General features: G+C 68.9%; 92 protein-coding genes. 13 read left to right on the top strand and 79 right to left on the bottom strand.

What is annotated here, in order from left to right:
- Positions 1-116 precede the first annotated feature (116 nt).
- The 10 genes from OG747_RS36645 to OG747_RS36600 all read right to left on the bottom strand — a co-directional run bounded on the left by OG747_RS36645 (position 117) and on the right by OG747_RS36600 (position 5,149).
- Positions 117-479 carry an HIT family protein gene (locus tag OG747_RS36645; RefSeq protein WP_405883649.1) on the bottom strand — a complete coding sequence of 121 codons (363 nt, stop codon included), beginning with the start codon at positions 477-479 and terminating at the stop codon, positions 117-119.
- Positions 476-1,183 carry a hypothetical protein gene (locus tag OG747_RS36640; protein ID WP_405883648.1) on the bottom strand — a complete coding sequence of 236 codons (708 nt, stop codon included), beginning with the start codon at positions 1,181-1,183 and terminating at the stop codon, positions 476-478. The genes OG747_RS36645 and OG747_RS36640 overlap by 4 nt, the downstream gene beginning before the upstream one ends.
- Positions 1,184-1,322: 139 nt before the next feature.
- Positions 1,323-2,060, bottom strand: a complete 738-nt coding sequence (locus OG747_RS36635; RefSeq protein WP_405883647.1) for a hypothetical protein — start codon at positions 2,058-2,060, stop codon at positions 1,323-1,325.
- A 291-nt stretch (positions 2,061-2,351) separates the two neighbouring features.
- Positions 2,352-2,579 carry a hypothetical protein gene (locus OG747_RS36630; protein ID WP_405883646.1) on the bottom strand — a complete coding sequence of 76 codons (228 nt, stop codon included), beginning with the start codon at positions 2,577-2,579 and terminating at the stop codon, positions 2,352-2,354.
- Positions 2,576-3,073: a hypothetical protein gene (locus OG747_RS36625; protein ID WP_405883645.1), complete on the bottom strand. Its 498-nt coding sequence runs from the start codon at positions 3,071-3,073 to the stop codon at positions 2,576-2,578. Before OG747_RS36625 ends, OG747_RS36630 begins: the two co-directional genes overlap by 4 nt.
- On the bottom strand, positions 3,070-3,369 hold the full coding sequence (locus OG747_RS36620; protein ID WP_405883644.1) for a hypothetical protein: 300 nt from the start codon (positions 3,367-3,369) through the stop codon (positions 3,070-3,072). Before OG747_RS36620 ends, OG747_RS36625 begins: the two co-directional genes overlap by 4 nt.
- Positions 3,366-4,163 carry a YgjP-like metallopeptidase domain-containing protein gene (locus OG747_RS36615; RefSeq protein WP_405883643.1) on the bottom strand — a complete coding sequence of 266 codons (798 nt, stop codon included), beginning with the start codon at positions 4,161-4,163 and terminating at the stop codon, positions 3,366-3,368. Before OG747_RS36615 ends, OG747_RS36620 begins: the two co-directional genes overlap by 4 nt.
- A 5-nt stretch (positions 4,164-4,168) precedes the next feature.
- On the bottom strand, positions 4,169-4,477 hold the full coding sequence (locus tag OG747_RS36610; protein ID WP_405883642.1) for a hypothetical protein: 309 nt from the start codon (positions 4,475-4,477) through the stop codon (positions 4,169-4,171).
- A gap of 52 nt (positions 4,478-4,529) precedes the next feature.
- On the bottom strand, positions 4,530-4,802 hold the full coding sequence (locus OG747_RS36605) for a hypothetical protein (RefSeq protein ID WP_405883641.1): 273 nt from the start codon (positions 4,800-4,802) through the stop codon (positions 4,530-4,532).
- Positions 4,803-4,873: 71 nt separating this feature from the next.
- Entirely contained in the window at positions 4,874-5,149 is a 276-nt protein-coding gene (locus tag OG747_RS36600) for a hypothetical protein (RefSeq protein ID WP_405883640.1), read from the bottom strand.
- Positions 5,150-5,306: 157 nt separating this feature from the next.
- On the opposite strand from OG747_RS36600, the gene OG747_RS36595 reads away from it, so the two are divergent.
- The 5 genes from OG747_RS36595 to OG747_RS36575 are packed head-to-tail and all read left to right on the top strand — an operon-like array spanning position 5,307 to position 6,929.
- On the top strand, positions 5,307-5,582 hold the full coding sequence (locus tag OG747_RS36595) for a hypothetical protein (protein WP_405883639.1): 276 nt from the start codon (positions 5,307-5,309) through the stop codon (positions 5,580-5,582).
- Positions 5,579-5,893, top strand: coding sequence for a hypothetical protein (locus OG747_RS36590; RefSeq protein WP_405883638.1), 315 nt, complete (start codon positions 5,579-5,581; stop codon positions 5,891-5,893). The genes OG747_RS36595 and OG747_RS36590 overlap by 4 nt, the downstream gene beginning before the upstream one ends.
- On the top strand, positions 5,890-6,216 hold the full coding sequence (locus tag OG747_RS36585) for a hypothetical protein (protein ID WP_405883637.1): 327 nt from the start codon (positions 5,890-5,892) through the stop codon (positions 6,214-6,216). The genes OG747_RS36590 and OG747_RS36585 overlap by 4 nt, the downstream gene beginning before the upstream one ends.
- Complete coding sequence (locus OG747_RS36580) at positions 6,213-6,671, top strand: DUF6221 family protein (RefSeq protein WP_405883636.1); 459 nt, start codon at positions 6,213-6,215, stop codon at positions 6,669-6,671. The genes OG747_RS36585 and OG747_RS36580 overlap by 4 nt, the downstream gene beginning before the upstream one ends.
- A 54-nt stretch (positions 6,672-6,725) precedes the next feature.
- Positions 6,726-6,929: a hypothetical protein gene (locus tag OG747_RS36575; protein WP_405883635.1), complete on the top strand. Its 204-nt coding sequence runs from the start codon at positions 6,726-6,728 to the stop codon at positions 6,927-6,929.
- Between the two features lie 15 nt (positions 6,930-6,944).
- Here OG747_RS36575 and OG747_RS36570 read toward each other — a convergent pair whose 3' ends face one another.
- From OG747_RS36570 to OG747_RS36455, 24 genes are all read right to left on the bottom strand, one after another.
- The gene (locus OG747_RS36570; RefSeq protein WP_405883634.1) at positions 6,945-7,151 is read right to left on the bottom strand and encodes a hypothetical protein; all 207 of its coding nucleotides are present in this window, start codon (positions 7,149-7,151) and stop codon (positions 6,945-6,947) included.
- 13 nt (positions 7,152-7,164) lie between these two features.
- The gene (locus tag OG747_RS36565; RefSeq protein ID WP_405883633.1) at positions 7,165-7,311 is read right to left on the bottom strand and encodes a hypothetical protein; all 147 of its coding nucleotides are present in this window, start codon (positions 7,309-7,311) and stop codon (positions 7,165-7,167) included.
- Positions 7,312-7,322: 11 nt separating this feature from the next.
- Positions 7,323-7,538: a hypothetical protein gene (locus OG747_RS36560; RefSeq protein ID WP_405883632.1), complete on the bottom strand. Its 216-nt coding sequence runs from the start codon at positions 7,536-7,538 to the stop codon at positions 7,323-7,325.
- Between the two features lie 2 nt (positions 7,539-7,540).
- Complete coding sequence (locus OG747_RS36555; protein ID WP_405883631.1) at positions 7,541-7,843, bottom strand: hypothetical protein; 303 nt, start codon at positions 7,841-7,843, stop codon at positions 7,541-7,543.
- 19 nt (positions 7,844-7,862) lie between these two features.
- A complete protein-coding gene (locus OG747_RS36550) occupies positions 7,863-8,456 on the bottom strand; it encodes a hypothetical protein (protein ID WP_405883630.1) in 594 nt (197 codons plus the stop codon).
- Between the two features lie 88 nt (positions 8,457-8,544).
- Complete coding sequence (locus OG747_RS36545; protein ID WP_405883629.1) at positions 8,545-8,733, bottom strand: hypothetical protein; 189 nt, start codon at positions 8,731-8,733, stop codon at positions 8,545-8,547.
- 5 nt (positions 8,734-8,738) lie between these two features.
- Positions 8,739-8,930, bottom strand: coding sequence for a hypothetical protein (locus OG747_RS36540; RefSeq protein WP_405883628.1), 192 nt, complete (start codon positions 8,928-8,930; stop codon positions 8,739-8,741).
- 29 nt (positions 8,931-8,959) lie between these two features.
- On the bottom strand, positions 8,960-9,319 hold the full coding sequence (locus OG747_RS36535; protein WP_405883627.1) for a hypothetical protein: 360 nt from the start codon (positions 9,317-9,319) through the stop codon (positions 8,960-8,962).
- Positions 9,320-9,343: 24 nt separating this feature from the next.
- A complete protein-coding gene (locus OG747_RS36530; protein ID WP_405883626.1) occupies positions 9,344-9,529 on the bottom strand; it encodes a hypothetical protein in 186 nt (61 codons plus the stop codon).
- Positions 9,530-9,762: 233 nt separating this feature from the next.
- Positions 9,763-11,823, bottom strand: a complete 2,061-nt coding sequence (locus OG747_RS36525) for a hypothetical protein (protein WP_405883625.1) — start codon at positions 11,821-11,823, stop codon at positions 9,763-9,765.
- A gap of 9 nt (positions 11,824-11,832) precedes the next feature.
- Positions 11,833-12,300, bottom strand: a complete 468-nt coding sequence (locus OG747_RS36520) for a hypothetical protein (protein WP_405883624.1) — start codon at positions 12,298-12,300, stop codon at positions 11,833-11,835.
- On the bottom strand, positions 12,297-13,607 hold the full coding sequence (locus OG747_RS36515) for a hypothetical protein (RefSeq protein ID WP_405883623.1): 1,311 nt from the start codon (positions 13,605-13,607) through the stop codon (positions 12,297-12,299). Before OG747_RS36515 ends, OG747_RS36520 begins: the two co-directional genes overlap by 4 nt.
- A gap of 24 nt (positions 13,608-13,631) precedes the next feature.
- Complete coding sequence (locus OG747_RS36510; protein WP_405883622.1) at positions 13,632-13,838, bottom strand: hypothetical protein; 207 nt, start codon at positions 13,836-13,838, stop codon at positions 13,632-13,634.
- A gap of 88 nt (positions 13,839-13,926) precedes the next feature.
- Positions 13,927-14,100, bottom strand: coding sequence for a hypothetical protein (locus OG747_RS36505; protein ID WP_405883621.1), 174 nt, complete (start codon positions 14,098-14,100; stop codon positions 13,927-13,929).
- A gap of 5 nt (positions 14,101-14,105) precedes the next feature.
- Entirely contained in the window at positions 14,106-14,309 is a 204-nt protein-coding gene (locus tag OG747_RS36500) for a hypothetical protein (protein ID WP_405883620.1), read from the bottom strand.
- A gap of 302 nt (positions 14,310-14,611) precedes the next feature.
- Positions 14,612-14,791, bottom strand: coding sequence for a hypothetical protein (locus OG747_RS36495; RefSeq protein WP_405883619.1), 180 nt, complete (start codon positions 14,789-14,791; stop codon positions 14,612-14,614).
- A complete protein-coding gene (locus OG747_RS36490) occupies positions 14,791-14,967 on the bottom strand; it encodes a hypothetical protein (RefSeq protein ID WP_405883618.1) in 177 nt (58 codons plus the stop codon). The genes OG747_RS36495 and OG747_RS36490 overlap by 1 nt, the downstream gene beginning before the upstream one ends.
- A gap of 109 nt (positions 14,968-15,076) precedes the next feature.
- Complete coding sequence (locus OG747_RS36485) at positions 15,077-15,331, bottom strand: hypothetical protein (protein ID WP_405883617.1); 255 nt, start codon at positions 15,329-15,331, stop codon at positions 15,077-15,079.
- 11 nt (positions 15,332-15,342) lie between these two features.
- Positions 15,343-15,540, bottom strand: coding sequence for a hypothetical protein (locus tag OG747_RS36480; protein WP_405883616.1), 198 nt, complete (start codon positions 15,538-15,540; stop codon positions 15,343-15,345).
- Between the two features lie 172 nt (positions 15,541-15,712).
- Positions 15,713-15,877, bottom strand: coding sequence for a hypothetical protein (locus OG747_RS36475; protein WP_405883615.1), 165 nt, complete (start codon positions 15,875-15,877; stop codon positions 15,713-15,715).
- On the bottom strand, positions 15,877-16,278 hold the full coding sequence (locus tag OG747_RS36470; RefSeq protein WP_405883614.1) for a hypothetical protein: 402 nt from the start codon (positions 16,276-16,278) through the stop codon (positions 15,877-15,879). The genes OG747_RS36475 and OG747_RS36470 overlap by 1 nt, the downstream gene beginning before the upstream one ends.
- Positions 16,275-16,454, bottom strand: coding sequence for a hypothetical protein (locus OG747_RS36465; RefSeq protein WP_405883613.1), 180 nt, complete (start codon positions 16,452-16,454; stop codon positions 16,275-16,277). Before OG747_RS36465 ends, OG747_RS36470 begins: the two co-directional genes overlap by 4 nt.
- Positions 16,455-16,456: 2 nt before the next feature.
- Positions 16,457-16,684, bottom strand: a complete 228-nt coding sequence (locus tag OG747_RS36460; protein WP_405883612.1) for a helix-turn-helix domain-containing protein — start codon at positions 16,682-16,684, stop codon at positions 16,457-16,459.
- A gap of 145 nt (positions 16,685-16,829) precedes the next feature.
- Positions 16,830-17,585 carry a GntR family transcriptional regulator gene (locus tag OG747_RS36455; RefSeq protein WP_405883611.1) on the bottom strand — a complete coding sequence of 252 codons (756 nt, stop codon included), beginning with the start codon at positions 17,583-17,585 and terminating at the stop codon, positions 16,830-16,832.
- Positions 17,586-17,777: 192 nt separating this feature from the next.
- Between OG747_RS36455 and OG747_RS36450 the strand changes: the two genes are divergently transcribed.
- The 7 genes from OG747_RS36450 to OG747_RS36420 all read left to right on the top strand — a co-directional run bounded on the left by OG747_RS36450 (position 17,778) and on the right by OG747_RS36420 (position 22,887).
- The gene (locus OG747_RS36450) at positions 17,778-18,683 is read left to right on the top strand and encodes a GntR family transcriptional regulator (RefSeq protein ID WP_405883610.1); all 906 of its coding nucleotides are present in this window, start codon (positions 17,778-17,780) and stop codon (positions 18,681-18,683) included.
- Positions 18,684-18,788: 105 nt separating this feature from the next.
- Positions 18,789-19,196, top strand: a complete 408-nt coding sequence (locus OG747_RS36445) for a DUF6907 domain-containing protein (protein WP_405883609.1) — start codon at positions 18,789-18,791, stop codon at positions 19,194-19,196.
- A 183-nt stretch (positions 19,197-19,379) separates the two neighbouring features.
- On the top strand, positions 19,380-20,180 hold the full coding sequence (locus OG747_RS36440; protein ID WP_405883608.1) for a proline hydroxylase: 801 nt from the start codon (positions 19,380-19,382) through the stop codon (positions 20,178-20,180).
- A gap of 12 nt (positions 20,181-20,192) precedes the next feature.
- Positions 20,193-21,137, top strand: coding sequence for a threonine/serine dehydratase (locus OG747_RS36435; protein WP_405885882.1), 945 nt, complete (start codon positions 20,193-20,195; stop codon positions 21,135-21,137).
- A gap of 231 nt (positions 21,138-21,368) precedes the next feature.
- A complete protein-coding gene (locus OG747_RS36430; RefSeq protein ID WP_405883606.1) occupies positions 21,369-21,758 on the top strand; it encodes a DUF6083 domain-containing protein in 390 nt (129 codons plus the stop codon).
- A 258-nt stretch (positions 21,759-22,016) separates the two neighbouring features.
- The gene (locus OG747_RS36425) at positions 22,017-22,226 is read left to right on the top strand and encodes a hypothetical protein (protein ID WP_405883605.1); all 210 of its coding nucleotides are present in this window, start codon (positions 22,017-22,019) and stop codon (positions 22,224-22,226) included.
- Complete coding sequence (locus OG747_RS36420; protein WP_405883604.1) at positions 22,216-22,887, top strand: hypothetical protein; 672 nt, start codon at positions 22,216-22,218, stop codon at positions 22,885-22,887. The genes OG747_RS36425 and OG747_RS36420 overlap by 11 nt, the downstream gene beginning before the upstream one ends.
- Before the next feature lie 59 nt (positions 22,888-22,946).
- Here OG747_RS36420 and OG747_RS36415 read toward each other — a convergent pair whose 3' ends face one another.
- The 23 genes from OG747_RS36415 to OG747_RS36305 form a co-directional block, all read right to left on the bottom strand.
- The gene (locus OG747_RS36415; RefSeq protein WP_405883603.1) at positions 22,947-23,189 is read right to left on the bottom strand and encodes a hypothetical protein; all 243 of its coding nucleotides are present in this window, start codon (positions 23,187-23,189) and stop codon (positions 22,947-22,949) included.
- Positions 23,190-23,206: 17 nt separating this feature from the next.
- Positions 23,207-23,491: a hypothetical protein gene (locus tag OG747_RS36410; protein WP_405883602.1), complete on the bottom strand. Its 285-nt coding sequence runs from the start codon at positions 23,489-23,491 to the stop codon at positions 23,207-23,209.
- A 189-nt stretch (positions 23,492-23,680) separates the two neighbouring features.
- Positions 23,681-23,938, bottom strand: a complete 258-nt coding sequence (locus OG747_RS36405; RefSeq protein WP_405883601.1) for a hypothetical protein — start codon at positions 23,936-23,938, stop codon at positions 23,681-23,683.
- Positions 23,939-23,969: 31 nt separating this feature from the next.
- Positions 23,970-24,203: a hypothetical protein gene (locus tag OG747_RS36400; RefSeq protein ID WP_405883600.1), complete on the bottom strand. Its 234-nt coding sequence runs from the start codon at positions 24,201-24,203 to the stop codon at positions 23,970-23,972.
- A 29-nt stretch (positions 24,204-24,232) separates the two neighbouring features.
- The gene (locus OG747_RS36395) at positions 24,233-24,403 is read right to left on the bottom strand and encodes a hypothetical protein (protein WP_405883599.1); all 171 of its coding nucleotides are present in this window, start codon (positions 24,401-24,403) and stop codon (positions 24,233-24,235) included.
- The gene (locus OG747_RS36390) at positions 24,400-24,549 is read right to left on the bottom strand and encodes a hypothetical protein (RefSeq protein ID WP_405883598.1); all 150 of its coding nucleotides are present in this window, start codon (positions 24,547-24,549) and stop codon (positions 24,400-24,402) included. The genes OG747_RS36395 and OG747_RS36390 overlap by 4 nt, the downstream gene beginning before the upstream one ends.
- Complete coding sequence (locus tag OG747_RS36385) at positions 24,546-25,442, bottom strand: hypothetical protein (RefSeq protein ID WP_405883597.1); 897 nt, start codon at positions 25,440-25,442, stop codon at positions 24,546-24,548. Before OG747_RS36385 ends, OG747_RS36390 begins: the two co-directional genes overlap by 4 nt.
- On the bottom strand, positions 25,439-25,654 hold the full coding sequence (locus tag OG747_RS36380; RefSeq protein ID WP_405883596.1) for a hypothetical protein: 216 nt from the start codon (positions 25,652-25,654) through the stop codon (positions 25,439-25,441). The genes OG747_RS36385 and OG747_RS36380 overlap by 4 nt, the downstream gene beginning before the upstream one ends.
- Positions 25,651-25,806: a hypothetical protein gene (locus tag OG747_RS36375; protein ID WP_405883595.1), complete on the bottom strand. Its 156-nt coding sequence runs from the start codon at positions 25,804-25,806 to the stop codon at positions 25,651-25,653. Before OG747_RS36375 ends, OG747_RS36380 begins: the two co-directional genes overlap by 4 nt.
- Positions 25,807-26,140: 334 nt before the next feature.
- Positions 26,141-26,320 carry a hypothetical protein gene (locus tag OG747_RS36370; protein WP_405883593.1) on the bottom strand — a complete coding sequence of 60 codons (180 nt, stop codon included), beginning with the start codon at positions 26,318-26,320 and terminating at the stop codon, positions 26,141-26,143.
- A complete protein-coding gene (locus tag OG747_RS36365; protein WP_405883592.1) occupies positions 26,317-26,535 on the bottom strand; it encodes a hypothetical protein in 219 nt (72 codons plus the stop codon). Before OG747_RS36365 ends, OG747_RS36370 begins: the two co-directional genes overlap by 4 nt.
- Positions 26,536-26,594: 59 nt before the next feature.
- Complete coding sequence (locus tag OG747_RS36360) at positions 26,595-26,846, bottom strand: hypothetical protein (protein WP_405883590.1); 252 nt, start codon at positions 26,844-26,846, stop codon at positions 26,595-26,597.
- An 8-nt stretch (positions 26,847-26,854) separates the two neighbouring features.
- The gene (locus OG747_RS36355) at positions 26,855-27,175 is read right to left on the bottom strand and encodes a MazG-like family protein (protein WP_405883589.1); all 321 of its coding nucleotides are present in this window, start codon (positions 27,173-27,175) and stop codon (positions 26,855-26,857) included.
- 73 nt (positions 27,176-27,248) lie between these two features.
- Positions 27,249-27,524 (bottom strand): hypothetical protein, encoded by a 276-nt coding sequence (locus OG747_RS36350; RefSeq protein ID WP_405883588.1) that lies wholly within the window; start codon positions 27,522-27,524, stop codon positions 27,249-27,251.
- Positions 27,521-28,075, bottom strand: coding sequence for a DUF1643 domain-containing protein (locus tag OG747_RS36345; RefSeq protein ID WP_405883587.1), 555 nt, complete (start codon positions 28,073-28,075; stop codon positions 27,521-27,523). Before OG747_RS36345 ends, OG747_RS36350 begins: the two co-directional genes overlap by 4 nt.
- 3 nt (positions 28,076-28,078) lie before the next feature.
- On the bottom strand, positions 28,079-29,011 hold the full coding sequence (locus OG747_RS36340) for a hypothetical protein (protein WP_405883586.1): 933 nt from the start codon (positions 29,009-29,011) through the stop codon (positions 28,079-28,081).
- Between the two features lie 76 nt (positions 29,012-29,087).
- The gene (locus OG747_RS36335; protein WP_405883585.1) at positions 29,088-29,672 is read right to left on the bottom strand and encodes a hypothetical protein; all 585 of its coding nucleotides are present in this window, start codon (positions 29,670-29,672) and stop codon (positions 29,088-29,090) included.
- 64 nt (positions 29,673-29,736) lie between these two features.
- Positions 29,737-30,105: a DUF4326 domain-containing protein gene (locus OG747_RS36330; RefSeq protein WP_405883584.1), complete on the bottom strand. Its 369-nt coding sequence runs from the start codon at positions 30,103-30,105 to the stop codon at positions 29,737-29,739.
- Positions 30,106-30,212: 107 nt separating this feature from the next.
- Positions 30,213-30,455 (bottom strand): hypothetical protein, encoded by a 243-nt coding sequence (locus OG747_RS36325; protein WP_405883583.1) that lies wholly within the window; start codon positions 30,453-30,455, stop codon positions 30,213-30,215.
- The gene (locus tag OG747_RS36320; protein WP_405883582.1) at positions 30,455-31,174 is read right to left on the bottom strand and encodes a hypothetical protein; all 720 of its coding nucleotides are present in this window, start codon (positions 31,172-31,174) and stop codon (positions 30,455-30,457) included. The genes OG747_RS36325 and OG747_RS36320 overlap by 1 nt, the downstream gene beginning before the upstream one ends.
- Entirely contained in the window at positions 31,171-31,920 is a 750-nt protein-coding gene (locus OG747_RS36315) for a hypothetical protein (RefSeq protein WP_405883581.1), read from the bottom strand. The genes OG747_RS36320 and OG747_RS36315 overlap by 4 nt, the downstream gene beginning before the upstream one ends.
- The gene (locus OG747_RS36310) at positions 31,917-34,352 is read right to left on the bottom strand and encodes a DnaB-like helicase N-terminal domain-containing protein (RefSeq protein WP_405883580.1); all 2,436 of its coding nucleotides are present in this window, start codon (positions 34,350-34,352) and stop codon (positions 31,917-31,919) included. The genes OG747_RS36315 and OG747_RS36310 overlap by 4 nt, the downstream gene beginning before the upstream one ends.
- Complete coding sequence (locus tag OG747_RS36305; RefSeq protein ID WP_405883579.1) at positions 34,353-34,619, bottom strand: hypothetical protein; 267 nt, start codon at positions 34,617-34,619, stop codon at positions 34,353-34,355.
- Between the two features lie 703 nt (positions 34,620-35,322).
- Between OG747_RS36305 and OG747_RS36300 the strand changes: the two genes are divergently transcribed.
- Positions 35,323-35,532, top strand: coding sequence for a type II toxin-antitoxin system Phd/YefM family antitoxin (locus tag OG747_RS36300; protein ID WP_405883578.1), 210 nt, complete (start codon positions 35,323-35,325; stop codon positions 35,530-35,532).
- 59 nt (positions 35,533-35,591) lie between these two features.
- Here the strand turns inward: OG747_RS36300 and OG747_RS36295 are convergent, their stop codons facing one another.
- The 22 genes from OG747_RS36295 to OG747_RS36190 all read right to left on the bottom strand — a co-directional run bounded on the left by OG747_RS36295 (position 35,592) and on the right by OG747_RS36190 (position 48,959).
- Positions 35,592-36,377, bottom strand: coding sequence for a hypothetical protein (locus OG747_RS36295; protein ID WP_405883577.1), 786 nt, complete (start codon positions 36,375-36,377; stop codon positions 35,592-35,594).
- A complete protein-coding gene (locus OG747_RS36290) occupies positions 36,374-38,029 on the bottom strand; it encodes a DNA cytosine methyltransferase (protein ID WP_405883576.1) in 1,656 nt (551 codons plus the stop codon). The genes OG747_RS36295 and OG747_RS36290 overlap by 4 nt, the downstream gene beginning before the upstream one ends.
- Positions 38,029-39,003, bottom strand: coding sequence for a hypothetical protein (locus OG747_RS36285; protein WP_405883575.1), 975 nt, complete (start codon positions 39,001-39,003; stop codon positions 38,029-38,031). The genes OG747_RS36290 and OG747_RS36285 overlap by 1 nt, the downstream gene beginning before the upstream one ends.
- Positions 39,000-39,263, bottom strand: a complete 264-nt coding sequence (locus tag OG747_RS36280) for a hypothetical protein (protein WP_405883573.1) — start codon at positions 39,261-39,263, stop codon at positions 39,000-39,002. Before OG747_RS36280 ends, OG747_RS36285 begins: the two co-directional genes overlap by 4 nt.
- A gap of 109 nt (positions 39,264-39,372) precedes the next feature.
- The gene (locus tag OG747_RS36275) at positions 39,373-40,386 is read right to left on the bottom strand and encodes a methyltransferase (RefSeq protein WP_405883572.1); all 1,014 of its coding nucleotides are present in this window, start codon (positions 40,384-40,386) and stop codon (positions 39,373-39,375) included.
- Positions 40,383-40,778, bottom strand: coding sequence for a hypothetical protein (locus OG747_RS36270; RefSeq protein ID WP_405883571.1), 396 nt, complete (start codon positions 40,776-40,778; stop codon positions 40,383-40,385). Before OG747_RS36270 ends, OG747_RS36275 begins: the two co-directional genes overlap by 4 nt.
- A gap of 83 nt (positions 40,779-40,861) precedes the next feature.
- On the bottom strand, positions 40,862-41,662 hold the full coding sequence (locus OG747_RS36265) for an AAA family ATPase (protein WP_405883570.1): 801 nt from the start codon (positions 41,660-41,662) through the stop codon (positions 40,862-40,864).
- Positions 41,659-42,510 (bottom strand): PD-(D/E)XK nuclease-like domain-containing protein, encoded by an 852-nt coding sequence (locus OG747_RS36260; protein ID WP_405883568.1) that lies wholly within the window; start codon positions 42,508-42,510, stop codon positions 41,659-41,661. The genes OG747_RS36265 and OG747_RS36260 overlap by 4 nt, the downstream gene beginning before the upstream one ends.
- Positions 42,507-43,247, bottom strand: coding sequence for a hypothetical protein (locus OG747_RS36255; RefSeq protein ID WP_405883567.1), 741 nt, complete (start codon positions 43,245-43,247; stop codon positions 42,507-42,509). The genes OG747_RS36260 and OG747_RS36255 overlap by 4 nt, the downstream gene beginning before the upstream one ends.
- 62 nt (positions 43,248-43,309) lie before the next feature.
- The gene (locus tag OG747_RS36250; protein ID WP_405883566.1) at positions 43,310-43,912 is read right to left on the bottom strand and encodes an HNH endonuclease; all 603 of its coding nucleotides are present in this window, start codon (positions 43,910-43,912) and stop codon (positions 43,310-43,312) included.
- Between the two features lie 170 nt (positions 43,913-44,082).
- Positions 44,083-44,622, bottom strand: a complete 540-nt coding sequence (locus OG747_RS36245) for a hypothetical protein (RefSeq protein ID WP_405883565.1) — start codon at positions 44,620-44,622, stop codon at positions 44,083-44,085.
- Between the two features lie 115 nt (positions 44,623-44,737).
- Positions 44,738-45,208: a hypothetical protein gene (locus OG747_RS36240; protein ID WP_405883564.1), complete on the bottom strand. Its 471-nt coding sequence runs from the start codon at positions 45,206-45,208 to the stop codon at positions 44,738-44,740.
- Positions 45,205-45,576, bottom strand: coding sequence for a hypothetical protein (locus OG747_RS36235; protein WP_405883563.1), 372 nt, complete (start codon positions 45,574-45,576; stop codon positions 45,205-45,207). The genes OG747_RS36240 and OG747_RS36235 overlap by 4 nt, the downstream gene beginning before the upstream one ends.
- A complete protein-coding gene (locus tag OG747_RS36230; protein WP_405883562.1) occupies positions 45,573-45,728 on the bottom strand; it encodes a hypothetical protein in 156 nt (51 codons plus the stop codon). The genes OG747_RS36235 and OG747_RS36230 overlap by 4 nt, the downstream gene beginning before the upstream one ends.
- Entirely contained in the window at positions 45,725-45,964 is a 240-nt protein-coding gene (locus OG747_RS36225) for a hypothetical protein (RefSeq protein WP_405883561.1), read from the bottom strand. The genes OG747_RS36230 and OG747_RS36225 overlap by 4 nt, the downstream gene beginning before the upstream one ends.
- On the bottom strand, positions 45,961-46,461 hold the full coding sequence (locus OG747_RS36220) for a hypothetical protein (protein WP_405883560.1): 501 nt from the start codon (positions 46,459-46,461) through the stop codon (positions 45,961-45,963). The genes OG747_RS36225 and OG747_RS36220 overlap by 4 nt, the downstream gene beginning before the upstream one ends.
- Before the next feature lies 1 nt (position 46,462).
- A complete protein-coding gene (locus OG747_RS36215) occupies positions 46,463-46,780 on the bottom strand; it encodes a hypothetical protein (protein ID WP_405883559.1) in 318 nt (105 codons plus the stop codon).
- Positions 46,777-47,076, bottom strand: a complete 300-nt coding sequence (locus OG747_RS36210; RefSeq protein ID WP_405883558.1) for a hypothetical protein — start codon at positions 47,074-47,076, stop codon at positions 46,777-46,779. Before OG747_RS36210 ends, OG747_RS36215 begins: the two co-directional genes overlap by 4 nt.
- The gene (locus OG747_RS36205) at positions 47,073-47,648 is read right to left on the bottom strand and encodes a hypothetical protein (RefSeq protein ID WP_405883557.1); all 576 of its coding nucleotides are present in this window, start codon (positions 47,646-47,648) and stop codon (positions 47,073-47,075) included. The genes OG747_RS36210 and OG747_RS36205 overlap by 4 nt, the downstream gene beginning before the upstream one ends.
- Positions 47,645-48,247 carry a hypothetical protein gene (locus tag OG747_RS36200; RefSeq protein ID WP_405883556.1) on the bottom strand — a complete coding sequence of 201 codons (603 nt, stop codon included), beginning with the start codon at positions 48,245-48,247 and terminating at the stop codon, positions 47,645-47,647. Before OG747_RS36200 ends, OG747_RS36205 begins: the two co-directional genes overlap by 4 nt.
- Positions 48,244-48,594, bottom strand: a complete 351-nt coding sequence (locus OG747_RS36195; RefSeq protein WP_405883555.1) for a hypothetical protein — start codon at positions 48,592-48,594, stop codon at positions 48,244-48,246. Before OG747_RS36195 ends, OG747_RS36200 begins: the two co-directional genes overlap by 4 nt.
- A 104-nt stretch (positions 48,595-48,698) precedes the next feature.
- The gene (locus OG747_RS36190) at positions 48,699-48,959 is read right to left on the bottom strand and encodes a hypothetical protein (RefSeq protein WP_405883554.1); all 261 of its coding nucleotides are present in this window, start codon (positions 48,957-48,959) and stop codon (positions 48,699-48,701) included.
- Positions 48,960-48,971 lie beyond the last annotated feature (12 nt).

The following is a 48,971-nucleotide window of genomic DNA, read 5'->3' as shown; positions in this document are numbered from 1 at the left end:
GAGGCAGGGCTGGCAGAGGCGGACGACGTTGCCATTCCGGCAGGTCCATCGGGCGACGGGGGACCGTTCGTCTCGGCGGCCGTCGCGCCAGATGTGAGAGCAACAGTCGCAGAGCCTCACGCTGCACCCTTCTTGCCGCTGCGCCCGCTGTACCAAGGGAGCGCGAGGCCGTCATCGACTACGCGAGGCACAAGGTGGAGATGGAGGTGGAACACGGATTGCGTAGCTTCTCGTCCGCGCGAGGTGATCAGGTTCATCGGCCCCGGCATCTCGGCCGCAAGTTCCGCCGCTCGCCGCATCGTCAGGGCAGCCACCCCAGGATCCTCCGAGAAGTGCGCGACGTGCTGCTTGGGGATGACGAGGGTATGCCCGGCGACGACTGGGCCGAGCGGAACGATCGCCATGGCATCCTTCCACTCGATCCACACCTCGGCCGGGGCGCGACCGGCAACGATCTCGCAGAACGGGCACGCGCTCACGCCGCGACTCCTGCCACTTCGGCGAGCACCCGTTCTTGCGCGGCCCGGAGTTCCCGCCATTCCCCGAGCGTCTCCCACCGGCTGCCGCACGCCCCGCATCGGACGCGGTGGCTGGCCGCAGATGCGGTCAACGGCGCCGCGCACGGGCCGTCTTCGAGGTGCACAGGGCACGCCCCGATCTGGACGCGGCCGGGCCGCCGCTCGTTGTCGACGATGGCCTTGCACTCGCCGTGGAGCCGCCGCAGGTCGTCGATGTCCTGGCCGACCTCCTCGTAGGACGAGCACGCCCACAGGAGGTTGTTGGCGAGGAACTCGACGTGAACCGGCACGGCTTGGGCCGGGGAGCCGCGCCAGGGGGCGACCGTCCAGCCGAGGGCCTGCCGCCACGAGTCTTCGATCGCCTGCAGTCGGGCTGCGACGCCGCCGGGCCCGACGAGGTCGAGGACTTCCAGGCGGGGCGGGATGGGTGGGGTTTTGCTCCCCGAGCTGCCGCCGCCGGATCGCCGGGCGCCGCGCATCAGGGCTGCGGTCGTGTCCAGCTGCCGGAACAGGGCGGGCAGTTCGGCGATGCGGGCCGCCGTGACGTCCTCGCACGGCCGGCACGCCCATCGGCTGACTTCGGCGACCCAGAGGCGGCGGTTGCAGCGGGGAGTAACGCAGACCGGCCAGATGTAGCCGTCGTCGTCGGGGGTGTGGTCGTGCATGCTGCTGCTCCTCGGCGGTGGTACGGGAAGCGGGGGCACTACTGAGCCAATTGTGGCACTGAGGATTGACACCGCGGATCGATGGCACAGAAGGGCCCGCCCTATCCTTCAGGGCGGGCCAGTACGTGACGGCGCCGTATCAGCTCCCGTTGGCGATTTTCTCAGCGTCCTTGTCCGCCTTCGCCAGCGCCGTAAGGCAGTCGGCCGCATCCTTGCGTGTGGCCGCGTCAGGGGCGTCGGGACTGAGCCCATCCGAACCGAACTGCGTGATCGCCGCGTTACCGTCCCCGTTGTCCGACCGCCACGCCTCCAACAGATCCGTCGGCTCGTTGTCCGCAGTGAAGTAGGCGTCGGCCTTCTTGAACGCGTTCTGTTGCATGTCGAGGCCGACGACGGCCTTGTCGTACCAGGCGGTGTACTGCGGCGTACCGACCTTCGGCTCGCCCTCGGCGAGGAAGTCGCGGAAGTCCTGGTCCTCCTTCTCCAGGATCGCAGCTGCCTTCTTCCGGGCCTCGGCCGTGGACGGCTTCTTCGGTGCGTGGGTGGTCGCTGCTACGGCCGGCTCCTTGCTGGCGCTGGTGTGTGCCGGCTTCGCGGGGGCGGCCTTCGCCGGGGTGGGGGTGGGGCTGCTGCTGGCCGTCGTGGCATTGGTCTTGGCGCCGGTGGTCTTCGTGTCCGTCTTGCTGCCGCCGACGGCCGCGCCGATGGCTCCGAGGATGACGAACACGCCGATGATGCCGAGGCATCCGAGGCCCGCGATTTTGCCTGCGCCGAGCTTCTTCTTCGGTGGTTGCGGCTGGAACGGCGGGGTCCCATAGGGCTGCTGTGGTCCGGCCCATCCGGGCTGCTGTGGCGGGTAGGGCTGCTGGTCGCTCATGGTTCCCCTTGAGGGTCTTGCTGTTGGGTGCGAGGTGTGTGACTTGTAAAGGTGGCTGTGGGTTGCCTCTTACCGGTGAGTTTCACCTGATCGTGACAAACACCGGACGTGCCCCCTATAGGCGTCGACCTCATGACAAAGCCCCGTCGTGGCGGGGGCTTCGGCCATGCAAGGGTCAGGCCTCAGCCTGGCCGGTGAAGTGGTCCTCGACCGCACAGCCGCCTTCCGAGTGGAAGGGGCAGCAGTTGTCAGGGACGTCGTAGTCACCGAAGTCCTCGTAGTTGTCGTCGTTCACGGGGCTCCTCCTTCGTTGCCCGCCTGTGCGGCTCGGATCTCGTCGGCGTGCACGGTTTCGAAGTGCCACCACCGGCCGCCTTCCCACTGCATGACCCTCGCGGTGTCGGCGCCGGACCGGAGGGCGGTGCGGACGTGGTCGAAGGCTTTGGCTTCGCTGGTGTGCTCGGTCTCGTCGTGATGGTCGAGGATCACGCGCCACGGCTTACGGGGCTTGGCGGTCACGTCGGGAACACCTCCGGGTGGTCGGCCTTCCACTCGCCCCAGTTCATGCTGGGGTACTCCGTGTGCATGTGCTTGTCGCGGTCCATGACCTGTACGAGGGTGAGCGGGCCCACCTTGACGGTGTCGTACTGGCCGCCGCGGCTGCGAGGTGCCATCGGCACCCAGAACGGTCCGGATGTCCAGGTGTCGACCCGGTAGGACCAGTCGCCGTCACCCCACTTGTGGAAGATCCTCGTAACGGCGTCGACGTCGAGGGGGCGTGCTTCCAGCTTGCGCTTGTACCAGCTGTCGGCGCCGAAGAAGTAGACCTTGTACTGCTCGATGTAGCTGGCGAGTTGCCTCGCTTCGAGGTCGGTGGGGCGGGCTTCGGACTCGCGGTCGAAGGTAGCGATGTAGCGCCACGCCGGGTGGGCGCCGGTGACGGGGATGCGGAGCTCGGTGAGCGGGTCGTCGCGGTCGGCGTCGGTGCCGAACGGCCAGGCGGTGGTCTTCATCGGGTCTCCTTGCGTGTGGCCCACCGCTGCCACGCGGCGAGTCCGACGACGGCGGCTTTCTCGCGGGTGGGTTCGGTCTGGCTGGCGGTGGGGGCCAGATCTGCGAGCCACCACCGCCAGCCGTTGCGTCCGCTGCGGGATGCACCGCCATAGGACGGGGCGATGACGACCAGCACGGCGCCGGCGGATACGACGTGCCAGTGGCGGGTCTCCCGCCAGTCGGGGGCCTTCGCCAGCTCGGCGGCGGCGATGACAGCCTGGGCCTTGACGGCGGACAGGGGCCGGCCGGTGGTCACGATGCTGCCCTCCGGGCGACGTCGCCCATCCATACGTGGCGGCCTTCCTCGTGCAGGCGCCGCGCTTCTTCCTGGGCGCCTATCCGGGTCCGTTCGAAGGCCCGCCAGAACTCGGGTCCGTGCGGGCTGCCCGACCGAACCAGGGCGTGGGTGAGTTCGTGAATGAGTACGTGCCGGACTATCGGGACGGAGAGTTGGAGGGTCTGCCAGGCGATCCGGATGCTGTTCGTGTGTCCGTCGTGGATACCCCAGCGTTTCCGCCCGATGTCTGCGACGCTCACCGACGGCATGGGCTGGCCCGGCGCCATGCGCGCCCACCAGTACGGTGCTTCGGCTTCCTGGTTGAGCCAGGCGGTGCCTTCGCGGGTGTACCAGTCGATGAACGGTTTCGCGCCCTGCGGGACTACGTCGTGGCGCAGTTGCATCCACCAGTGCCCATCGGTGACCCGCTCCAGGGGGGCGATAGCACTGTCGACAATGCGCAGGCGGGCGGACCGCCCCAGCCACAGGAACCCGGAACCGTTGACGAGTTCCTTGACCGGATGGTCGGGAACGCACTCGCGGGCCTTCACCAGCATCGCGCCGAGCCTGTGACTGTTCTTGACGAGCAGCGTGACTACTTCCTCGGGGCGGGCGTCAGCGGGTACATGCAGGGTGACGCCGGGGTCGCCGGGCTTCATGGTCATACCGAGGGACTTCCTACGAGTGCTGACCTTCACGTCATGGATGTGCTTGGTGAACCGTCCGTGGCTCGTGATAGCGGAGCGGACGTCCTGAGCAAGCTGCGCAGTCATGGAGGTCACTCCCCGTCGGGTCCGTCGTAGTCGTCGCCGTAGTCCTTGATCGACTCAGGGCGCGGGATGAGAGCAGGCGCGTGGGGATCGTCGGGTGCGGCCCAGATCATGCGCACCTTGCAGCCCTCAGTGATCTCCGGCATGTAGCGGGGCTCATCGGCAGGCCAGGCATCGGGCCAGGCGCCGGTGAATCCGCCCGCCTCATTGACCATCTGGTTCGCTGGCGGCCAGAACGCTTTCGGCTCCCATCGGGTCCGGCCGTCCCAGGGGCCGCCGATGTAGGTGATCTCGCGCTCGATGTCGGGGTTGGGCATGGGGGGCCTTCCTCTGGTCATGGATCGGGCTGTCGAGCAGGGCGCGACGGGGTCAGAATCCGCCGCCGGGGAACGTCGGCGTAGGCGCCGGTCCGGGCCGGATCGTGATGGCGGCACCCCCGAACTCCAGCGCGGCGAACCCTTCGTTGTCGGCCATGTTGCGGGCGTTCGCGGTCAGTTCCATGAGCGGGCCGTGGTCGGCGTCCGTGATGACGCTGCCCTCGGCGCGGACCACCTCCCACACGATGTCCCGCAGTTCGCCGAGGGTGGTGCAGGTACGGCGGTCGGCGGGCTGGCCCTTGCGGACGATAGCGATGCGGTACATGGAGGTCTCCGTTCAAACGACGTGGGTGGTTCGGTGGTGAAGCCCAGCCGCGTAGGGCCGGGCGGGGTGGGTCAGATCAGGTAGCTGCCGGGGTTCGCGACGGCCTTGCAGTCGGCGAGCATCCAGCGGTCGAAACGCGAGGTGAGCTGGTTGCGGCGGGCCTTGTCGATGGCGTCCATACGGCGCTCCAGCTCGTCCATGAGCCAGCCGCGGAGGATGGTGACCTCGCGAGTGGGGGCCTGGTCGTTGGTGGCCATCCACGTCTCGACGATTAGCTTGTCGCTCTGGGCTCGCAGCGATGCGCGGGCGATCTTCTCGGACTCGATGACTCGCTGCTGAGCGTTCATTTCCGTCTCCCCTGGCCTGTCGTCCTTGGTGATGACTCCACACTAGAGGCCAACTGTTGGCCATGCAAGAGGCCACCATGTTGGTCTCCGTGATTCTTTGATGCCGCCAACCCGGATGGCCTTCCTGTTGGCCAACGCGTTGTGCGAACATGACCCCATGGCCACCGACCACGAACCCAGCGACGAGAACCAGCGGGTCTACGCCCGCCACAAGCGCCACCACGAAGCCGCCAAGGCCGAGCTGGAGGAAGTCCGCACGCGCGCCGAGGCTGACCTGCTCGCCGGCTCCACGCCCGCCGAGCTCGCCAAACTCACGGGCCTGTCCGACGAGTTCTTCCGCCGCATCGCCCGCAAAGTCGGAGCCGAACGCAAGCGGGAACCCACCGTCGGCCGCGAAGTCGAAGCCAAGCGCGCCAGCGAGCCCGAAGCGTGACCCCGGACCAGTCGGCGATGGTCGCCTTCCTGCGCGACCGCTACACCGACGAACTCGACACCGCGCGGTCGATGGCCCAGGCGTTCACCCTGGGCATGGGCAGAGACCTCGGGTTGCAGCCGGCCGACGCGGCGCATCAGGCCCGCAGCGGCATCCACTCCGCCGAAACCCGCGCCCGCTTCCTCGACGAGACGATCGTCCCCTACCTGGGCACGGCCGGCCCGACGGGCAGGATCGCCGACCATCAACTCCGGCTCCTCGCCTGGGAACACCAGGGGTCGCGCGGCTATCAGGAAGGATGGACGCCGTGACCAACAAGACTCCCGTCCCCGGCACGACCCGCTATCTCTGCCCGCTCGAATGCGGCTGGCACCACGACGTCCCGCCGCCCAGCCTCGACCGGATCGCCGAGTTGCACGTCACCGCCGACCCCGCCGCGCGGGACCTACGCGAGGCGATCGGCTCCGTGGCAACGCAGGCGCTGCTCCGGGAGGCTGAGCAGACGGAGGCGGCGCTGCGTGAGCATTTGGCGACGCACGCGACGGAGGAGTTCGTGCGGGTGATTCACGATCTGCGCGTTGAGGTGGCCGCACTGCGCGAGCGCCCGGTGAGCAGAGAGGAGAAGAACGCATGACCGACGACCTGCCCGAGTGGCTACGCACCCAACTCGACGAGGACGAGCGGATCGCGAAGGATGCGACGCCCGGCCCGTGGTGGCACAATCCGGGCAAGCAGTGGCTCGGCCCTGACGCGTTCGAGAAGTACGACCTACGCCAGGGCGAGGAGTTCGTGGGCTATGGAGGCCCGCATCCGTTCACTGGAGCTGTCGCATCGACTGGCCCGGCGAGCAACATGCAGGGAATGAAGGACGCCGCGTTCATCGCCGCGCATGATCCGGCTCGGGTGCTGCGGGAGATCGACGCCAAGCGGCAGATGATCGAGACCATCACGCGTAGGTATGAGGCCAGTAAGGCCAGCAGCACGTCTACGTCGTTGGGTGCCGAGTGGGTGGTGCGGGCCGACGTGCTGCGCCTGCTCGCGCTGCCGTATGCGGACCGGCCCGGCTACCGCGAGGAGTGGCGCCCGTAGCCCGCTTCCCGGATTCCGCCCCGTCTCCCCCACCCCGCCGGGCACACTGCCGTTATGGCGATCCGGGTGGGCGTGCAGGCGGACAGTGAGGACGAGTGCGCGGAAGGCCTCGCGCAGCTGGTCGACGCCGGGTTCGTACCGGTGATGCTGCCCCGGCTGCTGACCGACAACCGGTGGATGGCCCGCGCAGTCCCCGCCCGCACGACGAAGGCCCCGGCCGGGGATGACCACGGTCGGGGCCCTGGCGTATCCGGCTGACGAGGTCGGCCACAATCAGTCAGGCGGGATAGGGCTGACGTTGATGGGCCTGACGTTGATCACGCCCTCGACACTGTGCCCGTCGTCGGCGATTTTCGCCGCGGCTTGATTCCGCACATCGTCCGCGGTCTCCCCTGCCAGGCACCAGTCGATGCGGGCGGTGGCGTCGCACTCGCCGTGACGGACCTTCGCCGTCACCTGCCATATCTCCCTCTTCGGCATGGGGGTCTCCTAGCTAGTCGAGGTCGCGGGTGTCGTTGAAGATGTCGAGGATGCTGGCGCCGTCGGCGGTGGTCATTCCGGCGAGCAGGCTGGTGATCTCGTCGTTGGTGGCGGGACGGCCTTCGGGGTTCTCGTCGTCGCGGATGGTCACGTCGGTCATCGCGGGTTCTCCTATCGGTAGGCGGGGCCGTCGTATTCGACGGCGGTGATCTGGGCGTTGGGGTGCTCCGCCTGGGTGCGAAGTACGTCGGTGACGAGGCTGTCGATGCTGTTCGTCGAGTTGAAGCTGAGCAGCTTGCCGGTGCGGCGGTCGTACAGCCGGTAGTTGATGTTGGTGTGGGTAACGCGGCGCCCAGGGGGCGGCTGGCCGTTCCAGACGTCGGGCATGGTCAGCTCCATTTCCAGGTTTGGCCGGCACGGGCGGCACGGTGCGCTGCGTCGCCGAGGAGGATCGCGAGGTCGCCCCATTCGGCCTCCATGGCGCGATGCCTGGCGGCTTTGTGGAGGAGGTCGCCGATGCGTCCTGCTTGCGCGGACGGCGTGTGTACGGGGGTGTATAGGCGGCCGTCGAACAGGTGGCTGATCTCTCGCCATTCGCTTCCGGCGAGCGCGTGGGCGAGGTGCTTGCCGAGGTTGGAGATGGTGAGGGCGGACCGGGTAGAGGGGACGCCGTGGCTGATGCTGATTCCCATGCGTGGTCCTTTCAGTTGATCAGGCGGCTGCGGTGCGGATGAGGTTGAGGATTTCGACCTGGCTGCGGTCGGGTCCGTCGTTCCATTCCGGGTAGGGCTGGCGGATGCCGCGGGCGGCGAGTACTGCCTGGATGCGGTGGGCTGCCTGGTTGGCGGTGTCGTCGTCGCCATAGCCGAGGGCGTAAAGAAGGCGTTGGGCGCCTTGCACGCAGACGCGCCCACCGGCGGTGCGGTAGGTGTTGCGGGCCCATCCGCGTTCGATGAGGTGGGCGGTGAGGGCGAGGTGCTGTTCGACGGTGACGCGGCGGATGCCGCCGTGGAGCCGTCGCACACCGGGGATGCGCAGTAGGGCGTGCGGAATGAGGCGGACGAGTCGGCCGGGCGGGACGATCTCGGTCGCGGGGGCGATCGGGGTGTGGCCGGTGGCTTCGGCGACGAGTTCGGCGGTGGTCTTGGTGACGAGCGGGTGCGCGGTGCGCGGCAACACCGGGGCCGGCACGGGCGCGTGGGCTGCGAGGTAGTCCTCCAGCTGCCGGACGAGGGTGTCGACGTCGAGCGCCTCGACGTCGGCGCGGGGCGGCAAGGTTGCCTTGACGGGGGCGAGCGTGGTCATATCTGCACTGCCTTCTGCGCGTTCGCGCGTGGTGGGTGGAGGGGCGCCCCTGGTCGCTTCCAGGCATTCGAGGGGCGCCCCGGCTGAGCTACTGGCTGGCGCGCTGCCGCGCTTCGTCCTCGATCTCGTGGAAGGCCCAACCAGCAGCCTTGGCCTTGTCGGTGCTCTCGTCGGCCGCGAGAAACTCGGGTCCGGCGAAGACGTCCTTCCGCATGAGCGTCAGGACGACGACGGCGTCCCTGACTGCGGTCTCGAAGAGCTGCTGCTTGTCGTTCATCGCGTTCAGACTCCTTCGCCGAAGCGGACGTGCATCGAGGCGTGGCCGAGCTGGGCCATCTCGCTGCCGTCGGTGGTGCGGGTGGCGAACCGGGCCGAGGCTTCGGCGATGATCCGGTCGGTGGTCTTGCGGTCGCCGCGCTTCTTCGCGTCGATGTAGTCGCGCACGGACTGGTGGGTGATCTTCAGGTCGGACACGTGTTCTCCTCGATCGCTGGTGGGTGGGATCAGATGACGGAGCGCCAGCCCTGGGCGCGGCCCGCGCCGCGAACCTGCGCCAGGTCGAATTCGTCGAGGCAGCTCGGGCCCGGGTCGCCGACCCGGTACATGCCTTTCGGTTGGAGCTCGTAGACGGCGCCTTCCGTGGACAGCAGCCCCCACGCGGACTTATGGCCGGTCATCCAGTGGCCGGTGAAGGGCGCCCGGTGAGTGAACTCGTGCGGCACGTAGTACTCGGGCTCATATAGGGCCGTCGCGACGTACTTCTTGGCCGTCTCGGAGATGGTGTAGACGACGGTTCCCTTGCGGATGAACCGTTCGAGGTTCTTGGCGTCCCGCCGGGTGGGCTGCCAGATCTTGCCTGCCATGGGTGGCTCCTTGGTGAGTTGGGGTTAGAGGTTCTTGAGCTCGTAGTGGAAGACCAGGCCGGTGAGGGCGTCCTCGACCGCTTTGGTTCCGTAGCGGTTGACGAGAGCCTGGATCGCGGGGGCTGCCGCCTTGTTGTCGCCGCGGGCCATGTGGGGCTGGACGGTGCGCTCGTAGGCGCTGATGATCTGGTTGTGCAGCTTCTGGTCCACGTTGGGACTCCGTTCGGTTTCTGTCTGGTGCGTGGTGAGCTTTGCCCTGGTTTGGGCGGTTTGATGGGCGGTCGACACCCGGTAGGCGGCGCTTTTGCGGTGGTATGTGACCCAGTCGAGGGTGCGGCCGGTCGGTCGATCGACCGCATCGAAGCGCGGTCCGACCGGGTTGCATACCGGGTCATACCCGGTCGAGACCATGCACTGACCGGGCCTCGACCGGGCGGTATGACCTACTTGCTGAGGGCCTCGGCGAGCTGCTCACGGGTGTAGCCGTTCGGGTTGGCCATGCCGTCGAGCGGGCCAAGCTTGCGTGTGCCGCCTGCGCCGGCCTCCCGGAGCCGGGACTGCAGATCGGGCTCGGTCAGCCCCTGGTAGCGGTCGGGCCGGGAGGCGCCGAGCAGCTCCAAAAGCCGCCTGGTCCGGGCCCGGTCGACCCCGTCGGCTTCGAGGACCGCAAGGCAGTCGTCCAGCAGCACCTTGCGCGTTGCGGCCTCCATGCCCGCCTTGCCGTAGTCGGCGGCGAACCCGGTGAGCGTGCCGGCGTCGATGCGCAGCTGACGTCCGCGCAAGCAGATCTCGCGGAACTCGGGGATCGTCATGAAGTCGGTCCGCAGGGTGACGTGGCCCTCTTCGCCGCCCTGGTCGAGGACGACGACGCCCTTCTGCGAATCGAGCAGCATGTGCGGTGCCGCACCAGCAGCGACGGCGTCGTCGCCGAGCACCATTCGGGAGCTGGCTGCACCCTTGACCCGGAAGCAGGCGCGCTTGCGGCACACGTCGCGCAGCATGGTCGGCACGCTGGTGGCGTCCGGCCGCTGGGTGATGAACAGGCCCATGCCGCCCGCGTACCGGCTGACGCGCACGAAGCGGGCCATGGTCTCGACGAGGACGTCCTTGCCGTTGCGTCCGCGGTCCTTGGACTCCGGGTCGTCATCCGTCTTGATCTTCATCATGGCGGCGGCGTCCAGGAGTTCCTGCAGCTCGTCAACGATCAGCAGGGTCAGGCCGCGCTTCCACTTCTTCGCCAGCTCGGGGGTGAGCTTGCCCTCGGGGCACTGCTCCGGGTGCTCCTCAGAGAGCTGCTCCAGGCGCTCGCCGATCTGCTGCATGTCGGCGATCAGCTCGTTCAGCAGGTCCAAGAAGGCGAGAATCTTCGCAGGGGTGTTGCCAGCAACGTAGGAGACGGCGAACTGCTTGGTAGCAGCCCAGTCCGGGCCCGCCTTCCCGGTTGCCACGTGGACCGTCATGTACGGGTCGAGAGCGGCAGCGGCCGCCACCAGCCGGGCCAGGAAGGACTTCCCGTAGTCGGGCAGACCTCCCAGCAGGATGGAGCACCACACCAGCTCCAAGATGTGTCGACCTCCGCGGGCGTCGGTGCCCAGGGGGACGCCGTACTGCCAGAAGTCCAACCGGTCTGCAGTGAGCAGCGGCGAGGGAACCGGCTTGGAGCCGTAGGGGTTGGCCTCGCTGGCGACCCACAGCACGAAGCGTCCCTCGTGGCCATCCTCGGAGCAGTCGGCGTGCATCTCGACCTGAGACTTCTTCACCCGCAGCGCCGAGGCCAGTTCCTCTGCGCGGGAGATGGCGGACGATGCTTTCATGCCGCCGGGCAGTTCGACGGTGGCGGCCCAGCCGGGGCCGGACGGCTGGATGATGCCGACGAGGCGGGTCTCGTCGCGCTGAGCCTCGCTGATGATCCCGGCCTTGATCAGGGCGGTGACAAGGTCGGCTTCGCCGAGGACACGGCCAGAGTCGCGCTCGCCGAGCGGCCCAACCAGCATCGGCTCCGCCCCCGGCTGGCTGCGGTCGCGGCCGTGGAACGCGCCGAGCCCCCAGGCGCCGAAGCCGGCGAGCAGGTCGAGCCACAGGCTGCCGGTGACGGCGCCGAAGCCGACTCCCCCGCCGACGGCCGCGGCCACACCCGCGGTCTTGCCCAGGAAGGCCTTGCGGTGCTGCCTGTAGTCGGCGCGGTAGTCGTCGGCCTTGCGCTTCCAGGTGCCCGCCACATTCGGATCACCGGCTGCGTCGCGCACTGCCTGGTCGGCGTCGGCGATCAGCTGCGGGTAGTGGTTGTGGTAGCGCTCGACCCACCGGCGGCCGAGCTGCCGGTAGCCGCGGACGGTGTGCGGCAGCAGGGCCAGGGTGGCGATCTGGTTGGTGGTCTCGGCGACCGTCTTGGCGGACTCGATCCACGTCGGGCGTCCGGTCGGCTCGTCCTTGAAGACGGGTGTCTCGGCGGGCGGCGGGACGAGTGCCAGCGGGGTGCGCTCGTCGGTCAGCGGGGTGGCCATGGCGGGGTCTCAGTCCTTCTTCCAGGGGGCGATTCGTTCCAGGCGCGCTTGGGTTCGGGCCATTCGGCTGTACGGCAGGGTTTCGCCGCGGACGCGGCGGGGTGGGGTCCCGCCGTTTCGGCGGCGGCCATCGGGAGGACCGGTCACATGCGGAGCGAAGTAGGTCATCGCGGCTTGCCAGCAGACGATGTCCCACACCTCGCGGGCTGTGATCAGGCCCAGGCTGAAGGTCTCTGTCCACCCGTGCCGCACCTCGGCTGAGGTCAGGAAGTGCGGCACGAATCGGCGATACCTGATCTCGAAGAGCGCGGCCTGCTCCATCTCTCGGGCGAGCTCCGGAGTGGCGACGATGAGGGTTCGGTAGGGGTGCCACCCGCGCCGCCCGAGTTCCTCAAGGCGGTTCGATTTCGTCGCGGCGAACCCGATCTTCACCGCACGGAATTCCGGGTGGGATAGGACGTAGACGACGGCCGTCACGACTCCCCTCCGTCCTTGTTCTGCGCCGCCTTCGCGATGGACGCCTGGGTCCTCGCGAGAGTGCTGTAGGGCCGGGTGTCGCCAGGGCGTCGGACGGGCGGGGTGCCGCCGTTGTTGCGGCGCCCGTCGGGGGCGTTCGGATCCTTCTTCTGTCGGCTGCTCATTTGGGATTTGATCAGCGACTGAGGGCCCAAAACCGGGGCGTCGGTGACGGTGCGCATGTGGGCCTGCGCGGCCCGCGACTGCGCTTCGATTTCGGGGCGGATCCCGACCGTCTTGCAGCCCGTCACGAGGTACCAGCACTCGGCCCAAATCTGGTCGGTGACATACCGGGAGCCACGCGCGGAACGGACTGCGTCGGCGACCTCCCACACGTCCGGGTGCTTCGCCTGCCGGTCGGCGTCCTTGCGGGCCTGCTCCTCCTCGGCAGCCTTCTCCCGGGCGGCCTTCTCGGCGGCGGCCTTCGCATCCGCCTCCGCCTTGGCCGCCCGCGCACTCTCGCGAGCCTCCGCCTCGGCTTCCGCCTTCTTCTCCGCGGCTCGCTTCTCCCGCCACGAAGGGATCCCGTCGGCCTTCTGTGCGATGCCGTGCTCGTAGGCCATCAGGACGATCGGCCCGCCGAGGGAGGCGATCGCACCGATCAGACCGGCGTTGAAGCCGATCGCCGGGTTGGTCATGCCGCCGCGCATGTTGATCGTCGCGGCGATCGCGGCGCCAAGCATGATGCCGACCCTGTACGGCATGACGTCCCGACGGTGAGCGACTGCCCACGCGGCACCGCACGCCAGGACCAGGGCGAGGCCTTCGAGGAGCGCGGGGGCGGCGACGAGGAACGGCCGCTTCTTGTCCCAGAAGTCGAGGAACTGCACCGGCGCGGCGATGATCAGGCCGACGGCGTAGATGCCGCGGGCGCCCCACTTCCAGGTCCGCTCGGAGCGCTCTTGCTCGGCCATCTGCCGGGCCTCGCGCTCGGACTCTTCGACCTCGGCCTTCTTCGCCTTCGCCTCCTCCGCGTTGGACTTGGCGGTCTCCGCGGCCTTCTTCGCGAGCGCGGCCTTGTGGTCTGCCTGCTCCTTCTCCAGGCGCATGCGGGCGCGCTCGTTCGCAATGCGCTGCCTCTCGGCCTCCTCGACAGCCTTGATCTTCTCGGCCTCGCCCTCTCCCTGCGCCTTGATGCGCTTGGCGTCGGCTTCGGCGGCGGCCTTGGTCCGGATCGCCTCCGCCTCGGCGAGCGCGCGATGGTCGATCCGCGGCTCGGAGGTCAGCGACGTCCCGTTGACCTTCTTCTCGACGGACACGGCGGTCACGATGATCGGTCTCCTTTCGGATGGTCAGGCGGTGGCGGGCTGGATGACGACGGTCCGGCGGTGACGCAGCCAGATGGCTCCGGCGGCGAGCGCCCACACGTAGGCGGGGACCAGGCCGATGAGCACGGCCAAGCCGGCGAAGGCGAGGGACACAGGGGCTGCGGCACCGTGCCAAAGGCCGATCGTGATCAAGTAGGCCGCGAGGAGCAGCCAGAAGATGGTGCGGAGCATGACGACCTCACTCGGGGTCGGGACGGATGGCGGGGGTTGCTGATCGATGTCCAGGGCCCGCGTGCGAGACGCGGACCGAGGGCGACGGTCAGTCGAGGCGGTCGACGGTGACGATCAGGTCGCGCGGGTCGGTCCTCGCGGCGGCGATGCGCCGCTGCAGGTCGTCCTCGTCGTAGACCGCGATCGAGTCGGACGGGGCGCCGGAGACCGGGTCGACCTTCGCGCCGGTACGGGACGTGGCGGTGAAGATCCAGGTCGGCATCGCGATCAGCCCAACTGGGTTCGCTGGTAGCGGCGGATGTCGGCATCGGTGAAACCGTGCGAGCGGGCGACGGTCTGGTAGCCCTCGAAAGCAGCCAGTTCGTCGGCGGCGAGCGGGCGACCGTCATGATCACGGGCCCCCCTCATCTCGATCGCCATCGCGGCCCGGTACAGGGCGTCATCCCGGTCCTTCGTCAGATTGCTGCTCATGTAGATCAGTCCTCTCGGGTTGGGGTTGGGGCGGTTTCTCACCGTCGGGCCCGTGCGGGACGGGCCCGGCGGGGCGGTCAGACCTCGGGGTTCGGGATGCGGATCGGGTAGCCGGGGCTGGGGGTGACGGGCTTCGGCGTGTCCTGCGACATGGGTGTCCTCTCGGATCGGTGGGTGGATGGGTGGTGCGTGCCCCTGCCTGCTGGTGAGGCGTGGCCCTGGATCGGCCCGGCGGGGGCTGGGGACCGTGGCGGCGAGTCCGCGGGGGATTTGGTTCCTCGCCGCCACGGCCGATCAGGGGGTTAGCGGTTGTCCTGGATGGCGTTGGACGCCACCGTGTGGATCTGGCCTTGGCGAAGCTGGATGCCGCAGCCTTCGATCTGGACGCGGGCGGTGATGCCGTTGTCGGCGAGCACTCGCGCAGGCAGGGTGCAGCCGTCGCGGCCGGTCACAGCAGACTCGTTGACCTTGTGGATGGGCATCAAGCCGCCGCCTTCACGTGCATGCCGCGGAGCTCGGCCATCAGCGACGGCTCGTCGGGGTGGTCCTCGTCGTAGTCCAACGCCGCGAACGCGATCTCCAGAGCGCGGTCGAAGTCGGCGTCGGAACGGGCCTTGCGGTACTCGGCCAGAAACGCGGTACGGGTCTGACTGGACATGGGGGATCACAGATCCTCTCGGGATCACAGAAGGCGGGTGTGGGTGGTGCGGGGTGGGATACCGCGGGCGGGGACGGGGGAGGTCAACCCGCCCGCGGAGCTTGGGGGATCAGCGGCGCCGGGCGGCCTCTTCACCGATGTCGTGGACGTCGAAGCCCTCGACTGAGGCGGCATCCTCCAGCCGGTGCGATTCGGCTACCGCCGCCCGCCAGAACCGGTCCGAAGTGTGGTCCTGGCCCTTGGAGTTCAGGTCTGCCGCGATGCTGCGGCACACGTTGGTCTGGTCAGCCGCCGCGCCAAGGGCGGCAGCAGCACGGGTGCGGTCGTCGATCTGGCTCTGCAGCCAGGCAGGCTTACCGGACATGACGATCTCCTTCAGTCGATGCGGGTGATGTCGCTCGGCTCGGGGTCCAGGCGGGTGCCGCCGCGGTTGAGGCGGCTCAGCGTCCGGTTCGCCTTGACGGCCGTCTTCTCGACGGCCTCCGTGGCACTGTCGGCGCGGACGCTGTACGTGTACTGGCCGCCGGCGCCGGGACCCTCGACGCCGCGACGGGTAACAGCCCATCGGGACATAGCGCACTCCTTGGGGAAGGGTGAACAAGGGGTGGAGAGCCGCGCTGGCGGAGGCCGCGGGGTACGTCATCCCCGCCAGCGCGGCGGTATGGGGGCCGCTACTTCGGCCGGGACTCGCTGCGCTTGTTGACCTTGGCGACCTTCTCGGAGAGCTTCTTGCGCTCTGCGTCGGTCATGACGCCTCCCCCGCCTTCACAACGAGGAAGGAGTCGCTGTCGAGGTCGGCGACGACCGTTGCCGGGATACCGGAGTCGCGGAACTGCTGCGCGAGTTCTTCCGCCGGCCACGAGCCGCGCGGGTGGGAGGCTGGCGTGCGGTCGAGGATCTCCCGGGCCATCAGCTGGTCACCGCCTTTGCGGGACCGTAGGTGCGGGCCAGGTCGGCGGCGGCAAGCACCAGATAGAGAACATCCGTCCAGTCGCGGCCCGGCTTCCCGGCCCACGCGTCGACGTCAACCCATCCAGACAGGTGCACCGCGAGGATCTGGCTCATCAGATCCCGACCGACAGACTGCGTGTCCTCGTCGCCGACGCCCTCCGCACGGACCGCACGAAAAGCATCCAGCAGATCGTGCGAGAAGGTGCCCTCCCAGATCACGCGCTGTACGTAGCGGGAGGTCTCCACCAGATGCTCGGCAACCTCTACACCCGACGGGGTCTCGCCGGACACGCCACGCCACGTCGACGACTTGATGTCAATCGAAACGGCCTGCTCGGCAAACGCGAACATGTCCTTCACGACGCCACCACCCCGGCGGGGTACGGGTGCGGGCCACGATGACGCGGCGGGAGCGGTTCCTTCGTCTTGTCGTGCTCGGCCATCAGCGGCCGGCGGACGTAGGACGCGAGGTCGTGGGCCAGGCGGTCAGCCGGCGACATGGGCGGCGGGGTGAGGGTCGGGGTTGCGGTGCTCATGATCACGCCACCTCCGAGGGGGCGATGACGGCGGCGTCGCGAAGGAAGTCCGCGAGTGCAGCCTCGGCGATACGGAACCGGGGTCGGCCGTTGCCCTTGGCGATGTCGATGGCGGCGAGGCGGCCGGACTTGATCAGTTGGCGCACGTGCTGCGAGGTGCCGCCGATGTGGCGGGCCACCTCTCCGGTGGTCAGGAAGCCGCCCGTAGGGGCGACGGAGACAGGTGTCACTAGGTGCTCCCCTGCGGTCGACTGGGGTGGACACCTAGATAGAAGCACAGCGCTACAGAGCAATCAACACCGCTACAGAGCAATGATGGAATTTGAGGCATACAAAAAGCCCCCACCCGTCAGGGTGGGGGCTGGAAGGCGCAGGTCAGGCAGGGAAGTCGTACACGAGCAGATATCGGGACGCGTCCAGAATCATTCGGTTGACCTCAACGACGCGACCGTCCGCCCGCATTGCTGTACGACACATCTCCACAACTGGAGTGCCGGGCTTCAGCTCCAAGTCCTCAGCCTCGGATGCCGATGGCATGCGGCATCGCAGCTCCTCACGGAACCGCACCGGCCCGTGACCCGCCTCACGAAGTCGGGCATAGGTGCCGCCAGGCCCCGAGTCCACCTGGGTAATCCGCGTACCCCTGGCGAGATCGTCAGGGATGTACGCGGTGGACCGCATCACGGCCACATCTTCGACCAGGTACTTGCGATTCCGGCGCCACACTGGCGCCCCGTCTTCGATGTCCAGCGTGCGTGCCACGTCGGGCGGCGCAGGCAGCTGCTCGATCTGCACGCCGACCGCTTCGAGCCGCCGCTTATCGATGTCGACATCCCAGATCGATCGCCCCTCACCCCACTGCGACTGCGAGAGTCGCGGCACGGCATTTCGAACGATAGGTCGCCACGTGCGCACGTAAACGCCGGCTCCAGTACGCGCTTCAGTGATGCCCTCATCCCGCAGAACGGCGAGCGCGCGACGAGCCGTGCCGACAGCCACCCCTTCCAGCTCGGCAATCTTCCGCTCGGGGGGCAGCAGGCTGCCGGGCGGGTAGGTTCCGTCGCCGATCTGCCTGCGCAGCTTGTCGGCGATCTCCTGGTACTTAGGCGGTTCGCCGGACTGGCGTGGCACGCGTTCTCCTTCGGGACGGATTCATATAGAGCAACGCTACCCGCTACACGTATCCGCTGGTCAATGACCCTTCCGTAGGCGTTCGCACACAAGGGGTGGATAGAATTGCTCTATAGCGCTACGGTTCTGCGTAGTCGAGCTGTGACAGTGAGCACATCTCGGCTGGGGATACGTCTGTCTTGAAGGGGTCCCATGCCCGAATCGCCCGAGCGCACCGCGCTCTACCGCTTCTTCAACACTGCTGGCCAACTGCTCTATGTCGGGGTCAGCGGCAACACAGAGACCCGCTGGCGCCAGCACGCAGAGTCCAAGCCCTGGTGGCCCGCCGTCGCAGACAAGACGACGGAGTGGCTCGACAGCCGACCCGAGGCGCTCGACGCGGAACGCGTCGCGATCCGCACCGAAAAGCCGCTACACAATCACCAGAACAAAACGTCATCAATCATCGACGAGATCACTCCGTGGACCTCGACCGGCGTACCCGGTGGAACCTGGAGTCCTTACGAGTTCATCGCCCACGAGCTGAAGGGGTTCATTCAGTCGGGCAGCATGCAGCCAGGCGACAGGTTCCCCACGGTTCGGACGCTGATCGAGGTCTACGGAGTCGCGTCGCTCACCATCCAGCGCGCCCTGAATCTGCTCAAGGCTCAGGGATTCGCAGTCGGCCGACAGGGCTTCGGTATCGCCGCAGTGGTCCCACCAGGGCTGCGATCCGAGGCTGCGGGCAGCGAAGATGCAGAGGGCGTGATCCAGCAGATGACGTCGTATCGGGCGGCCCCATCTCCGCGATCCTGCGCAACCCTTGGCGTGGAACCCGGAACGGAGCTCGACGCGAAGAGATGGGTGCGCGCAGTCGACGGCCGCCCGGTGGAGCTCGTGCACTTCTACCGACACCCCGAAGCCCCGGCCGAGGTCACGGTCCACGAGACGACGGACCGCGTCACCGCAGCTCCACCCAACGCCGAGACCGTAAAGATCTTCGGGGTCGTGCCCCTACTGGTCACTCTGCGGGTGACCTACTCAAAAGAGCGACACCCGTTGGGGCTGTACAAAATCGTCAAGAACGGCGATCTACTCGCCACGGAGTACGAGTTCTAGCCCCACAAAACGCGAACGGCCGGGCGCAGCAACGCCCGGCCAGTTCATCCGGCGAGTTGCCACTCGCCAGTCAGTAATCCGTCTCGCCAGAAAAGGACTACACCCATGACTGTAGCAACCCCCGAGCCGGCCGTCGCGGTCCAGGCCGTCTCCCCCGCGCCCCGTATCGTCCCGGCGCTCGTCAATGGCCAGCAGGTGTACATCCCCTGCGCCACCTGGTGCATCACCGATCACGTCGCCGAGAACGAGCGCCACCTGGAAGACGTCGCGCACGTCGGCCCCAGCTCCGACCTCGTCGTCCCGGGCGGCGAACCGGGGTATCGCCTGCTGGCGGACGCGCGTCTGGGCGCCGATCTGTTCGCCCCCGTGCTGGAGGAGCGGGCGCCGTTCGTGGTCATCGATGACGGATCCGAAGGCTTCCACCTCACACCGCAGCAGGCCTGGCAGTTCGTGGAACGTCTGACCGCCTTCGCCGAGCAGGTCCGCGCCCTGGCCGCGTCGATCGACGCGTAGCACGCGCGGCTCGTCGCGGTCCGCGCCGAGTTCATGGGGCGGCAGGCGTGCACCGCTTAAGGGCACCAGGAATCAGCAACGGCCGGGCGGGATCAGACCGCCCGGCTGATCGAGGCCACTCAGTACCCGGCGGGCTCATCTGACCGCCGGTGATCAACACATCTCACAGAGAGGGATCCACCCATGCCTGAAACTCTCGTCGACCCGCTGTTCAGGGCGTTTGCGGCGCCTGCGTTCACGGACCGGCACCTGGCGAACCTCGCAGCGGGCACGGTCGCCGCCGTTCGCGTCCCGGGCTTCTTGGATGCGGCGGCATGTGAGGCGGCGCTGGGAGCAGTGGACCGGCTGCCGACTGGCGAGTATGACGCTGCCCGGGTGCCGACGCGGATCGTGCGGTTCGGCCCGGCATTGAACGACTTCCGGCACTCGGACGGGTCGCTGGACGCTGACCGGTATTGGGTGGCGGCGGAGGCTGCTCGGGTGGCGTGGCAGCGTGCGGGTCTGCGCCCGGATCCGATCGCGGTGTCGTTGGCCCGATTGGGGTCGGCGTGGGGTGCTGCTGTCAGCCCGGCGACGATCGGCGGGCGTCCCGCGTTCGGGGGAACACTTCGGGAGATCAACGCAGGGGCGCTCATCCACTTCGACGACATCAACCGCGAGTTCCCGGGCGGCGTGTTCGACCAGGACGTGGTGGCCCAGCTGGCCTTCAATGTCTGGGTAGAGGTTCCTCGGAGCGGTGGGAGCACGTCAGTATGGCGGCGCCGCTGGGAGCCGGGGGATGAGCAGGCGCGGGAGGCTTACGGCTATCTGCCGTCCACGGTCGAGGGGCGTCAGCGGGTGAAGCTGGCGCCGGAGTTGGGCGACGGGCTGCTGTTCAACCCGGCGAACTTCCATGCGGTAGACCCGAACCCTGGGGAGCGGCGCATCGCGTTTGCGTTCTTCCTCGGGTTGACCATCACGGGCCAGCTCATCGCCTGGTCCTAACCGCTAGGAGCGATCGTGACCCTCACCTATGGCGACATCAAACACGCCGCCGACCGGATCGCCGGGCACACTCGCCCGGTGACCGTGGCACCCGTCGACCCGGAGGCTTTCCCCGGGGCACAGGTGTGGCTGGCGTTGGAGTTCATGCAGCACACCGGTTCATTCAAGGCTCGGGGCGCGCAGAACTTCATCGCCGCCCACAGGGAGGCGGGGACGCTGCCGGAGGCGGGGGTCACGATCGCCAGCGGGGGAAACGCCGGGCTCGCCTGCGCCTGGGCGGCCCAACAGGCTGGGGTGCGGGCGACGGTGTTCCTGCCGGAAAACGCGCCGACGGTGAAGGTCGGACGGCTCCGCGACTACGGGGCCGAGGTGCGGCTGGGTGGCGCCGAGTACGCCGAAGCGGCCGCCGCCTGCGCCGAGTTCGCCGCGACATCTGGTGCCCTCGCCAGCCACGCCTACGACCACCCGCTGATCGCAGCCGGGGCAGGAACCCTACTGGAGGAGATCCGGCAGCAGGTTTCCGGCCTGGACACGGTGATCGTGGCGGTCGGGGGTGGCGGCCTGTTCTCGGGTGTCGCTACCGCGGCGCAGCATCACGGGGTGCGGACGGTGGCGGTTGAGCCGGAGCGTTGTCGGGCGCTGAACGCGGCGGTGGGGGCTGCTCGGCCGGTGGACGTGCCGGTCGACTCGATCGCTGCTGACTCTCTCGGTGCTCGGCGCGCCTCGGAGATGGCGCTGCACGCCGCCCAGCACGATGACGTGTGCTCGGTGCTCGTCCCGGACGCTGAGATCATCCGGGCTCGGCGGGCACTGTGGGACCACCGGCGTCTGCTGGTGGAGAACGGCGCTGCCACGGCGCTGGCAGCACTCACCAGCGGCGCCTACCGGGCCACCGACGGGGAAACCGTTGCTGTGGTCCTGTGTGGCGCCAACACCAACCCGGCCGATCTCGGCTGACGCTATCGCGGCGGCCGAGCTGGTGGAGCAGGTCGAAGCGCCCCCGCGCTGGGAGATCCCGGCCGGGGGCGCCGTGCTGTCTAGACCGCCCCTCCGGCCGCTGCTGCTGTGCCTGGTGGGCTGCCGCGGTGCCGACGTCGCCTCGCGCGTCATTGCCAGGCTGTCGTGTCCCTGCCGTCCCGTCCGGTTGCCGCGGTGTCGCCGGGCTCGGACGGCCCGCACGCTCGGTGTATGGGGGTCATCGACGAGGGGCCGCGGCGTTTAGACGCGGCGCAGACGTTCACGTGCCCGTTCTGCGGGCTGCCGCAGGATCGGGTGCCGACGCTGGACCACGACTGGGTGCTGCTGGAGCCCGACGTCACGATGCTGGCTCATCTGGTGCCGGCGGAGCACCGGTGGATCGTTGTGTCGGACGGTCGGGTGACGGTGTACGGGGTCTGCCCGCCGGTGGCGGAGCAGCGGTGCCGGATTGAGCATCGGCTTGCGTGTCCAGGGCAGGAGCTGCCGGATCTGTGGCCGTGGTTGACGGCGTTGCGCGAGGAGGGGCGACGGGCTTCGGAACGCCGGGATGGCGGGGAGCATCCGCCGGAGCCGAACATCGAACTGCCGGACGTCGGGTAGGCGGTCTGAGCGCAGCGAAGCGCATCCGTGTGGCTGTGGGGGCGCTGTCGCGTGCGCGACGCCCGTTGCTGACTCGAACGCTGGACGGCCGGAATCCGACAGCGAGGCAAGCGGACGCGTGCAACTCACGCTCAAGTGGGAAGAAATCGACAAGCGCGTCCTCCGACTGGACACCGAGTGGTGACCTGGGTCACAGTGTCAGACCCTTGGGGGACACTACTGTCATCGGGAAGCTACTGGGGGGTAGGGGCGATTCAGATGACCATTCAGGAACAGCGGACAGCTGATCACGACGACGACGTCATCACTGAAGTGTCGGAGGAAGAGTTCCGGGAGGCTGCTTACGCGGCTCTCGAACGGCTCGGACTGACCTACGCGCAGCTACGCGACATGGCCCGCCGGCGCGAGTTCAGCTCAGCTCAGGCGCAATCGCTATGGGTGTCCATCGGCGGCGCACTTGATCTCTGACAAGCTCCGCAACCAGACGAACGGCTTCACCAAGGAGATCCAAGCTCTCCTGAACGGCACCATCTCTGATCACGTCCAGATAAAGGCGGTCGCACTCCAGTTGGGTGACGACCGCCTTTTCATGCTCGGGCACCTGCTCGATAAGCGAACGCTGATTGCTCAACGCTTCCCGCTGAAACCGCGGGCGCCGAAGGCTGAACTGTGGATGGACGTCAGCTTCCAGTTGCGCCTGGATGCCGAGCGCGAGCACCTCATGGTCCACAAGTCGTTCGTTGGCGTGTTCGGATCGAAGGACGCTAAGCACGGCCTATTCCACTACGACTACGAGCGGGACAAGGTTGACGGCTATCCGGACGCTCACCTGCAGGTCGATGCCTCGTCGGAGCTGTTCGGGACGCTGAACGATCCGAAGTGCGATCCGGGCCGGTCTCTGGCGTCGCTACATTTCCCGGTGGGCGGGAAGCGGTTCCGGCCGTGCCTGGAAGACGTCATCGAGTTTCTGGCCGTCGAACGGATTGCGCAGGCCCGGGACGGCTACGAGAAAATCCTTGAGACGGGCCGTGAACGCTTCCGCAAGAACCAGCTGATGGCGGCGATGCGCCGCGATCCTGCGACGGTGGACGCGTTCATCGAACGGTATCGCGCGACAGAAACGGCGTAGCCACCCCGACAGCACGACGCCCCCGCACCGGATCCGTTCCGGGTGGGGGCGTCGCCGTGTCAGCCGAGGTAGTCGATCTGGTAGATGTGCAGCGTCTTCGTCTGGTGCCCGAGGTAGATCACTACGAGGATGTCGCCGGTGACGAGCGTGCGCATGATCCCGTCGTCTTCGCCGTAGGGCTCGGTCGTGCCGAGGGGGTCGGCGCAGGCGTCTGCGAGGGCGAGCGCGAGGCGTTCGCTGGCTGCAGCGGGGAGGCCGTCCCAGACTGCCTGGTTTACGGCGTCGCATCGTAGGGCGTACACCAGGCAAGCCTGTCAGGTCAGGCAGCTCCGCGGGCCCGAATGCGGGCAGCTTCCTCAAGGACACGGTCGGTGACGTCATGCCATTCGCCGGGGATCTCGCCGCCGGCCGCTTCGATGGCGGCGGCTTCACGCCCACGCTGAACGGCGTCGAGAGTGCGCTGGGCAATGCCCTGCCACTTCGCGAACACGGCGAGCAGTTGGTGCGCCGGCGCCCGGTTGATCTCACCTAGGAAGCGCTGGGCGAGGGCAGGATTGCCGAGGGCGTCACGGATCGACTCGATGGTCCACGGCTGCTGGCTCATCCCGGCCTCCGAAACTTTAGCGGGCTTCAGTTTCAGGCTATCGCGGAAGCCGTATCGGGAAAGGCGTACCCGAGGAGCGTTGTCCCGGAATCACCATCCGGGAATCACCGTCCGGGAAGCCGTATCCGTGGCTTCCCGGAGCGCATCCGCGGACGATCCGTCCTCTCGCCGCCCCATCGCCGGGCGTCGTCAGCGGCTGCGCTGGTGGCAGCCGCACCGGCAGAGAACGCCGGTGAACTTGTTGTTGAGCCTGCACCGGGAGTGCAGCCGCTCCGCCCAGGCGTACAGCCCGTCGGCCTGGTCCTGGCGTGTACTGCCCGCCGTGTCGAGGAGCGCCGCGGTCTCGCACGCGGTTGACGTGTACGGCGGGATGTCGATCAGGGCGAGCACGTCGTCGGGGAGCTGCTCACGGCGGTCGCCGGGCGGGGGCGGGGTCCAGTCGGTCATCGGTGCTCCTTGCAGCGGTGCGGGTATGGGGTCAGCGGTGGGTGACGCGGAGACGCAGGGGCCGGATGTCCGTCGCGCGTTCCAGGGTGGCGGTGTAGCCGAGGTCACGCAGCAGGTCGGTGTACTGGTCGAGATGCTGCCGCGGGTCGGGCCCTTCGTGGATGACGCGGACGGTGTAGGGGCTGTCCCGTCGAATGCGGTAGCCGCTGTGGCCTGCGCCGGTGAGGTGTTCGTCGATTTCGTCGGTCCAGATGCGGGACGTCATGACGGTGCTCCTTGCAGTGGTGCGGGAGTTCAGGGGAGGTGGTCGACGACGTGCTCGCTGTAGGCGACGAGTCCGCGGGTGATGAGTGCACCCCGGCCGTCGGGGTCGTTGGGTCGACCTGCGGCGTCCCATTCCTCGCCGAGGTCTTGGAGCACGTTCCAGTAGCAGCGGCTGGTGGTCTCCTGCCGCTGCCAGGTCACGGCCGCCCCTTCCGGATGGCGTCTTCTTGCCGCTGCAGTTCCTGCATGCGCCGCTCATACGATCGGCCGGCTTGTACAGCGGCGGCGAGGACGGCGACCACGCAGACGACGGCCGCGGTAATGACGGCGACGATGGCGAGGGTCACGGTGTCTCCTCCGCGGGCTTGCCGGTGCGGTGGGCTACGGCGGCTTCGAGTTCGTCGAGTACCGAGTCGGTGGGGATCCAGGTGAAACCGTGGCCGTCGTCGGAGAGGGCGGGCATGCAGTCGTCGTCGGGGTCGATGAACCGGCCGAGGACGGTGCGGAGACGCTCGCGCAGCCCGACCGGTGCGGGCGCGGGCTGGTCGGTGGCGACGGCTTCGCGGACGCGGTTGACGATTGTCTGGAGGGTGCCGATGGTGTCGCGGAGCTGCTCGGCCTCGGTCGCTTGGGTCGCTGCCGGTCCGGACGACTCGTCGAGGGCGGCCAGGGTGTCGCGTGCCTGCTGCACGGCCTGAACCCGCACGGACGCGGCAATGGTCAGCTCGCACAGACGACGGACACGCTCGATTGCGGCCTCGGCTTGCTCGGCGCGTCCGGCGTAGGAGCCTGCTGCGGCGTCGGCGGACTCGGCTTCGCTGTAGCGGCGGAGTTCGGCGTTGAGCTGTTCGATTTCGCGGTCGCGGACGGCGAGTACGGCGTCGGCGTGCGCGTACCAGGCGGCGCGTGCGTGATCCCATTCGCTGCCGTCGGCGAGGAACGCTTTGGATCCGGCGTGTCCGGCCAGCGACTCGGCGATCTGGCCGCGCAGCGAGTTGTCCGCCGCATCCCCGCTGGTCGCGGAGTTGTCCGCCGTTGTCCGGGCCGCCTCGCCGGCCTCCCGAAGGTGGTGGTCGACGAAGAAGATCGCCGTCTGCAGCCCGGCCGCGATCCCGTTGGGGGCGGTGACGCGCAGGTGGTCGAGGTCGGGCCGTGGCTGCTGGTCGGCGGCCACGGCTTTGGCGTGCTCGGCGGCGAGTTGGGCGCGGAGACGGCGGAGGCGGGCGAGGTCGTCGGTCACGAGGTCTCCAGTACGTATCCGGTGCGCCGCGGAGCGCCGGTCTTGGTGGTGCCGGTGGCGTGCAGGCTGCTGACGAGGATCTGCCGGAACCTCTTGCCGTCTCGGGCATCGACGACGTGGGCGCGGTTGTGGCCAGGCGTGTACGCCTTGATGCGGATGCGGGGGCCACCGCGCGGGTCGAGACTGCGGTACGTCTGGCCGGGCTGGATCACGCTGCGGTCTCCTTGGTCTGCGGGTAGGCGCGGGCGTACAGGGCTCGTATCTGGGTGCGGAGTTGGGCGGCTTCGGCGGGGAGCATCGCGCCGCGTTCGGCCCTGTCAACGAGGTGCAACATCTGCTGGAGGGGGCGGGGTTCGGCTGTCATGGCGTCTCCGTTCGGGTTGGCGGGGCAGGGTTGAGGCTCTGAGCGCCGATCTGAGCGTCTCGGCGACTCCCGGTCCGCTGTGAGGAGTTCGGACCGGAGACGGGCGCCTGGGGCCCTTCTCGGGCCTCTTGGGGTTCAGCCGGACCCTGCCGAAGCGCTGTGCGGCCGTCTGAGGGCTTCTGGCCCCGTCTCGCCGCCCGCCGCGCCTTCCGGTTCGCCGTCGGCTCCGGCTCCCCGTCCGGCACCCACCGCTCGCCCGTCGACCGGAGCTCCGTCTCCCAGCCGGCGCCCGGGGTTCCGGCGCGCTCACCGCGGGGGCTGCTGCTCGGCCCGGTCACGACTGGCCCCCCTCGCGCAGCGCCTTCCGCGCCTCCCGCATGTCGTCGGCGGCCATCCGCCGCAGCGCCCGTTCGATCACGGCGGCCCGCACCTGTCCGGCGTAGCAGGTGGCGAGGATCCGCTCCGACTGGACGGTGAGGAGCTGGCGGGCCTGCGGGCGACGCTGCGGGCTCACGACCGGGCCTCCCGCGTCCGGCGGCGGGCTCGCAGGAGTGCGACCTGCAAGCCGAGGCGAGTACGGGCCCGGCCGGAGGCGACGCGCTCCACGCCGATCCACGCCTCCCACTCGAACGGGCCGGTGCCGGTGACCTCGACGTCGAAGTCGTCGGTGAGCGGGATGGGTTCGGCGGGGCTCCAGGAGCCGTCGGGGTTCTGCTGCGAAACGGTCATCGGTGGTTCCTTTCGCGGTGCGGATGCCGCCCCTGCGGCGAGACGGGGGCGGCGGGGCTTCACGGGCGGGTGATGTGCAGACGGCGTCGTCCGCCGCCGGGCTGCTGGTCGGGGATCACGCAGAATCCGGCGGCCTGGAGTTCGAGCCGATACCGCTCGAGGCCGTCCTGCTCGCCGTGGCCGTCATGGAAGACGTTCACGCGCCGGCGGCCGTCCTGGGCGGCACGCCAGCCGGGGGTCCAGTCGCCGTCGGCGAACTCGGACTGCGGGTAGGCCTCGAGGACGCGGGCCACCTCACGGGTGTTGATCATGCGTGGCATCAGACGTTCACCCCCGAACGGGCGGCGATCTTCGCCAGCTTGGCGTTCAGGTGCGCCGCCGGATCGTCGATCACCGAGGCGAGAGCGACGGCCGCGGTGACGATCACGTCACACAACTCGTCGGCAACGTCCGCCCGCTCGTGCGTGACGCCCTTCCGCGGGTTCTGGCCGGTGACGCCGATCCAGGCCTGCCCGACCTCGCCGGTCTCCTCGGCGAGCTTGAGGATGCGCAGGGTGATCTCTTCGTCGGTACGACCGTTCGCCGTGTCGAGCCAGTCGACGAGGCCGCGGATCGTGGCCCACTGGTCGGTGCTGAGCATGGGGTTCCTCCAGGGTTGTGGTGCTGTGGGGTTGCGGCCCGCCCCCGTCGGTGGAGGCGGGCCGTACTGCGGGTCAGGCGGCTTCCTGGCGTTCGTGGCCGTCGCAGGCCCACGAGGGCGCCGTGCGGCCCTGTGGGGCTTCAGGAGCGTCGTGGACGTCCGGAGCGCCGTCCGGGGCCTCCGGGGCGCCACAGCGGAGGCTGAGGGCCCGCCGTGCGGTCTTCCAGCCCCACGCGCCGACGAGGATCCCCGTGAACAGGCACACGGTGAACACGGCTGCGGCGGCGGCGATCCAGGCGACGATGGCCCAGCCGATCGCGGTCGCCGTGTCGACAGCCTCGGCGATCACGGGGTGGGCTCCTCGGTGGGTGCGGCCCACGGCTGCGGGACGAGATCGGCCTTCAGGTACAGCGGGTGCTTCGGCTGCCCCGCCTTCGTCACCGCGAGCGCCGACAGGCGGTCCATGCCGGGCAGCGCCAGGACGGCGGCTATCCGGTCCGGCCTCGCGTTCGCACCCCACGCTCCGACAAGCGGGCCGCCCGACTCGACGGCGATGGTGGCGGCGGCGTACAGGTGCGCGTCGTTCTCCGGGCCGACCGGGTCCTCGGCGGTCCACAGTTCGTCGGGGTCGGTGGCGCGCCAGGCGTACAGGTTCGCGACCATCAGGGCGCCGCAGCCCCAGTCTTGGGCGTAGCGCAGGCAGCGGCGGATCGTCGGGTCGTTGGTGAGGGCGTCGGCGGTGGACGGGTTGAGCATCACGAACACGGCCGTCGGCCCGTCAGCCCACTCGCGGCCGAGGAGGTACCGGTAGCGGTCGCAGTCGGACAGGATCGCGGAGCCGAGGACGGTGGGCGGCGGGGGTGTCGGCTCGGGGCCGAAGAGGGTGGTCTGCTCGGCCATGGTTCAGCCCTCCTTGCCGGGCTGGGACACGACGGCGGTGGTGAATCGGTGATCCGCCCGCCAGCCGCCGGGGCATTCGATGCAGCCGCTGACGTTGTGCGCCGCCTTTCCGTGGTCGCATCGTGCGCACTGCGCCTCGTCCTGCTGCGCCTCGTCGGCCACACCGCTCGGGCCGGGCGCGGGCTCGTCGGCCAGGCGGCGCAGCAGGTCGGCGTGACGGTTCGCGTAGTCGGTGGCCGAGCCGTACCGGATGTGGATCTCGGTGTCGGCGGCCACAATGTCGGCGGTCTCCCGCAGGATCGCGGCCCAGTCGGCGGGCAGGCGGCGCAGCTCGGCCCCGATCGCCTCGATGGCGGTACGGATGCTCACCGTGCGTTCTCCGAGAGACAGGCCTACCAGACGCCCCACCTCAACGAGTGCCTCGGCGTCCTCGGCGGTACAGCGGGCCAGCGAGTCCCACGCGGTGCGAAGTTCGTCCCGCTCGTTGATCAGGTCGTTCTCCCGGGCGGTGGCGGCGTCGTACATGGTGCGAAGGTTGGCGACCTCGGCGGCCCGGTCGGCGGGCTCGGGCAGCACGGCCAGCACCGCGTCGGCCTGTGCGAGGTACATCTGCCAGAAGGGGTGATCCTTCGCCGGGATCTCAGTGCGCCACTTCTCGGCGTCCAGACGGGCGAGCGCCTCGGCGATGCGGTCGCGGAGCTCGGCACGGTCGGCGGGCGCAGACGGCGCGGCAGGCGCGGGGGCGGCGAGCAGCTCCCGCAGCACCTCAGCGACGTGGCGCGGCCCCACCGGGTGCGAGGCGGGCCAGCCGTCGGGGCCCTCCTCGTGGCGGCGCATCTCGGAGAACGGGTTGCCGAGCTCGGTGAATCGTTCGGTGAGCACGGCTTCGAGGCGGGCGGCAAGGTCGTCGGCCTGCGGGTTGGTGGTCTCGGGCATGGCGGGCTCCAGGGTTGTGGAAGGGTTGGAGGTGCGGGCCGGCCTCCTTCACCGAGGCCGGCCCGTCCTGTTGCGGTCAGGCCGTGGGCTTCTGGACGCGGCGCCGAACGACCAGCCCCGGCCCGGTGTGCACGCTGTCGTCGTGCAGCTCGACCAGCTCGAACCACTGGTCGTACTCACCGACCGCCTGCCGCTCCTCGGGCACCCACTCCAGTCGGCCGACCTCGTCCTTCTGCGACCGGAGCCACGCCTCCGCAGCGCCCTTCGCTGCGGCCTCGCTGTTGGCGTAGCCGATCAGGTAGTCCGAGACGTTGCCCGGCTCGTACATGGCCTCCCAGGCGGGCAGGACGAGGTTCAGGGTCTGACTGGCCGGGGCGTCGACGGGCTTCCACTGCTGGACGACCACGGGCCGCTGCTCGACCTCGGTTGCGGTGATCTCGTCGTCGCCGAACCAGAGGTCACAGTCCTGGTACTCGGTGAGGCCGACCTGGTAGCGGACGAGGTACGCGTTGCCGTCGTCGGGGTGGCGAAAGACGAGCCGGACGGTCTTGTTCCATCGGCCGCTGTTGACGGTGTCGCGGGCGAGTTCGGCGTCGTCGTCGAGTTCGAAGGGGACGCCGATCTCTTCGAGCTGCTCGCGGGTGAAAGTGCGGTTGATCATGGTGTCTCCGGTCCGTTTGGTGGCGGTGTGGGCTAGTTGGGGCGGTGTCCGGTTGGCGTGGGACTCAGGCGGGCTGGTTGGCGAGTTGCAGCAGGACCGCGGCGTGGCAGTGGTCGGGCTGGCCCGGGGCCGGTAGCGGGCAGGTGCACGCGAGGTCTTTGCCGCGCAGCAGGTGGAGGTCGGCGAGGATGCGGCGGCGGTCGAAGACCTGCTTGCCGATGCGGTACGTCTCGTTGAACCAGCCGCCTTCGGTGCCGACGCGGAGCCACTCGCTGTACATCTCGGCGCAGACGCTGTGCGGGTTGGACCACTCGGCTTCGACGGCGTCCTTGATCGTGAACGGGTTTCCGAAGCGGCTCGGGCGGCTGACGATCACGCAGTTGTCGGGCTTGCGCCAGCCGGAGGTGCGGCGGCGTTGGATGCGGCTGGTCATGCGGTTCCTCCGTTGCATCTCGGGTGGTGGGGTGGGGTGTACCGCCGGTTTCGGGCCGGTCAGCTACGTCGGGCGGGGGTCGGGCGGGGAACAACGCGCGACAGGGGTTAGGCGGGGTGGCGCGGGGCGGGGACGACAAGCCACTGGCCGTGCTGGTCCTGACCGACCCGGTCGCCGAACAGCGCGGTCTTGGTCCGGCTGCCGTCGGCGTAGGCCATGCCGTCCGGCAGGGGCAGATCGACGCCGATCACGTTCTCGTCGTCGTCGAGGCGGGCCACGGCCTTCGGTTCGGCGGCGAGGATGCCGACGAGCCTCGCGGGGGTGAGGCGCGGCATGCGGTTCATGCTCATCACGCGGCCTCCGCCTGCGCCTTGTGCTGCTCGGGCAGGTCGGTGTCGCACCAGAAGCCGATGGTCAGGTGCATGCCGTGGTCCTCGACGACCTTCCACACGGCGGTCGCCGTGCAGGCGGGGCGCCCGTCCTGCTCGCGGTGGAAATTGCTGGTGCAGTCCGCAAGGTCGGTGAAGTCAGGCAGCACCCAGCCGGCGGCGCGGCGAAAGACGCGGACGATCGGGGCGGCGTCGTCCGAGTCGGTGACCGCGGGATCGGCCGTGGCGATCAGTCGCTCGTAGATGGCGGCGATCTTCTGAAGGTCACGGCAGACTCCGCCGCAGCGTTCCCCGTTGGGCCGCATCAACTCGGAGCCGGTGCGGGCGAGCTGCGTCAGGTGAAGCCGTCCGTGGAGTTCTTCGGCGGTCGCCCAGTCGACTTCGACAGAGGTGATCTTCGGGCTGCGGGTGCACGCCCGGAAGTAACGGCCGGCAACGAGAGTGGCCAGGTTGGTGTAGTCGTCGCGGCGCTTGGACTGCATCCACAGCCAGCGGGCGAACGTCGGCTTCAGGACGAGCAGCGGCAGCTGGCCGTCGTCGGTGCAGTCGTGGGCGTACAGCAGGCCGTTGCCGCGGATACGGATCTCGCCCTCGCAGACGGCGCAAAGGCCGAGACGCGGCAGCGGGACCGGGGTCGGCTCCTTCGTGTGGGCGGGCCAGGAGGTGATCGTGACGGTCATGCGGCAGTCCCTTCTTCGGGCTGTACGGAGGCGGCGGAAAGCCAGGGGAGGCGGACGAACTCGAAGGCGTTCTCGAAGTCCCGGTAGAGCTGGGATTCACCGGCGACTCCGCATGCGGGGCAGCGGCGAAGGCGCGCGCCCTCGACCCAAGTCGTGCGGGCGCAGCCGGAGCAGCGGGTCAGCCACGAGTTGTGGTGCCGGGTGGACGTCCAGCGGATGAAGCCGCCGTGGCGCCGGGCGAGCTTGGCTTTGGAGCGGCCGGGCCAGTGGCGGTAGTCGTCGTGGGTCCACGGGTCGATCGGTGTCGGGGGGTGTCCGACGATGACCATCTCGCCGCCGGGCCAGTCGCACGTGCAGGCGAGGGGGTCGCAGTCGCAGGCGAGCATCTTGCCGAGCTCGAAAGCCTTCTCGATGCGGGGAATGCCGGGGCCTTTGACCTCGAGCCAGATGCCTATCTCGGTGAGGTGGAAGTCGGGCAGGTACTTCGCGCCGGAGTCGAGTTGGAAGGTCTGCGGCTCGTACTCCCAGGTGATGTGGAGGGAGTCGAGGGTTGCTGCCCAGCAGGCTTCGAGCAGGGAGCGGAACTGGGTGCCGCGGTAGATCGTCGGGAGGGCTGCGATGCCGGGCTGGCCGTCGGCGTCTCCGTCCGATGTGCGGGCTCCGCGCAGGTTCGCGGTCGCCTCGCGGTCCTCGCACTCCCGGATGAGGCGCTCGAGGTACGCCTCCCAATTGTTGTACTCGTTCACCAGATCGCTCCTGTCTCGGAGTAGCCGCTGAACTGGTCGGCGTCGATGGGCTTGTAGGAGATCCAGGGCCACCGCTCGCCCTGCTTGATGAAGTTCGGCCAGTCGCGTTCATCGCGGCTGCCGCGCCAGGGGACGACGCGACGGCCGCGGGCGCCTTCAACGTTCTGTGCCGACTTCTCGTCCTCGACGGGGCGCAGGCCGAAGCCGAACTCGGGCCAGCGCATCCAGAGGCTGGAGCCGAGCGGGCGCAGTGAGCGCGGGCCCATGTTGTTGCCATGGGGGGCGTGGGCTTCCATGAGGACGGTGCAGCCAGCGGTGGCCCGGGCTTCGTCGATGACGACGGAGACTTTGCGGGCGAGCTCTTCGTCGTTGGGGTTCCCGGCGTGGAGCCGATAGACGGGGCCGATGATCAACACGTCGGGCTTGATCTTCTCGACGCGGCGCATGGTCCACGCCCGGTCGGACGGCCTGGTCAAGTCGAGGCCGGAGGGGCGGCATTCGATGTGGAACTGGCCGCGCCGCACCGGTTGCTCGAGGCTGTCCGCAGCGGCGAGCAGGGGCCGGAACTTGCGGCGGGAGGCCGCCTCGCCGTTCTCGCAGTCGAGGGTGAGCACTCGGACGGGGTCGATCGTCTTCCAGGTTTCGAACGGATGGATTCCGGCGGCGAGAGTCACGGACAGCTGCCGCAGCAGCGTGCTGTTGTGCGTGGGGATGCACTCGCGACCGACGACGAACATGCCGTCCGGACGGGCGACCTGGATGCAGCGAACCGGTACGGACTCGATCGGGTCGACAGCCTCGATGTAGCGGAGGTTGGCCCGGCGGGTCCTGAGCGGGGCGAGGCGTTCGGCCTTACGGCGGAGCCGGAAGACGGGCAGGTCGGTCTGGAACTGGATGCGGTACCGGGTGCCGACCATGCGGCCGTTGAGAGTTGCTGGTCCCGAGCGGAACACGGCCTTGATGCCGAGGCCGAGGACGAGTTCGTGGAAGTCGCGGGCGAGCCGCTCGTTGACGACGCTGAACTCGCACTTCGCGCTTCCGTTGCCGCGACCGCTGGATGCCGCGCCACCGCCGACCGTGCCGTCGGTGTCCATCAGGCCCTGCAAGAGCGCGAGTCGCTGCCCGATCGAACCGTGCAGGTAGGCCGACGGAATGTGCTTGTCGCCGTGGACGCCGAGGGAACGAAGCAGCCCTGCGAAGGTCGCCGTGCCGCGCTTTCCCTTTCCGGTTCCATCCCCGATGGCCCATGAGTAGCGGGCTGAGAGCTTGCGGACGGGGATGCCAGCGGCCCGGATATTGTCGAGGATCTCCGCGTCGTCGGAGTGGCACGTGATCTGTGAGCTGCGCGAGGTTCCGTCGCCGAGCCATGCGCCGAGGACGTAGGGATCGACCGCCAGCTCTTGCGCCGGGTACTGCAGCGGGGCGCTCGCCTGGACCGAGTGGTTGAGTGTGTGGCCGCCGCGCGCCTGGAGGGTCTCGGCGATGTGCGCGGTGGTGACTACGGAGGGGAAGTGCTTCCGCTTGTGGGCTTGGGCGGTGCCTCGCGGCTTCAGCGGGCCGCGCGCAGCAGCTCGCGCCGTGGCCTCCCGGGACAGCAGGGTCTCGGTCAGCCATAGATGCCCAGCGTCGGCGACGATCTCTGCGCCGTCCGAGAAGCGCATGCGGTAGCACGGCCGGTCGAGCATCGGCTCGGTCGCCGCGATGATGCGGGTCACCGTCCCGTCCGGGGCGAACACCTCCTGCCCGACGGCGAGTGCACCCATGGTCGTCCAGCCCTTCGGCGTGGGCACCAGGGTGTCCAGCGCCAGCGCCTTGCCGCCGCCCTCACTGGCCGTGAGGATCAGCCGGTCTTGCCGCTCGAGCAGGCCGGGCACGACCCAGTCGTAGACGTCCTCCTTCTTGACGAAGTCGAGGATGTCCTCGACGGGCAGGTCTTCGGAGGCCATGCCGCGGTCGCGGAGTTCGCGGGATTCGGCGACGACCCGCTCGATGAGGTTGCTGGTCTCGCCGGTGGTGCTGTAGCCGGCCTGCACGGTGCGGGTGCCGAGTTCGATGAGCGACCTGCGCAGGCCGCGGTCCTGGACGATCTCGGCGTAGTACTCGCCGTTGGCAGCGGTGGGTACGGCGCGGACGAGCTCGTACAGGTACGCGGCGCCACCGATGCGCATGAGGTCGCCGGTGTCGGCGAGGTATTTGCCGAGGGTGATCTGGTCGACGGACAGGCCTCGCGAGTCCATGTGCAGGATTGCCGCGAAAATCAGCTGGTGGCGGGCTTGGTAGAAGGCTGCGATCTCGACGGCGTCGCGGATTTCGGCGAGTGCGGTCTTGGAGAGCAGGCAGGCGCCGAGGGCACCCTGCTCTGCTTCGAAGTCCTGCGGCGGGACGCGCTCGAGCGGGATGTCCGCGTATTCGGGCTCGAGGTCGGTGGTCACTTAGAAGATCCCCCTGTCTTCGGGGCTTTGGCCCACGGCCCGCAGGTGCGGGCGTGGTGTGTGGACGGGGCTACCGGCGGCCGGCTTGGGCGGGAGTTCGCCCCAGCCGCGCATGAAGTAGCGGGCGGAGTCGACGTGGGTGCGGTCGGCGGTGCGCCGGGCGTAGGCGACGAGGGCCGGGATGCCGCACTTGTTGATGAGCGCGATGACCGGGAACCACTGGTTGCCGGTGAACGGCCAGCGGACGACGACGCCGCTGGCGGTCATGCTGTCGACGAGCGGGCGGACGACATCGGGGATGCCGTAGTCGTCCTGCTGCTGCCCCTCCGGCTCCCCCTCTTGCTGGCTGGGAGAGTGGGATGGGGAGTGTGGGTCAGAATCCGGCCCACTAGAGGGCCGGAATCCGGCCCACTCTGGGTCAGAATTCGGCCCACTAGCGTGATCATGGTCAGGGCCTAGTGGGTCAGATTCTGACCCACTAGGAGGGGTGGCCGCATCCTCTAGTGGGTCAGAATCCGGCCCACTAGCGTTGGACGGCCGGGTGTACCCGACAGCCTTCGCAAGCCGATACTGCGACGGCCGCGTCCCCTTACCGAGCTCCTGCAGCTCGAGCTCGCCGGACAACACCGCCGCCTTGATGGCCGCCTTGACCGTCGACCGCGGGGCGTTGAGCGCCTCCATGAAGTCGGCATAGCTCAGCCGCACCACGCACCTGGGAGTGCGCACCTGGTCCGCCACGTAGAGCATGGCGAGCCGGGCGTTCCCCTTCGACTGGGAGTGGTTCCACACCCAGTGCATGGCGTCGAGGGTCACGGGTTTCCTTCTTCCGAGAGTTGCGCGGGTCGTAGTGGATCGGGGCGTGCGTCATCTACGGCGGTTCGGGACCTCTGATCCCTCGCGCAACACGTTCATGTACATCATAGCGGCGAACGCGCTCATGTACATCATGATCGTGAGGTACACTCCCGACATGAGCGCGACGAAGAAGGAGAACCAGAAGTCCATCGCCGAGGTGCGCAACGCGCTCGCCGAAGCGATCGAGAAGGCCCGCTACTTCGACGAGACGACCGTGCTGACCAGCCGCAAGAAGCGCGTCGCCGTCATCGTGGGCATGGACTTCTACGAGCGCGCCCTGGATGCCCTCGGCGAAGAGCGCGAGCTCGTAACCGACTCCGACTGACGTCACGTCCCCTCCTTCCTCCTGGCCCCGCCATCGGCGGGGCCTTCGTCGTGTGCGGGCTAGGCAGCTGCTGCGAGGGCGCGGCGCGCATCGCGGCATGGCGGGCAGACGGGAACGCCGATGCGGTAGTGGGCTGCCGATCCCTGCGGGCTGCCGCACCGTCCGGTCCAGTCGGGCCAGGCTGCTGGGTCGTCGATCAGGTCGTCGTCCCAGGCGCCGGGTGGTGCCCAGCGGCGGTCCGCGGCGAACGTGCGGGCTTGTTCGGCCCAGCGGGTGGGGACTCCGTGCTGTTCGGGGTCGAGCCGCCATAGCTGGTCGTAGAGGGCGGCTGTGGCGCGATGCGTCCCGACGGTTACGAGGTCGCCGACGATGGTGCGGCCGAAGTTGGCGCGGTCCATGCCGAGTCGGCGGGCGAGTTCTGACTGGCTCCAGCCTTTGGCGACGAGGGCTTGGAGTCGGCGGCGCGTGCCGGTGCCATCGATGGCGACGGCCGCGCCGAGATGCTCAAGGATGGGTTCGACGGCGAGGATCGCCTGTGCGTTCTTAGGCAGGATCCGCTTCGATGGGGCGAGGCCGCGTGTGGCATCGCCGTACAGGAGCTTGGAGACCGATCCGCGTGGGACGCCGGAGATCCTGGCCAGACGCATCCAGCCGATGCCGAACTCGCCGAGTGCCTGGACGTGCTGGCGGACGGGTTCGGCGTCGACGAATGGCTGCCAGCGGCCGTAGGCGATGGCGCGGCGCCGGTTGTTGTCGTAGTCGCTGGCTGCCTTGCAGCAGGTGTGGCAGCGGCAGTTTTCGAGGTGGTACTTCGCGTTGCCGTGCGGGCGGGTCGTGGTCGTCATGCGGCCACCGCCAGTTCGGGGCCGCGGTCCTGAGGGGTGTGGATTACGGCGCGCAGCCGTTCCCCGATCCATGCGCCGACCTGCCGTGATACGGCGTTTCCGAAGCCGTCGACTTGATTGCGGGCAGAGCCCCAGACGACGAAGCTGCCCTTGTAGCCGGGGAAGTCGACGTCGAAGCCGCAGCCTCTGCCGATCTCGTACTCCCGCATCATTCGGTAGAAGCAGTCTTCGAGCGGCAACTCCGAGAGGGTGGCCCGCCACAGGGCCGAGATTTGCGATTCGCCCACGCCGTGGGCGACCGTCCCGGCTGCCGTGAGGAGCCCCGGGATTTGGTCCGACGTGAACGTCGGCATCGCCTCGCCGTGCATCGTGGGCACGGTGTGCTTCCGGTACGGGACGACTCCGGAGGACACCACGGCGAGCGTCTCCGAACCGACCTGGGTGGGCAGCGGCTCACCGGCACCACGCGGTGCGCCCTGATAGTTGTCCACGGCGAGCGCGACCGCGGACTCAGCCCACAACGGTTGCTTGACCGGGCCGGTCGACAGGAGCGCCGTCTCCTGCTGGCTGGTCTGCGTCGCCATCGGCTGAAGCAGAAGCCGCTCCGAACCGTGCACTCCCTTCGCCGGCATGAGGATCGCGGGCGAGTTGGCGAACCGCTGACGGCATCGCTCCGCGCGAGCCATTGACGACCGTGCGAGCGGCCCGACGAAGCCGTCCTTGAACGTCTTGACCGGCTTGTCGCCGATCCGCACGCCGAGGTCGGTCAGGTCGAGCGCGGCCAGCGACGGCGTCATCGGCGGGACCACCGCCGCACGGCATGACGGGCACCGGTACTCGTACTGCTTGCCGTATTCCACCGTTCCGGTCGGCGTGGGGCCGGTCTTCCACGTCCATACCGCTTCGACGTCTTTGTCACATCGGCGGCAACGCGACACCGGTCGGTGCTCCAGATCCGGCATCGGGAGGGACTTCTGGACGAACACCCAGTAGCCCCGGTTCCGTGACTGCGGCACCCCGAAGAACTGGGAGTTCAGGAACAGCGCCTTGTGGTTGTAGTCCAGCAGGTCGAACTGCTTGAGCCACCATCGGTATGTGCTGCCGTCGCCCACCTTCGGGCGGTCCGGCAGGGCGGGACCCCACGACTGCAACCCTGTGGTGCACTCGACGAGGATCATCCGCGGCCGGTGCTGGGCCGCGTAGTGAAGCACGCAGTTCGCGGTCGCCCGGTCCCGCTCCGATTTCGTGACGCGTGCTTCGAAGTCGGGGTCGTCCAGCTCGAACAGGGTCAGCCCCTGCTCATATGCCTTGACCGTGTTGGCCTGGGAGTGGTTGACGCAACTCACGCCCGCGACCAAGAGGTCGGCTGCGGGAAGGTCCCGGACGGAGTGGTAGTCGGCTTCTTCAGGGTTCACCAGGTCGGCGATCCAGTGTTCGGCGTTCGGGTGGTTCGCCTCGTGGACCTCGACCTTGTAGGCGTTGTGGTTCGCGGCCATGATCGTCGTAAATCCGGCCATCTCGATGCCCTGGGTCAAGCCGCCGAACCCGGAGAACAAGTCGACGGCGATGAGGTCGTCATGGCGGAAGTTGCGGCGCCTGGTGGCCGGCCGGTGCGTGGCGGTGCGGGTGTTCTTCTTAGACACGGCGGACATCAGGCGGCTGCCCTTTCGGTCGTCTTGGTGGGGGCGGGGTGGCGCTTGAGCGCCTGGTGCAGGTGCGGCCTGGTGACGTCGAGCCGTTCCGCGGCCTGTTCGGTGGTGAGCCCGGAGACCCGCATGAGTTCGCGGGCGTCGTGGGCGAGGTCGGCTTCGCGGGTGGTTGCTGCGGCGCGGGCGCGGAAGCGTTCCTGGTTGAGCTGCTGCACGGTCAAGTCGGCGTGCCGGTCGAGCCACTCTTCGTGGGCGGTCTCGCATCGGGTACACATCGGCAGCTGCTGCCGCTTGTGCATCCAGTAGCCGCGGTCCGTCCCGCAGTGGCCGGTCCAGTCGGGGTGCGCCTGCGGGTCGTCGAGCCGCTCGTCATCCCACGCGGCGGGCGGCGCCCACCCGTTCAGGACGGCCCTGTTGCGTGAGCGGGTAGCGTGCCCGGGTGTCTGCGACAGGACGCTGTACGCGTGTGCGATGCGCTCGGCGAGGACGCGGCGGACCAGTGGGCGTCCGTCGAGGATGGGCACGATGAGTGTTCGGCCGGCCCGGGTGGCATCGGCGATGGTGTACGTGGTGTGGCCGATGGCTTGGAGTGCTTGGAGCCGTCGCCTGCTGCCGGTGGCGTCGATGTACTGGCCGCCGCTGGGTGCGGCCTGAAGTCGCATGATCCGGTTGTGGGTTGTGCGCTTGATGCGGGTCCGGCGGCCGAAGGCGATGTCGCGCAGGTTGGCTGCGGACCCTTCGATGGCTGTGGCGAGGTCGTTCCAGCCGGTGGTCTGGTTCAGCTGGAGGAGGCGTTCGCGCGCCTGCTTGGCGTCGACATGTCCGGGGCGTCCGAGCTGCCGGCTGGCGCGGTCGTGCTTCTTGTAGCGGCGCCGTTCGACGAGGCAGGGTTCGCATTTGCAGGGCTTGCGGTAGCCGCGGCTGCCATTGGCGCGGGCATAGGTTCCGTGTGGCGGCAGGGGCCTAGCGGTGGTCACGAGGCTTCCCCCTCTCGGTGCTGGTTGATGGCGTTCTGCAGTCGGTCGAGTCCGGTGGGCCCGTAGTAGGCGAGGGCGGCGTCGATGAGCAGGTCGTTGTCGGTGCCCCACGCCTGCTGCTCGGCCGGCGGGTCGGTGTGGCGGATGGCGTCGGCGACGATCTGGTCGGCGCCGCGCAGGGTCTGGATGCTGCGGCGGATGGCCCAGGCGGCGAAGGTGAGGAGGCCGGCGGAGATCGCGGCGTTGATGGCGTCCCTCACGGCCGCCTCCAGGGCTTGCTGCACAGCCAGCCGGCGAGCACGCCGGCCGCGGAGGCGGCGATGGCGGCGAGGGGCAGCCAGGCGAGGTTGATGTGGTTGAGGCGGTCCATCACGACGCCTCCCCGAGCCCGTCGAGGGAGAGTTGTTCCTGCCGCGGTTCCGGCAGTTGGACGACGTCGGCCTTCTTGCCGCCAGCAGCTGTGGAGATCGGCTTCGCGAGGAGTTCGGCGAGGGCGTCGAATTCCGCCATGGCTTCGCGGAGATCGGCCCGGATCTCGTCGAGGATCTCGGCGGGCGACCGGAACTCCGGTTCGGGTGCTTCGGGCGTTTCCCGCTGCGGCCAGACAGTCGCTTTGGCTTCGGCTGGCCGGGTGGCGGGGATGGTGACGATGACGGTGGGTACGTCGGTGCCAGACTCAGCGAACGCGCCCTCGGCCACTGCCTCCGCCGTACCACCGCGCTGCTCGACGAGCGCCCGAAACTTTGCCGTCTTGCGGGTCTGGTACGTCACCGCCCAGAACATGACCGACACCAGAAGCCCGTCCGGCTTCAGGAATCGCAGGGCGTGCTCTACGTGGGCCATGTCCGCTCCCTTGGTGAAGGGCGGGTTCATCACGACGCAGTCGTAGCGGGGTTCCGGGGGCACGGCGAGGAAGTCGGCGACGCGCACCGTGCGGGCCGCGCCGGTGTCGGTGAGGACGCCCGCGTATCCGGAGTCCCGTTCGAAGCAGTCGACCAGGCCGCCCGCCGCCGCTGCGGCGGTGGCGATGGCGCCCGACCCGGCGGACGGCTCGAGCACCTCCATGCCCGGCTTGAGGTCGGCCAGTTCGATGAGCCGCTGGACCACGGAAGCGGGGGTGGGAAAGTACTGCGCGTCCTGTCGCTTCTCCCGCAGGGTCACCACCTGCCCGGACGCGATAACGGGGGCTATCGCCTCGGCTGCGTCGCCAGGGAAGACGTGGGCTTGCACGCTGGTGGTCCAGCGTCCGCCGACGGCTTCGAGAACCTCGTTGACCCGCTGGTACAGCTTCGGGTCCATACGCGGGCCTGTGAGGATGAGCCGCGGCCCGTCGGTTTCGGCCCGGTCCGTCAGCGCGGACAGGACGTCGTCGGTGAGTTTCACGCTGCCGCCGCCTTCCGCTGCTCGACGCCGGTCTTGATGCGGCCAGCGGTGCGGCGTGCGGCGGCGATCCCGCGGCCCTTCGCGGTCAAAGTCCAGACGGCGATGCGGTGTCCGTGGGTGTTGGCCTGCGTGGACGGCACGGTGCGGCCGGTGTGGGCGATGATCCCGCCGGTGCGCAGGCTGTTTATGGCGGCGCCGAGGAAACCGTGCCCGAGCTCGGGCAGGACGTCCCTCAGGTCGTTGCAGGACCATTCGTCGTGGCGCTGACCGAAGTGGAAGACGGCCTGCTCGACGATGAACTGGTCCCAGGAGGACTGGTCGGCTATCTCCTCCAGCAGGAGATCCTTATCGGCGATGGCGAGACGTTCGGCAGGGGTGAGGCGGCGGGCCATGGCGGGCTCCTTACGGCTGTGATGTCCTTGGCTGGTGGCGACCGGCCGTATTTCGGGTACGGCCGGCCGCCGAACGGGGTGGGCTACTGCTGGTCGGGCGCGGGCGTGGCTGCGGGCTGGGGCTGAGCTTCGGGTTCGGTGTTCAGCCAGGTGAGGAGCGGGCCGGCGATGTCACGGGCTCCCTGCGGGCGCTGAATGACCTTGCGGTTCAGCGCCGGGCACCGGGACTTGAGGACTTCGAGCGTGTTGTCGATGTCCATTGCCACGGCGACGTCGAACTCGTACTCGATGCCCTTGCGCTGCTCGGGACGGGTGCCGACCTGCTTCGGCTTGCCGCTCTCCAGCACCCACTCGGTGTAGGAGCGCATCGAGGCGACGACGTGGCCGGGGTAGGCGAGGATCGCGGCGACCATGTCGTTCTGCATTGGGGTGCCGTCCTTCCAGCCGGCGAACTTGTTGCCGCCGTACCTGCTGCTGGCCTTCTCGACCTGGTCGAGGGTGCCGTCGGTGCCCTTCCAGAAGTGGCTGAGGCTGTCGACGAAGACGGTCGGGTATCCGGCCTGTGCGGCGGCGTCCAGGGCGCGGGCGAGGTCGCGGGGGTCGTAGCGGTCCATGGCGAGGGTGTCGAACTGGATGCCGCCGATCCCGGCGTAGAGGCTGGCGGCCCCCTTCTCGGTGTCGATGACGGCAAACCGGCGGCCCTCAGACAGGCCGTGGCAGATGCCGAGGCCGGTCCAGGTCTTCCCGGAGCCGGAAAGGCCCTGGATGGACAGGCGGGCCTTGCGTCCGGCCTTGCTGGCGGGGCTGAACGCGAACTGTGCGGCCGAGCCGTTCTGTTCGGCGGCCGGGCGTCCGGTGCGGACGGGCGGCGGAAGCTGGTTCACGAGTTCTCCTCTTCGTACTTGCGCTCGACCCACTTGGGGAGCGAGATGTAGGCGGTGCCGTCGCTGTAGGCGGGCCAGTAGCCCGTGGCGCGGCACTCGGCGTAGGCGTGCAGGGCGCGGTCGTTGAGCTCGCCGCCGATGACGCGGGCAGGGAAGTCGAGCTCAGCGACGGTCACCAGATAGGGCGGCTGCTTCTCCTGGAAGATGAACTTGAAGGAGCCGGAGGCCGGGATGAGGCCAAGGTGGACGGCGCCGCGCCGGTAGAAGTCGTCCTGCTGGTGGTAGCCGTACTCGTTGACGGCTTTCTGTAGGTAGTCGGGGTGCACGGAGCGGGCGGACTTGTAGTCGACGAGCTCCTCGGGGCGCAACCAGTCGATGCGGCTGCGCCGCCAGATCCCGTGCTCCTCCCAGAAGATCGACTGTTCGGCGAGGCCGCTGCCCGGGATGAGGAGGTACGACGCTTCGGGGTGCCGGGCGAGTGCCTCGGCCATGTCGTCGATCCGCTGGCGAGCCTCGGCCTTGAGGGGAACACCGCCGGACGCCCGGATCGCGGCGACGCGTGCCTTCGTCTCGTTGGTGTCCCAGCGCTTCTCGTCGACGACGACGAGCTCCGGCCCGTTGCCGAGGATTACGGTGTGCGCGGCGGTGCCGAACTCGAACTCGGGCTTGTAGGGCTCGGGGTTGTCGAGGAAGTACTTGAAGCGGGCGGGGCAGTCGGCGAGGCGCCGGGCGCCGGTTGAGGAGAGGCTGCCGCCGGGGATGGGGTCCGAGTGGTACAGATCGGCGGGGATGTCGTACATCCCGGGCTGCGCCTCGGCCGAGGCTTCGACCTCCACCGCGGCGGTCACTGCTGGCCGCCGAAGCTGCCGCGGGAGGCCTCGCGGACCATGCCGACGAGCTGCTCGTCGCTGGCGGCGTAGAAGGCGTCGGCCTTGGTGATGGCGTCGTACACGTCGCGAGCCCAGCGAGCATCCCCGAGCGCGGTGTGGGCGATGTCCTTTGCCGGGGGCTCGATGCCCATGAGCCGGGACAGCTCGTAGGACTTCCAGCCGTCGTCGAGAAGTCGGTCGGCTCGGGCGTAGAACTCGGCGTCGCAGTGCTGCTTGGTCAGCGTGTACGCCTGCCCGTACAGGTGGCCGACGGCCATGGTCGCGACGTCGACCGTGCGGTAGTGCCAGCGAGGAGTGACGCCCGCCTCATGGAAGATCTTCGACAGGAACCGGTCGTCGAAGGCGGGGTTGGATCCGACGAGCATGGCGCCGTCGAGGACGGTCATCAGGTCGTGCATGAGGTCTGCCTCGGTAAGCGGCGTGACCTCGTCCGCTGTGGCGGTGGAGATCTCGATGGCGAACTCCCCGTCGGGGACGGCGAATCGCTGCTCGTACTGGTTGATCTCCAGGGCCTTGGGGTCGGCCTCGGTGAGGCTGGTGCGGACCTGGAAGAGGTACTCGTGATCTGCGTAGCCGGGGCGACGCAGGATGACGGCGATCTCCCACGCGTCGTGCTTCCGCGGGTCTAGGCCGGTGGTCTCGGTGTCGATGAAGGCGAGAGGCCGAGGGGCCTTCGCGGGGCTGTTGGTGCTCATGAATCCTCGTTTCTGGGTGTGGCGAAGGGAGTCGCCGGCGTTGCGGCAGGAGGAACTCGGGGCTACTGGGCGGCCTTGCGTCGACGTCGCCAGTCACGGCTGCAGGCCCGGCAAACCCGATACGGTTCGCGGCCCGGCTTCTTCGGCTCGCGGAGGCGGGTGTTCTCCGGGGTGAACTCGTGCCCCCGGATGCAGCGCCACTTGCGTGTGTTTATGGCGCTTGGGCTCAGGCTGCGCAGGTTGTTTTCGAAGCCGGTAACTGGCTCCAGGTGCGCCGGGTTGATGCAGCGTCGGTGCCAGCAGTTCCGTCCGCCAGGGCACTTGTCGTCTGTGGAATGGCAGAGATGATCGAGCTGCAGGTCGGCCGGTATGGGGCCCACCATGGCTTCGTAGACGATGCGATGCGCCATCTTCGTGACGCCCGCCGACTTGAGCATTCCGTAGCCGTTGGTGCTGGCCTTGCCCGTGTAGATCCAGCAGCCACCCCAACCAGGCGTGACACGCGCGCGAGCTCGCTGAGGAGCAGGTAGGACCGATTGCTGACGCTTCGAGCGATGACGCCTACTGGGCCGCTCAATTGGGGTGTAGTCGCCGCGGCTCTTGACATCCGCGAGCAGCTTGCGATAGCACTTCTCGCACCGCCCGCGGCGGATCTTGCCGATCACCTCGATTCGGCAGTCATCGCACGTTCGCGCAGTCATTTCGCTCTCTCTTCGTCTTGGCGCCGGAGGCCTCGCCGCCCGTGACCGGGGGGTTGGTGGGGCGGCGGGGCCTCGGCTGCGGCGGAGCGGCTGGGGGGAAGCTGCTCGACGCCGCGTCTATGTGGGGGTTGTGGTCAGTCGGCGTCGGCGAGGGTGACGATCCGGTCGTGGGCCTCGTTGAACTGGTTGATGTCGAGGCCCATCCACGGCACGGTGTGCGACATTGCGATCAAGATGTCGTAGGCGCTGAGCCCGTCGGCCTTGGCCTCGGCCGCCGCTTCCTCGACGTCCGCGTCCGTGTACACACCGTTCCTGCTGACGTCACCGCGCATCTGGTACTCCGGGCGCGCGGGCAGCACCGGGTAGTAGCGGGCGGCCTTCGCGAAAAGCTCGTCCGCGTCGACGGTGGCGCGCAAAGCGTCCATGTCCTGCGTCCAGTTGACGAGCGCCCCGAAGACCTCGGCGGTCTTGACGGCGTCCTCCTCCGTCATGGCGTCCGCCACGGCGCGGCCGGACGTCTCGTGGCCGATGCGCCACCGGTGCGGGCTGGACGGGTGCATGCCGTCCGGGATGCGGTAGACGAGCAGACCGGGCGCGATCTCCTTTGCGAGCGGCACCGTGTACACCTGGCCGTCAGCCAAGGCGAGTTGGTAGTCGCGGACTTCACCGATCATCGGGAATCCCTTCCATGGGATGCTGGTGGTGGACTCCCGCCGACTTCACCTCGGCGGGGGTTCTTGCGTTGGGCCGCCGGCCGTGGCGGGAGCGGATCACCGCCAGGCCGGCGAGTCAGGTGGTGACGGGCATCGCGTACACGGGCCAGACGGCCTTCTGTGGCTGGTCGAGGATCGGCAGCTGCTGCGTCTCGTCGTTGGCCGTCGAGCGGTACGGCACCGGCGAGACGTAGGGCAAGACGACGGTCGGCGAGTACGGGCGGACCATGGCGCTCGGCACTTCGCGGATCTTTGGCCGGGCATTGATGACGGCCTGCCGGAGACGCTCCTGTTCGGCCTTCGCGCGGATCGTCTTGTGCCGCAGGTCCGCGTTGGCCTTCAGTAGCCGCCCGTTCTCCTCGTCGGCCGCGGCGGCCCGCAGGGAGTACCGGCTGGCGGCGAGGATGCTGCTGGTGAGCTCGCAGATGAGTTCCTCGTTCCGGGCGATCAGCGCCCGGTTGTCGGCCTCGACCTGGGCGAGGCGGCATTTGAGTTCGGCGATCCGGTCGGGGGCCCTGTGGCGGCGGACAGTGACGGTGGTACTCACGCCGCCACCCCCGCCTGCAGGCTGGCCGCGGTGTCGCGGAACGCCTTGGCAACCTGCCGCTTTTGGCGGCCCTTGGCGTCACTCCACACATGGATCGGCTGGCCGACGGTGGTCGTCAACGCGGTGATGGCGGCGTCGACGAGGTCGCTGTGCTGTGGGTACGCGGACGGGTAGCGAGGCTCCCCGTAGGCGGCGGCCAGAACAGCGCCGACAGCGCACACGGGGACGTCGGTGAGGGCTTCACCCGCGTCGGCCTTGGTCTCGTCGTACAGCCAGCCCTTGTGATGCCCGACCCGTTCCAGGTGGGCTTCCGCCTTGGCGAGGAGGTCGGAGACCTCGGTCGGGGTCGGTGCGGTAGTCGTGCTCACGACGCTCCCTTCAGCTGCTGGTTTTCGGCGATGGCCACGGCGACTTCGGCTTCGAGCTGGACGGTGTGGGCGGTGAGGCGGTCGTTGAGCCAGGCCACGAGGTCGTTGAACAGGACCGCGATCGGCGACAGGCTGGTCGGGATCGGGATCACGGCCGCCTCCGCTGCTTGGGGCGCAGCCCGAGTGCGTCGAGGAGTTCAAGGACTCCGGCAGCGATCACCGGGTCCATGGCCAGCTCCTGGCCGGCGAGGCGTGGCAGTCGGTCGTCAAGCGGATGCGGATGCTCGGCGGCGATCTGGTCGGCGACACGGACCGCGGCCCGGCGCTGCAGTACCGCGTCCGCGGTGGGCGGCTTCGGCCCGTAGTCGGCGAGTTCGACGCCCATCACGCCACTCGCCTCTGCTGCCAGGTGGTGAGCTGGTTGCCGTCTGCGTGCCAGGTCTGCGGCCGGTTCCAGTCCGCGGCCGGGAACGCGCCCTGCATCAGGGCGGCGAGGCGGGCGGAGCCTCCGCGGGGCAGGTTGAGCCGGTTGCCGTCGGTGTCGAAGCACTGGGCGATGAACACGCGGTGCACTTCGCCCGTCGCGTCGGACCAGTGCGGGGCAAGGAGCACCGTCACCGCGGCCGGCGCGATCGTGTGGATGCGCCACGGCAGCTGCCGCTGGTGCCTGCGTCGGCGTCCGGCGGAAGCCTTCCGCGGGTGCAGCGGGTGGGCTTCCCGGTCGGCGGTGCGGCGGGCCCGCTGCATCTCCAGCAGTTCGCCGCGCACACCCCGCGACCAGGCGCCCATGTCCGGTCCGTAGACAGCCGCGAAATCGGCGTCGAGCTGGACCAAGGCTTGCTCCACCTCGTCCGCCAGCGGGCGGGGCTCGATGACGGTCGCCATGTCAGGCCACCGCCGCTGCGACGAGGGCCAGGTTGGGGGCGTAGCCGACGAGTTCGACGTGGGCGTCGGCGATGGTCGCGGAGCCGGTGAGGACGAGAGTGGTGCCGCCGCTCTGCGTGTTGTGGCGGACCGCCTCCGGGGCGATATCGAGGGCCTCACGCCAGGCCTCGAAACCGCCGAGGTCGCCGTGTACGGACAGGGTCAGGCAGTGCGGGTGATGCGGCGACATGCCCACGTGAGGTGCAGTCAGATCCGGGTGGTCGGCTGACAGGAGACGCAGCAGAGCCAGCGGGCGGGACAGGTCAGCGAAGGTCGTCACAGCATCTCCTGGGGGCGCTTGGTGAGGTTCACGCGGAAGACGGGGATGGTGGAGTCGGGGTCTGCGTCGTGCAGCCAGTGCCGCTGTTCCTTGAGCTCACCGCGCGAGCCGGGCTTGGCCGCGGTCTCCGGGTGGGCGAGGAGTTCGGCGAGGTGGTCCATACGCGCCTCGAACCGCTCCTTAGCGATCCGGCGCTCCAGCTCGGGGAGCGGCACGTCCAGAGCGGCGAGGTCCGCCGACAGCGGGACACCTCGCTCGGCGATCCGGGCGGCCAGGGACGGGTCGATGGCGGTCATGAGGTCACCGCCTTTGTGAACGCCGGACCGCGCCGCCACTCGCGCATCGGACGGCCGAGGCTCAACCGCCAGGCGATCGGGCCGTGGCACTTCCGGTACGGGTCGTGGAGCCACTCGCGGCCGAACGCCGTTGCCTCGCAGCCGGGGCACTTCTGCAGCGGGCCGACCTTCGCCACGCCGCGGTTCGAGTTCGCCTGCGACCGGAACGCTTCCTGCCGTTGATGCTCGTCCGGCCGCTCGAAGTCCAGGTAGCCGTCGAGGACTTCGGACTCCTTGAGCGGGATCTCCGAGTAGTCGTCCGCCCAGTAGGCGAGCGCGTCGTCCTCGTTCTCCGCGTCCACCCACAGGAGGCGGGTCACGGTCTCGGTGACGATGATCGGGAAGCTGCGCTCGTTGACGCCGTAGGCGGTCCGGGGCAGCGTCTCCTCAAGGAGAGACTGCACGTCCCAGTCATGGCCGTCAGGCACCGGGCGCGGCCACGACTCGTTCAGGTAGCGGTGCGATCCCGCGTGCTTCAGCTCCTTGTCGCAGGAGCTCCAGGAGTCGCCGGGCTTCGGCTCGTTGCACTTCATGCCGTCACCGCCTTCGCGGCGTCGTACTGGCCGATACCCCACAGAACGGCGTGGCAGGCGAAGAGGAACTCCCACGAAAAGTCGTCGAACGACTGCTCCCACTCGGCCGGAAGCCGCAGCCGGAAGTCGCCGTGCTGGAACGATGCGACCGCGAACTCGGCCGTGCCCCGGTACTCCGTGTTGTGCTCGTCGGAGTGCAGGATCTGCTTCGTCACAGCCTCGACGGCGTCCGGGTAGTAGCCCTCGACCGTCGCGGCCTCGTCCAGCACCCAGGCACGGAACAGGTCCTCCGACCAGTCCCGAACCTTCCCGGCGGTGACCTTCTCCTGCCAGTAGCCGGGGTTGATGCCGCCGCTGCTCGATCCGCGGAACACGTCGAACATGTCCTCGGTCGGCCACACGGAGAAGCCGAACGAGAAGCCGTCACCGCGCAGGAACACGTTGTGCGGCCACGTGAGCAGGTCGAAGCGGTAGAAGCCGCCCTTCGGGTTCGCGCACTTCAGATGCCGGTACAGCCCGTCCTCGTGCAGGATGGTCATCTCGTGGCCGCGCGTCTCCCGGGCGAACCGGGCAGCGGAAGCGGAGTAGTCGGTGCTCATGCCGCACCGCCGTCGCGGGGCTGGATGACCATGTCGTTCTTGTCGGCCCAGTCGCGGGCCTGCTTCTCGTTGTTCTGCTTGACGAACTCCTGGAAGTCCGCGTAGCCGTAGGCGAGGTAGACGATCGGCCCGAACTTGAGGTCGGCCGAAGCGTTGCCATCCGAGTCGACCTCAACAGTCAGACCGTGGATGTTGGCGAACTCCTCCACCGCAGGGTTCGTGGTCAGCGGCAGAAGCATCCGGCTGTTGGTCGGGGCCTCAATCTGCGGGTTCTGCTCCAGCCAGTCCGCGAACTCGCGGAGACCCGCGATGTACTCGGTCCGGTGATCCTGAGACGATGGCTTCACGTGAAGCCCCTTTCGTTTCGTGAGGTTGAGGGGTGGATCGCGCGGCTCTCGGGCCGCGAGGCCCCTGCTGCCGGTGTGCGAACCGGTGGTGGGGGCTTGCCGCGTTAGGCGGCGGTGGCGAGCTGCGGTGTGGCGTAGTCGGGGATCCCGAGGTAGTCGGCGACGGCGCGGGCCGGGAAGCGGAGCGTGCGGCGGCTGCTGTCCGGTGTGGCGATGTCGATGACGCAGCGGCGGGCGAACTCGGGGTCGTCGTCGACCCGCATGCGGATCCACATGTCGCTGACCTTGAGCCAGGCTCGGAGCTCGGTCTTGGTGAGCAGGGGGGATGCGACGCGCAGCGGTGTGGGGCTGGGGGGGTGCTCCACGGCTTTTCCTTT

It is taken from the genome of Streptomyces sp. NBC_01384 (assembly GCF_045040035.1).
Lineage (GTDB): Bacteria > Actinomycetota > Actinomycetes > Streptomycetales > Streptomycetaceae > Streptomyces.
This window is presented reverse-complemented; position numbering and strand designations above follow the sequence as displayed.

Bases quoted from the DNA above. Each gene is read 5' to 3' on its own strand.
- OG747_RS36465 (WP_405883613.1), bottom strand. From the start codon at position 16,454: ATGAGCACCGCAACCCCGACCCTCACCCCGCCGCCCATGTCGCCGGCT.
- OG747_RS36220 (WP_405883560.1), bottom strand. From the start codon at position 46,461: ATGGCGACCGTCATCGAGCCCCGCCCGCTGGCGGACGAGGTGGAGCAA.
- OG747_RS36525 (WP_405883625.1), bottom strand. From the start codon at position 11,823: ATGGCCACCCCGCTGACCGACGAGCGCACCCCGCTGGCACTCGTCCCG.
- OG747_RS36550 (WP_405883630.1), bottom strand. From the start codon at position 8,456: ATGACCACGCTCGCCCCCGTCAAGGCAACCTTGCCGCCCCGCGCCGAC.
- OG747_RS36575 (WP_405883635.1), top strand. From the start codon at position 6,726: ATGGCGATCCGGGTGGGCGTGCAGGCGGACAGTGAGGACGAGTGCGCG.
- OG747_RS36625 (WP_405883645.1), bottom strand. From the start codon at position 3,073: ATGAAGACCACCGCCTGGCCGTTCGGCACCGACGCCGACCGCGACGAC.
- OG747_RS36500 (WP_405883620.1), bottom strand. From the start codon at position 14,309: ATGAGCAGCAATCTGACGAAGGACCGGGATGACGCCCTGTACCGGGCC.
- OG747_RS36200 (WP_405883556.1), bottom strand. From the start codon at position 48,247: ATGAGCACCGACTACTCCGCTTCCGCTGCCCGGTTCGCCCGGGAGACG.
- OG747_RS36360 (WP_405883590.1), bottom strand. From the start codon at position 26,846: ATGATCAACACCCGTGAGGTGGCCCGCGTCCTCGAGGCCTACCCGCAG.
- OG747_RS36270 (WP_405883571.1), bottom strand. From the start codon at position 40,778: ATGGCCCGCCGCCTCACCCCTGCCGAACGTCTCGCCATCGCCGATAAG.
- OG747_RS36375 (WP_405883595.1), bottom strand. From the start codon at position 25,806: ATGACAGCCGAACCCCGCCCCCTCCAGCAGATGTTGCACCTCGTTGAC.
- OG747_RS36635 (WP_405883647.1), bottom strand. From the start codon at position 2,060: ATGAGCGACCAGCAGCCCTACCCGCCACAGCAGCCCGGATGGGCCGGA.
- OG747_RS36405 (WP_405883601.1), bottom strand. From the start codon at position 23,938: ATGACCGACTGGACCCCGCCCCCGCCCGGCGACCGCCGTGAGCAGCTC.
- OG747_RS36440 (WP_405883608.1), top strand. From the start codon at position 19,380: ATGCCTGAAACTCTCGTCGACCCGCTGTTCAGGGCGTTTGCGGCGCCT.
- OG747_RS36595 (WP_405883639.1), top strand. From the start codon at position 5,307: ATGGCCACCGACCACGAACCCAGCGACGAGAACCAGCGGGTCTACGCC.
- OG747_RS36325 (WP_405883583.1), bottom strand. From the start codon at position 30,455: ATGAGCATGAACCGCATGCCGCGCCTCACCCCCGCGAGGCTCGTCGGC.
- OG747_RS36355 (WP_405883589.1), bottom strand. From the start codon at position 27,175: ATGCTCAGCACCGACCAGTGGGCCACGATCCGCGGCCTCGTCGACTGG.
- OG747_RS36565 (WP_405883633.1), bottom strand. From the start codon at position 7,311: ATGACCGACGTGACCATCCGCGACGACGAGAACCCCGAAGGCCGTCCC.
- OG747_RS36345 (WP_405883587.1), bottom strand. From the start codon at position 28,075: ATGGCCGAGCAGACCACCCTCTTCGGCCCCGAGCCGACACCCCCGCCG.
- OG747_RS36480 (WP_405883616.1), bottom strand. From the start codon at position 15,540: ATGTCCCGATGGGCTGTTACCCGTCGCGGCGTCGAGGGTCCCGGCGCC.
- OG747_RS36400 (WP_405883600.1), bottom strand. From the start codon at position 24,203: ATGACGTCCCGCATCTGGACCGACGAAATCGACGAACACCTCACCGGC.
- OG747_RS36335 (WP_405883585.1), bottom strand. From the start codon at position 29,672: ATGATCAACCGCACTTTCACCCGCGAGCAGCTCGAAGAGATCGGCGTC.
- OG747_RS36510 (WP_405883622.1), bottom strand. From the start codon at position 13,838: ATGCTCCGCACCATCTTCTGGCTGCTCCTCGCGGCCTACTTGATCACG.
- OG747_RS36610 (WP_405883642.1), bottom strand. From the start codon at position 4,477: ATGCCCAACCCCGACATCGAGCGCGAGATCACCTACATCGGCGGCCCC.
- OG747_RS36410 (WP_405883602.1), bottom strand. From the start codon at position 23,491: ATGAGCCAGCAGCCGTGGACCATCGAGTCGATCCGTGACGCCCTCGGC.
- OG747_RS36445 (WP_405883609.1), top strand. From the start codon at position 18,789: ATGACTGTAGCAACCCCCGAGCCGGCCGTCGCGGTCCAGGCCGTCTCC.
- OG747_RS36490 (WP_405883618.1), bottom strand. From the start codon at position 14,967: ATGTCCAGTCAGACCCGTACCGCGTTTCTGGCCGAGTACCGCAAGGCC.
- OG747_RS36605 (WP_405883641.1), bottom strand. From the start codon at position 4,802: ATGTACCGCATCGCTATCGTCCGCAAGGGCCAGCCCGCCGACCGCCGT.
- OG747_RS36330 (WP_405883584.1), bottom strand. From the start codon at position 30,105: ATGACCAGCCGCATCCAACGCCGCCGCACCTCCGGCTGGCGCAAGCCC.
- OG747_RS36300 (WP_405883578.1), top strand. From the start codon at position 35,323: ATGAGCGCGACGAAGAAGGAGAACCAGAAGTCCATCGCCGAGGTGCGC.
- OG747_RS36475 (WP_405883615.1), bottom strand. From the start codon at position 15,877: ATGGCCCGGGAGATCCTCGACCGCACGCCAGCCTCCCACCCGCGCGGC.
- OG747_RS36245 (WP_405883565.1), bottom strand. From the start codon at position 44,622: ATGATCGGTGAAGTCCGCGACTACCAACTCGCCTTGGCTGACGGCCAG.
- OG747_RS36555 (WP_405883631.1), bottom strand. From the start codon at position 7,843: ATGGGAATCAGCATCAGCCACGGCGTCCCCTCTACCCGGTCCGCCCTC.
- OG747_RS36495 (WP_405883619.1), bottom strand. From the start codon at position 14,791: ATGCCCATCCACAAGGTCAACGAGTCTGCTGTGACCGGCCGCGACGGC.
- OG747_RS36305 (WP_405883579.1), bottom strand. From the start codon at position 34,619: ATGACCGCCAGCGGCGTCGTCGTCCGCTGGCCGTTCACCGGCAACCAG.
- OG747_RS36210 (WP_405883558.1), bottom strand. From the start codon at position 47,076: ATGACCGCCATCGACCCGTCCCTGGCCGCCCGGATCGCCGAGCGAGGT.
- OG747_RS36535 (WP_405883627.1), bottom strand. From the start codon at position 9,319: ATGGCAGGCAAGATCTGGCAGCCCACCCGGCGGGACGCCAAGAACCTC.
- OG747_RS36545 (WP_405883629.1), bottom strand. From the start codon at position 8,733: ATGAACGACAAGCAGCAGCTCTTCGAGACCGCAGTCAGGGACGCCGTC.
- OG747_RS36290 (WP_405883576.1), bottom strand. From the start codon at position 38,029: ATGTCCGCCGTGTCTAAGAAGAACACCCGCACCGCCACGCACCGGCCG.
- OG747_RS36505 (WP_405883621.1), bottom strand. From the start codon at position 14,100: ATGCCGACCTGGATCTTCACCGCCACGTCCCGTACCGGCGCGAAGGTC.
- OG747_RS36600 (WP_405883640.1), bottom strand. From the start codon at position 5,149: ATGAACGCTCAGCAGCGAGTCATCGAGTCCGAGAAGATCGCCCGCGCA.
- OG747_RS36295 (WP_405883577.1), bottom strand. From the start codon at position 36,377: ATGACGACCACGACCCGCCCGCACGGCAACGCGAAGTACCACCTCGAA.
- OG747_RS36560 (WP_405883632.1), bottom strand. From the start codon at position 7,538: ATGCCCGACGTCTGGAACGGCCAGCCGCCCCCTGGGCGCCGCGTTACC.
- OG747_RS36425 (WP_405883605.1), top strand. From the start codon at position 22,017: ATGACCATTCAGGAACAGCGGACAGCTGATCACGACGACGACGTCATC.
- OG747_RS36450 (WP_405883610.1), top strand. From the start codon at position 17,778: ATGCCCGAATCGCCCGAGCGCACCGCGCTCTACCGCTTCTTCAACACT.
- OG747_RS36430 (WP_405883606.1), top strand. From the start codon at position 21,369: ATGGGGGTCATCGACGAGGGGCCGCGGCGTTTAGACGCGGCGCAGACG.
- OG747_RS36255 (WP_405883567.1), bottom strand. From the start codon at position 43,247: ATGAGCACCAACAGCCCCGCGAAGGCCCCTCGGCCTCTCGCCTTCATC.
- OG747_RS36205 (WP_405883557.1), bottom strand. From the start codon at position 47,648: ATGAAGTGCAACGAGCCGAAGCCCGGCGACTCCTGGAGCTCCTGCGAC.
- OG747_RS36570 (WP_405883634.1), bottom strand. From the start codon at position 7,151: ATGCCGAAGAGGGAGATATGGCAGGTGACGGCGAAGGTCCGTCACGGC.
- OG747_RS36580 (WP_405883636.1), top strand. From the start codon at position 6,213: ATGACCGACGACCTGCCCGAGTGGCTACGCACCCAACTCGACGAGGAC.
- OG747_RS36340 (WP_405883586.1), bottom strand. From the start codon at position 29,011: ATGCCCGAGACCACCAACCCGCAGGCCGACGACCTTGCCGCCCGCCTC.
- OG747_RS36485 (WP_405883617.1), bottom strand. From the start codon at position 15,331: ATGTCCGGTAAGCCTGCCTGGCTGCAGAGCCAGATCGACGACCGCACC.
- OG747_RS36615 (WP_405883643.1), bottom strand. From the start codon at position 4,163: ATGACTGCGCAGCTTGCTCAGGACGTCCGCTCCGCTATCACGAGCCAC.
- OG747_RS36365 (WP_405883592.1), bottom strand. From the start codon at position 26,535: ATGACCGTTTCGCAGCAGAACCCCGACGGCTCCTGGAGCCCCGCCGAA.
- OG747_RS36320 (WP_405883582.1), bottom strand. From the start codon at position 31,174: ATGACCGTCACGATCACCTCCTGGCCCGCCCACACGAAGGAGCCGACC.
- OG747_RS36640 (WP_405883648.1), bottom strand. From the start codon at position 1,183: ATGCACGACCACACCCCCGACGACGACGGCTACATCTGGCCGGTCTGC.